Source organism: Bacteroides ovatus (assembly GCF_001314995.1).
Classification (GTDB): domain Bacteria; phylum Bacteroidota; class Bacteroidia; order Bacteroidales; family Bacteroidaceae; genus Bacteroides; species Bacteroides ovatus.
In genome coordinates this window covers 2419559-2477229 of record NZ_CP012938.1, presented here as the reverse complement: position 1 = coordinate 2477229, position 57671 = coordinate 2419559, and the positions used below count along the sequence as shown (strand labels likewise).

At 45.7% G+C, this 57671-nt stretch carries 43 protein-coding genes and 3 pseudogenes (2 of these 46 running past the window's edge); 21 read left to right on the top strand and 25 right to left on the bottom strand.

The genetic code is table 11. The annotated features are described in order from the left end of the window. From Bovatus_RS09890 to Bovatus_RS09865, 7 genes are all read right to left on the bottom strand, one after another. Window positions 1–928, bottom strand: the 5' portion of a protein-coding gene (locus Bovatus_RS09890) for a HipA domain-containing protein (RefSeq protein ID WP_004306852.1). It extends 8 nt beyond the left edge of the window; 928 of the gene's 936 nt are visible here — the first part of the coding sequence; it begins with the start codon at window positions 926–928; its stop codon lies off the left edge, out of view. A 2-nt stretch (window positions 929–930) separates the two neighbouring features. Beyond that, entirely contained in the window at window positions 931–1257 is a 327-nt protein-coding gene (locus Bovatus_RS09885; RefSeq protein WP_004297663.1) for a HipA N-terminal domain-containing protein, read from the bottom strand. Then, a complete protein-coding gene (locus Bovatus_RS09880) occupies window positions 1254–1472 on the bottom strand; it encodes a helix-turn-helix transcriptional regulator (protein ID WP_004297664.1) in 219 nt (72 codons plus the stop codon). The genes Bovatus_RS09885 and Bovatus_RS09880 overlap by 4 nt, the downstream gene beginning before the upstream one ends. Before the next feature lie 162 nt (window positions 1473–1634). Next, window positions 1635–3095 (bottom strand): catalase, encoded by a 1461-nt coding sequence (locus Bovatus_RS09875; RefSeq protein WP_004297668.1) that lies wholly within the window; start codon window positions 3093–3095, stop codon window positions 1635–1637. Between the two features lie 304 nt (window positions 3096–3399). Beyond that, window positions 3400–4734: an NADP-specific glutamate dehydrogenase gene (locus Bovatus_RS09870; protein ID WP_004297671.1), complete on the bottom strand. Its 1335-nt coding sequence runs from the start codon at window positions 4732–4734 to the stop codon at window positions 3400–3402. A gap of 247 nt (window positions 4735–4981) precedes the next feature. Next, the gene (locus Bovatus_RS25195; RefSeq protein ID WP_004297674.1) at window positions 4982–5158 is read right to left on the bottom strand and encodes a hypothetical protein; all 177 of its coding nucleotides are present in this window, start codon (window positions 5156–5158) and stop codon (window positions 4982–4984) included. Next, window positions 5155–7446: an NADP-dependent malic enzyme gene (locus Bovatus_RS09865; RefSeq protein WP_004297675.1), complete on the bottom strand. Its 2292-nt coding sequence runs from the start codon at window positions 7444–7446 to the stop codon at window positions 5155–5157. Before Bovatus_RS09865 ends, Bovatus_RS25195 begins: the two co-directional genes overlap by 4 nt. Window positions 7447–7715: 269 nt before the next feature. On the opposite strand from Bovatus_RS09865, the gene Bovatus_RS09860 reads away from it, so the two are divergent. From Bovatus_RS09860 to Bovatus_RS09835, 6 genes and pseudogenes are all read left to right on the top strand, one after another. After that, window positions 7716–8282, top strand: a complete 567-nt coding sequence (locus tag Bovatus_RS09860) for an RNA polymerase sigma factor (protein ID WP_004297676.1) — start codon at window positions 7716–7718, stop codon at window positions 8280–8282. 97 nt (window positions 8283–8379) lie between these two features. Then, a complete protein-coding gene (locus Bovatus_RS09855) occupies window positions 8380–9375 on the top strand; it encodes a FecR family protein (RefSeq protein ID WP_004297677.1) in 996 nt (331 codons plus the stop codon). A 227-nt stretch (window positions 9376–9602) separates the two neighbouring features. Further along, complete coding sequence (locus Bovatus_RS09850; protein WP_004297679.1) at window positions 9603–12845, top strand: TonB-dependent receptor; 3243 nt, start codon at window positions 9603–9605, stop codon at window positions 12843–12845. 11 nt (window positions 12846–12856) lie between these two features. Further along, window positions 12857–14332: a RagB/SusD family nutrient uptake outer membrane protein gene (locus Bovatus_RS09845; protein WP_004297680.1), complete on the top strand. Its 1476-nt coding sequence runs from the start codon at window positions 12857–12859 to the stop codon at window positions 14330–14332. Between the two features lie 33 nt (window positions 14333–14365). Further along, window positions 14366–15748, top strand: coding sequence for a DUF5016 domain-containing protein (locus Bovatus_RS09840; protein ID WP_004297681.1), 1383 nt, complete (start codon window positions 14366–14368; stop codon window positions 15746–15748). A 38-nt stretch (window positions 15749–15786) separates the two neighbouring features. Further along, window positions 15787–17106: pseudogene (locus Bovatus_RS09835) on the top strand (family 20 glycosylhydrolase); the annotation flags it as partial. Between the two features lie 57 nt (window positions 17107–17163). On the opposite strand, the gene tnpC reads toward Bovatus_RS09835, so the two are convergent. The 3 genes from tnpC to Bovatus_RS09820 form a co-directional block, all read right to left on the bottom strand. Further along, window positions 17164–18729, bottom strand: a complete 1566-nt coding sequence (tnpC, locus tag Bovatus_RS09830; RefSeq protein ID WP_004296722.1) for an IS66 family transposase — start codon at window positions 18727–18729, stop codon at window positions 17164–17166. An 86-nt stretch (window positions 18730–18815) separates the two neighbouring features. Next, entirely contained in the window at window positions 18816–19166 is a 351-nt protein-coding gene (gene tnpB, locus Bovatus_RS09825; protein WP_004296723.1) for an IS66 family insertion sequence element accessory protein TnpB, read from the bottom strand. Next, window positions 19154–19558: a hypothetical protein gene (locus Bovatus_RS09820; protein ID WP_004296724.1), complete on the bottom strand. Its 405-nt coding sequence runs from the start codon at window positions 19556–19558 to the stop codon at window positions 19154–19156. The genes tnpB and Bovatus_RS09820 overlap by 13 nt, the downstream gene beginning before the upstream one ends. Before the next feature lie 76 nt (window positions 19559–19634). Here Bovatus_RS09820 and Bovatus_RS09815 point away from each other — a divergent pair. The 3 genes and pseudogenes from Bovatus_RS09815 to Bovatus_RS09805 all read left to right on the top strand — a co-directional run. After that, window positions 19635–20834, top strand: a pseudogene (locus Bovatus_RS09815) (family 20 glycosylhydrolase); the annotation flags it as partial. 20 nt (window positions 20835–20854) lie between these two features. After that, entirely contained in the window at window positions 20855–22483 is a 1629-nt protein-coding gene (locus tag Bovatus_RS09810; RefSeq protein ID WP_004296726.1) for a beta-N-acetylhexosaminidase, read from the top strand. A gap of 21 nt (window positions 22484–22504) precedes the next feature. Beyond that, on the top strand, window positions 22505–23620 hold the full coding sequence (locus Bovatus_RS09805) for an acyltransferase family protein (protein ID WP_004296727.1): 1116 nt from the start codon (window positions 22505–22507) through the stop codon (window positions 23618–23620). 126 nt (window positions 23621–23746) lie between these two features. Here the strand turns inward: Bovatus_RS09805 and Bovatus_RS09800 are convergent, their stop codons facing one another. From Bovatus_RS09800 to Bovatus_RS09790, 3 genes are all read right to left on the bottom strand, one after another. Then, window positions 23747–25360 (bottom strand): hypothetical protein, encoded by a 1614-nt coding sequence (locus Bovatus_RS09800; RefSeq protein ID WP_004296728.1) that lies wholly within the window; start codon window positions 25358–25360, stop codon window positions 23747–23749. Window positions 25361–25447: 87 nt separating this feature from the next. Further along, complete coding sequence (locus Bovatus_RS09795; RefSeq protein WP_004296729.1) at window positions 25448–26482, bottom strand: HlyD family secretion protein; 1035 nt, start codon at window positions 26480–26482, stop codon at window positions 25448–25450. 79 nt (window positions 26483–26561) lie between these two features. Further along, on the bottom strand, window positions 26562–27881 hold the full coding sequence (locus Bovatus_RS09790; RefSeq protein WP_004296730.1) for a TolC family protein: 1320 nt from the start codon (window positions 27879–27881) through the stop codon (window positions 26562–26564). A 452-nt stretch (window positions 27882–28333) separates the two neighbouring features. Between Bovatus_RS09790 and Bovatus_RS09785 the strand changes: the two are divergent. Beyond that, window positions 28334–28777 (top strand): annotated as a pseudogene (locus tag Bovatus_RS09785) (Bcr/CflA family drug resistance efflux transporter); the annotation flags it as partial. 121 nt (window positions 28778–28898) lie between these two features. Here the strand turns inward: Bovatus_RS09785 and Bovatus_RS09780 are convergent. The 5 genes from Bovatus_RS09780 to Bovatus_RS09760 form a co-directional block, all read right to left on the bottom strand. After that, a complete protein-coding gene (locus tag Bovatus_RS09780; protein WP_004296734.1) occupies window positions 28899–30335 on the bottom strand; it encodes a calcineurin-like phosphoesterase C-terminal domain-containing protein in 1437 nt (478 codons plus the stop codon). Window positions 30336–30338: 3 nt separating this feature from the next. Then, entirely contained in the window at window positions 30339–30896 is a 558-nt protein-coding gene (locus Bovatus_RS09775; RefSeq protein WP_008998758.1) for a hypothetical protein, read from the bottom strand. 69 nt (window positions 30897–30965) lie between these two features. Continuing rightward, entirely contained in the window at window positions 30966–32444 is a 1479-nt protein-coding gene (locus tag Bovatus_RS09770; RefSeq protein ID WP_004296736.1) for a SusD/RagB family nutrient-binding outer membrane lipoprotein, read from the bottom strand. A gap of 10 nt (window positions 32445–32454) precedes the next feature. Beyond that, window positions 32455–35712 (bottom strand): SusC/RagA family TonB-linked outer membrane protein, encoded by a 3258-nt coding sequence (locus Bovatus_RS09765; protein WP_004296737.1) that lies wholly within the window; start codon window positions 35710–35712, stop codon window positions 32455–32457. Window positions 35713–35959: 247 nt separating this feature from the next. Next, window positions 35960–36808, bottom strand: coding sequence for a helix-turn-helix domain-containing protein (locus Bovatus_RS09760; protein ID WP_004296739.1), 849 nt, complete (start codon window positions 36806–36808; stop codon window positions 35960–35962). Window positions 36809–36966: 158 nt separating this feature from the next. Between Bovatus_RS09760 and Bovatus_RS09755 the strand changes: the two genes are divergently transcribed. The 4 genes from Bovatus_RS09755 to Bovatus_RS09740 are packed head-to-tail and all read left to right on the top strand — an operon-like array spanning window position 36967 to window position 43411. Beyond that, on the top strand, window positions 36967–38169 hold the full coding sequence (locus tag Bovatus_RS09755; RefSeq protein ID WP_004296740.1) for an efflux RND transporter periplasmic adaptor subunit: 1203 nt from the start codon (window positions 36967–36969) through the stop codon (window positions 38167–38169). Between the two features lie 18 nt (window positions 38170–38187). Then, window positions 38188–41385 (top strand): efflux RND transporter permease subunit, encoded by a 3198-nt coding sequence (locus tag Bovatus_RS09750; RefSeq protein ID WP_004296741.1) that lies wholly within the window; start codon window positions 38188–38190, stop codon window positions 41383–41385. Window positions 41386–41427: 42 nt separating this feature from the next. Continuing rightward, window positions 41428–42792, top strand: coding sequence for a TolC family protein (locus tag Bovatus_RS09745; protein WP_004296742.1), 1365 nt, complete (start codon window positions 41428–41430; stop codon window positions 42790–42792). A gap of 10 nt (window positions 42793–42802) precedes the next feature. Continuing rightward, window positions 42803–43411: a TetR/AcrR family transcriptional regulator gene (locus tag Bovatus_RS09740; RefSeq protein WP_004296744.1), complete on the top strand. Its 609-nt coding sequence runs from the start codon at window positions 42803–42805 to the stop codon at window positions 43409–43411. Between the two features lie 103 nt (window positions 43412–43514). Here the strand turns inward: Bovatus_RS09740 and Bovatus_RS09735 are convergent, their stop codons facing one another. From Bovatus_RS09735 to Bovatus_RS09710, 6 genes are all read right to left on the bottom strand, one after another. Then, complete coding sequence (locus Bovatus_RS09735) at window positions 43515–44336, bottom strand: Rpn family recombination-promoting nuclease/putative transposase (protein WP_022200246.1); 822 nt, start codon at window positions 44334–44336, stop codon at window positions 43515–43517. Between the two features lie 162 nt (window positions 44337–44498). Beyond that, window positions 44499–45491 (bottom strand): DUF4373 domain-containing protein, encoded by a 993-nt coding sequence (locus tag Bovatus_RS09730; protein WP_004296747.1) that lies wholly within the window; start codon window positions 45489–45491, stop codon window positions 44499–44501. Between the two features lie 33 nt (window positions 45492–45524). Further along, the gene (locus Bovatus_RS09725; protein ID WP_004296748.1) at window positions 45525–45968 is read right to left on the bottom strand and encodes an N-acetylmuramoyl-L-alanine amidase; all 444 of its coding nucleotides are present in this window, start codon (window positions 45966–45968) and stop codon (window positions 45525–45527) included. After that, window positions 45965–46726, bottom strand: coding sequence for an HNH endonuclease (locus tag Bovatus_RS09720; RefSeq protein WP_004296749.1), 762 nt, complete (start codon window positions 46724–46726; stop codon window positions 45965–45967). The genes Bovatus_RS09725 and Bovatus_RS09720 overlap by 4 nt, the downstream gene beginning before the upstream one ends. A gap of 93 nt (window positions 46727–46819) precedes the next feature. After that, window positions 46820–47050, bottom strand: a complete 231-nt coding sequence (locus Bovatus_RS09715; RefSeq protein WP_004296750.1) for a hypothetical protein — start codon at window positions 47048–47050, stop codon at window positions 46820–46822. A gap of 2 nt (window positions 47051–47052) precedes the next feature. Then, window positions 47053–47415, bottom strand: a complete 363-nt coding sequence (locus tag Bovatus_RS09710) for an SH3 beta-barrel fold-containing protein (protein ID WP_004296751.1) — start codon at window positions 47413–47415, stop codon at window positions 47053–47055. Between the two features lie 357 nt (window positions 47416–47772). On the opposite strand from Bovatus_RS09710, the gene Bovatus_RS09705 reads away from it, so the two are divergent. Beyond that, window positions 47773–48243 (top strand): hypothetical protein, encoded by a 471-nt coding sequence (locus tag Bovatus_RS09705; RefSeq protein ID WP_004296754.1) that lies wholly within the window; start codon window positions 47773–47775, stop codon window positions 48241–48243. 18 nt (window positions 48244–48261) lie between these two features. Here Bovatus_RS09705 and Bovatus_RS24705 read toward each other — a convergent pair whose 3' ends face one another. Beyond that, entirely contained in the window at window positions 48262–48486 is a 225-nt protein-coding gene (locus Bovatus_RS24705) for a carboxypeptidase-like regulatory domain-containing protein (RefSeq protein ID WP_004310107.1), read from the bottom strand. A 571-nt stretch (window positions 48487–49057) separates the two neighbouring features. On the opposite strand from Bovatus_RS24705, the gene Bovatus_RS09695 reads away from it, so the two are divergent. From Bovatus_RS09695 to Bovatus_RS09670, 6 genes are all read left to right on the top strand, one after another. After that, entirely contained in the window at window positions 49058–52186 is a 3129-nt protein-coding gene (locus Bovatus_RS09695) for a SusC/RagA family TonB-linked outer membrane protein (protein ID WP_052587856.1), read from the top strand. Between the two features lie 40 nt (window positions 52187–52226). Beyond that, a complete protein-coding gene (locus Bovatus_RS09690; RefSeq protein WP_004296760.1) occupies window positions 52227–53780 on the top strand; it encodes a RagB/SusD family nutrient uptake outer membrane protein in 1554 nt (517 codons plus the stop codon). Between the two features lie 20 nt (window positions 53781–53800). Then, a complete protein-coding gene (locus Bovatus_RS09685; protein ID WP_004326042.1) occupies window positions 53801–54712 on the top strand; it encodes a zinc-binding metallopeptidase in 912 nt (303 codons plus the stop codon). A gap of 61 nt (window positions 54713–54773) precedes the next feature. After that, window positions 54774–56084 carry a DUF4302 domain-containing protein gene (locus tag Bovatus_RS09680; protein WP_004296764.1) on the top strand — a complete coding sequence of 437 codons (1311 nt, stop codon included), beginning with the start codon at window positions 54774–54776 and terminating at the stop codon, window positions 56082–56084. A 1-nt stretch (window position 56085) separates the two neighbouring features. After that, entirely contained in the window at window positions 56086–57279 is a 1194-nt protein-coding gene (locus tag Bovatus_RS09675) for a BACON domain-containing protein (protein WP_004310111.1), read from the top strand. A gap of 217 nt (window positions 57280–57496) precedes the next feature. Then, a protein-coding gene (locus tag Bovatus_RS09670) for a hypothetical protein (protein ID WP_004296767.1) crosses the window boundary here: on the top strand, window positions 57497–57671 show its beginning. The gene runs 1025 nt beyond the window's last position; only the first 175 of its 1200 coding nucleotides appear in the window; the start codon lies at window positions 57497–57499; its stop codon lies off the right edge, out of view.

Genomic DNA, 57671 nt, shown 5'->3' with positions numbered 1-57671 from the left:
AATCTAACTTCCTTGTTATAATCAGCTTGTACTGTTGCTTCATTTCTTTAGGCAAGAAAGAAATATCTATGAACTCTAACCATTTCTCGGCAACTTTGGTAAATTTAGAAAATAGGTTGTCTATGATCTTTTTCTCTAAACTGCAACTATTCATGGCAACTTCAAAATCAGAACGCTTGATTTTGCGTCTTTTTCCATTAAGTGTCAAAGCCAATTCTTCAGTGTCCTCCGGCATGAGGAGTGCCGTAGAGATCATGTCATATCCCGGGGTCAGTGAATAATAGCCTTTACGCTGACTATAAAGTGAAAAGTTTTTCAGATGCATATCCGCATTTCCGGTCAGCCATGAGAAAACGACTTGTTCCCAGAAATTTATTACGTCAAGTTTTGGCACAGAGGAATATTGCATAATTATCTTTGCTATCTTTTCATAAGAGCCTTTATATTTATACTCTGTGAGGCGTTCCGAGAGCTGGCACATATCCTCCATTGGCAACTTTTCACCCTTTGCGGTTCTATCTATGCGTTTAGTGATATAGGCCAATTCGCCATCGGCAAAACGAATCAATGAATGAGGGACAACGTTCACTTTAGCCAATTCGGCAAGATGCATCGTTAAATCCTCAACTTCAGGCATGTATTTAAATTGTTCCGTTTGCGGTTTGAGAATATAACGTCCCCATAAACCAACGATAGTAAAGCGTTGCGGTTGGTTGGGGGACGATGATATATCGAGAGACAATTTTGCTTGCACTCCTGTAAGTGTGGTTTGTGAGCGTATGACTTGTTCGGCAAGTTGCTTAATATCCGCTTTTGTATAAGGTAGGAGAGGAACTGTTTTGCTCCCAAATATTTTCTTTCCGCATTGAGGGTGAAAATCAGTTTCTCCCTCGCCAAGTTCCTGATAACAATATAGGCATCTGCTCATCATTATTCTTTATTTAAGATGGGAATCACACTAACTGCACCGATGCAATCTTTGCAACAGGCAAGCAGTAGTGACATACGGTCACGTCGATTTATCTTCCAACTTTTTTCAGCAATATCTAAAAGCCAGCCTTCAGGAATAAGACCGTCAAAGAATGGGAATAATATTAGACTTGTATATGGCTTTTCCGAGATTGGCAGTGTGAGGCTGATAGATTCCGCATCGCTGGATTTAATGTAGGCTGTATCATATTGAAAGGTATAGCCATTTTCATCTTCTGTAAGCAATCCTGCCAACTGGTCTTGGTTGTATATGAGTGCTTGTCTCATAGCTTGTTGAATTTACTTATTGGTACAACACCCACTTCCGTTCCAAAGAGACTAAGCACTTGATTTACTTTATCAAGACGCAAAGTCTGTTTCCCCTGTTCGAGTTCGCGTACAAAACGTAACCCGACTCCTGATTTTTCGGACAGCTCTACTTGGGTCAAGTTATGTTCTTTACGCATTTGCTTGACGTATTCTGATAATGATTTATCGTTCATATTATACCCTTTTGGGTACAAAGATAATGTAAATTTTCTATTTTACACCCTTTAGGGTATAAATTTAGTTGTAGATTTATGAATTATACCTTATGGGGTATAAGAAAACAGGTACTCTTTCTTTGGGAAGAAGGAGTACCTGTAGAGGAAAGTGATAGCAGATTATTCTTTCAAAGCCTCTTGTAAGTCAATACCCAGCGCTTTGGCAACTCCTGTTCCATATGCAGGATCGGCTTTGTAGCAGTTGCGCACATGACGTTGTTTGATAAACAATTCGGAGTCTCCCATGGCACGGGCTGTATTTTCGAACAATAATTGTTGTTCTTCAGCCGGCATCAATCGGAATAAGTCGCCCGGTTGGCTATAATAATCGTCGTCATATTCCCGTTCATTGTAGTTGTAAACTTCACCGGTAACTTTAAGAGGCGGTTCTTTCATGTCAGGAGAATCCTGCCATTCGCCGTAACTGTTCGGTTCATACCCTTTGGTAGCACCGTAGTTACCGTCTACGCGCATAGCACCGTCACGATGATAGGCGTGGAAAGGACAACGAGGCTTGTTGACCGGGATTTGTTCAGCATTCACCCCTAGACGATAACGTTGTGCGTCGCCATAAGAGAATAAACGACCTTGTAACATTTTGTCGGGAGACAGACCGATACCGTCTACAATATTCATCGGGTTGAAAGCAGCTTGTTCCACTTCAGCAAAATAATTTTCCGGGTTGCGGTTCAGTTCAAGGACACCAACATCTTGTAGAGGGAAATCTTTGTGCGGCCATACTTTAGTCAGGTCAAACGGGTTGATACGATAGTTGTCCGCTTCTTCCTCCGTCATTAACTGAATCTGGAATAACCATTTCGGATAATCGCCCTTTTCGATGCTCTCGAAGAGATCACGTTGATGAGATTCGCGATCTTTAGCAACTATTGCTTCTGCTTCCTGGTCTGTCAGATTCTTGATACCCTGCAAGGTACGCAGATGGAATTTAACCCAAATACGTTGATTTTCTGCATTGATAAAACTATAAGTATGACTGCCGAATCCGTGCATGTGGCGATATGAATAAGGAATACCACGCGGACTCATAGTGATAGTAACTTGATGTAATGCTTCCGGTAAAAGCGTCCAGAAGTCCCAGTTACTGTTCGGGCTACGCATATTGGTTTTCGGATCTCGTTTGATGGCATGATTCAGATCCGGAAATTTAAGCGGATCACGTAAGAAGAATACAGGAGTGTTGTTACCCACCAAATCCCAGTTACCTTCTTCCGTATAGAATTTCATAGCAAAACCACGGATGTCACGTTCTGCATCAGCAGCTCCACGTTCTCCGGCTACGGTGGAGAAACGGACAAAACATTCTGTTTGTTTTCCGACTTTACTGAAAATAGCAGCACGGGTGTACTTTGTAATGTCATGGGTGACAGTAAACGTACCGTAAGCTCCCGAACCTTTAGCGTGCATACGTCTTTCAGGAATTACTTCACGATCAAAATGGGCAAGCTTCTCTATAAGCCAGGGATCTTGTAACATTACAGGTCCGCGTTGACCTGCGGTTTGCGAGTTTTGATTGTCAGCGATAGGACGACCGTTCGCTGCAGTAAGTTTTTTCTTTTCCATAAATAGATTTTTTAGTCGGATACAAGTATAAGCAGACTGTTTCCTTTTATTCTTTCATCCGGGGTTTATAATATATAACAAAGATAGGCTTCTTTTGCTCGCTTGTCAAACAGATAATTTCTATCTAAAGATAGAGAATAACTATGAATTGTGTGTGTATTGTCTGCTATTTATTTTTCTACAAAGATTATTGTGCTGACACCCGGGTGTCGTACATCTTTTTATTGCATAAAAAAACTCCCGCACTTCCTTCACGGAAGACGGGAGCTTTTAAATAAACTATAGCTTATATATCTTTTGCTGATTATACGATACCTTGTGCCATCATTGCTTTAGCAACCTTCATGAATCCGGCTACGTTAGCACCCTTCACATAGTTTACGTATCCGTCAGCTTCTGTACCGTACTGAACGCAAGCTTCGTGGATATTCTTCATGATACTCTTCAGCTTTTCGTCTACTTCTTCAGCGCTCCAGCTTAATTTGATAGAGTTTTGAGTCATTTCAAGACCTGATACTGATACACCACCGGCGTTAGCAGCTTTACCCGGAGCATAAAGGATTTTTGCATCCTGGAATACTTTGATAGCTTCTGGAGTAGAAGGCATGTTAGCTCCTTCAGATACAGCGATACAACCGTTTGCTACCAACTGACGAGCGTGGTCACCGTTCAATTCATTTTGAGTAGCAGAAGGAAGAGCGATATCACATTTTTCACCCCAAGGTTTAGCTCCTTCTACATATTTGCAACCATATTTTTCTGCGTATTCACGGATACGGCCACGGTACAGATTCTTCAGTTCCATGATATAATCCAGTTTTTCGCGGTCGATACCGTCCGGATCGTAGATATAACCGTCAGAGTCAGAGCAAGTAACTACTTTACCACCCAGTTCGATTACTTTTTCGATTGTATATTGAGCAACGTTACCAGAACCAGAAACCAGACAAACTTTACCTTTCAAGTCAGTTCCTTTTCTCTTCAACATTTCCATCAGGAAGTAGATGTTACCGTAACCTGTAGCTTCCGGACGAATCAGTGAACCACCGAATTCGCGGCCTTTACCTGTAAATGTTCCGGTAAATTCATGAGCCAGTTTTTTATACATACCGAACATGAAACCTACTTCGCGGCCACCAACACCGATGTCACCAGCAGGAACGTCAGTTTCAGGACCGATGTGACGCCACAGTTCCAGCATGAATGCCTGTACGAAGCGCATTACTTCAGCATTTGACTTTCCACGAGGAGAGAAGTCGGAACCACCTTTACCACCACCCATTGGCAGAGTAGTCAGTGAGTTTTTGAATGTTTGTTCAAAGGCAAGGAACTTCAAGATAGAAAGGTTTACAGATGCGTGGAAACGGATACCGCCTTTGTAAGGGCCGATCGCGTTGTTGTGCTGAACACGGTAACCCATATTGGTCTGAATATTACCTTTATCATCCATCCAAGTCACGCGGAACTGATATACTCTATCAGGAATACACAAACGTTCGATCAAGTTTACTTTATCAAACTCCGGATGTTTGTTGTATTCTTCTTCAATAGTAGAAAGTACTTCTTCTACTGCTTGATGATACTCCGGTTCATTGGGAAATCTTCTTTTCAGATCGTCTAATACCTTTGCTGCATTCATAATCTTTTTTTTCTTTAATTGGTTGATATAAATAAAGTGCTAATTTGACAATTTGCTAATATACCGTTTGACTATGTGCTTTTGTGCTATATAGCAGATTTGCACATCTGCGTATGGGTACATCGGATATTTATTTTCGGTTGCAAAAGTAAAGATAAAAATTGAACTAGCAAACATTTTATAAAGAAAAATGCGATAAAACATCAAATTTGATATTTTATCGCATTAAAAATAGGAAAAAAGATATTTATTTGTTCTTTTTGATCGACTTATAGACAGGAATAAATACTAATGCTGCCGAAATGCCAAGCATTACCACCGTCATCCCGTCAATTCGTTCGGCTTTTGTCAGAACTAGATAGCAAAGCGCCAACCAAAGCAGGCTGATGCAAACTATTTGTGATTTGGATAACGGACGTTTCATTTACCTCCTCTTTTCTTTTTGTCAACGATGGCGTCGATCACGGCTACAGCTGTGATATTGACAATGTCGCGGACAGAGCTTTCGAAATCGGTGAAATGAATAGGTTTGTTCAATCCCATCTGGATAGGGCCGATGAATTCCGTATCCGGGTCCATTGCCTGCAACAGTTTGTAACCGGCGTTTGCTGAACTCAAGTTCGGGAAAATCAATGTATTTACATCTTTTCCTTTCAGGCGGGTAAACGGATATTTGATATCACGCAATTCGCGGTTCATGGCAAAGTTTACCTGCATTTCACCGTCAATAGCCAGTTCCGGATATTCTTCCTGCATGTGGGCAACAGCTTCGTGCACTTTCACAGGGCTACCTGCAGTATCAGCACCGAAGTTGGAGTATGACAACATTGAGATAACCGGCGTGTGATTGAAGAAGCGAACTGTTTTATCAGACAATTTAGCGATGTCAATCAATGTTTCCGTATCCGGGTGGCGGTTAATCAGTGTGTCTGCCAGGAAGTAAGTACCTTTCTTGGAGTTCAGGATATGCATTGTTCCGAAGTGTTTGAAGCCCGGTTGGATACCGATTACTTCTTTGGCCACTTTGATCGTATTGCTATATCTTGTATAAAGTCCGGTGATGAAAGCATCCGCATCTCCTGTTTCCACCATCATCATACCGAAGTAGTTGCGTTCGAACATTTTATCGTTGGCTTCTTCATAAGTAAAGCCTTCGCGTGCACGTTTTTCTGCAAGAATGCGTGAGTAACGTTCGCGGCGTTCCGATTCGTCCGGGTGACGGAGATTGACGATTTCAATACCTTCCAGGCTAAGATCCATTTCTTCTGCCAGTTTTCCGATAGCCTCGTCATTTCCTAATAAGATAGGATGACAGATACCTTCGGCTTTCGCTTCAACGGCAGCTTTCAGCATATTCGGATGGATACCTTCGGCAAATACGACACGTTGCGGTGAACGGCGGGCTGTATCATACAGCTGACGGGTCAGTTTGGATTCATAACCCATCAATTCGCGCAGGTGAACACAGTAAGCATCCCAGTCTTTAATTTCAGTGCGGGCCACTCCGCTTTCCATAGCAGCTTTTGCCACTGCGCAGGAAACTTCGGTGATGAGGCGTGGATCTACCGGTTTCGGGATAAAGTATTCCGCACCGAAAGAGAGGTTGTTCACGTGGTATGCCGCATTAACTACATCGGGTACCGGCTGTTTTGCCAGATTAGCGATAGCGTGTACGGCTGCAATCTTCATTTCTTCGTTGATAGCTTTAGCGTGAGTATCCAAAGCACCGCGGAAGATATACGGGAAACCGATTACATTATTAATCTGGTTCGGATAGTCAGAACGTCCGGTAGCCATCAGTACGTCAGGACGTGCTGCCATGGCATCTTCGTAAGAGATTTCCGGTGTCGGGTTAGCCAATGCGAACACAATCGGCATCGGAGCCATGCTGCGCACCATATCCTGGCTTAACACATTTCCTTTCGACAGGCCGAGGAATACATCTGCACCTTTGATTGCTTCTTCCAGCGTGTGAATATCCGTGCGGTCGGTTGCAAAAAATCTTTTCTGTTCGTTCAGATCCGTGCGCGCCTTGCTGATAACGCCTTTACTATCCAGCATGACGATGTTTTCGAGACGTGCACCCAGTGACACATACAATTTAGTACAAGATACGGCAGATGCACCTGCACCGTTCACAACGATTTTTACATCTTCGATTTTCTTTCCGGCCACTTGCAGGGCATTCACCAAACCGGCACTGGAGATAATAGCAGTACCGTGCTGATCGTCGTGCATGACAGGTATATCCAGTTCTTCTTTCAGGCGACGTTCGATTTCAAAACATTCGGGAGCTTTGATGTCTTCCAGGTTGATACCTCCGAAAGTAGGAGCAATAGCCTTTACTGCAGCAATAAATTTCTCTGGATCTTTTTCATCCACTTCGATGTCGAAAACGTCGATGCCCGCGTAAATTTTGAAAAGCAGACCTTTACCTTCCATTACAGGTTTACCGCTCAATGCACCTATATCACCCAGTCCGAGTACGGCTGTACCGTTGGAAATAACGGCTACCAGATTACCTTTAGCCGTATATTTATACGCATCTTGCGGATTCTTCTCAATTTCGAGACAAGGTTCTGCTACACCGGGAGAATATGCGAGTGATAAGTCGGTTTGTGTACTGTAAGGTTTGGTAGGCACTACCTCAATCTTACCGGGTTTGCCCTGTGAATGATAGAGCAAAGCGGCTTCTTTCGTTATTTTAGCCATGGTATTTATGAAATTTGTTAATAAGTTATCATTTGACCGCAAATGTAGGAATAAAAGTTCGAAATTGTAGCTGTTGATTAATAATTTCTATTAATTTTATAGCAAAATGGCTGAATTTATGATATGATATGTCAAGGATGTGTTTTTGTATTCTATTCCCTTTTAAATGCTATGATATTGATTTATTGAAATTTTAACAAGTGCTTTGGTTGTCGGCTTTAGTTATTTCGCTATTTTTGAATCGATATATGATTTAACCTTATTTTATAATGATTACCACCCAGCAACTTCAATTATTGAAAGAAGGAAATAAAAATGCTTTTGAGGCATTGTATCGTGGATACAATGCTCGCATTTATAATTTTGTCCTTTCTATGGTGAGCAATGCCGGGGTGGCGAAAGATATCACACAAGATATTTTTCTCCATATCTGGGAGAAGCGGCTTAATATCGATCTGGAAGGGAATTTTGACGGCTATCTTTTTAAAATATCCCAAAACATGGTATATCATTATGTAAGACGCGAACTCCTGCTTCAAAATTATGTAGACAGGCTTGCGAATGAGTCATCTGACGAATCCGTAGAGATAGATGAAGAACTGGATTATTTGTTTTTGGAAGAATATATCCTGAAACTTTTAGAAGAACTGCCTCCAGCGCGCCGGGAAGTTTTTATGCTTTATTGGAAATCAGGGTTGAACTATCGTGAGATAGCCGACCAGTTGAATATCTCGGAAAAGACTGTTGCCACACAGGTACACCGTTCTTTGGATTTCTTGCGTGACAAACTGGGAATAATTGCCTTTTCAGTCTCTCTCTTCTTACATGATATCTAATATAGAAGTTTTAATAAAAGTTAATATCTGAACTATTTCGATTTCTCTGTAGTCCTTTTCTGTCTCTCAAGACTAGTATAAATAGAACAGGAAAATTATGGAGCAACACGATTACATAGTACTATTGGAAAAATTCTTCAAAAAGGAGGCCTCTTCTGAAGAAAGAAGGATACTTATTGAATGGATTCGTAAACCCGGAATTCGTAATGAGTTTAATCTGCTTTGCGAGCAAATGTGGAAAGAAGCAGCCGTCGAAATCGATAAGACAGTGGAAGAAGAAATGTGGAACCATCTGCAGAGGAATCTGGATGAGCCCAAGATACTATCTCCGAAGAAACGGCGCTGGCAACCTATTATATATAAGGTGGCAGCCACTATCTTATTACCGGTTTGTTTGGGACTGGCCACTTACTTTGGGGTAGAACACATGAATAAGGTGTCACAGGACCCTTTCATGGTGGCTGTCGATTATGGACAGAAAGCGAATCTGACTTTGCCCGATGGAACGAAAGTCTGGTTAAATTCGGCTACTCATCTTTCTTATGATGCGGAGTACAACAAATCCGACCGGAAAATCTATTTGGACGGAGAAGCCTATTTCGAAGTGGCGAAAAACAAAGATAAACGTTTTATCGTCTGCTGCAATGATCTGGAGATAGAAGCGTTGGGAACCACCTTTGATGTGAAAGGCTATTGTGACGATCATTCTGTCACAACACTGCTGGCAGAAGGAAGCGTCAAGGTTTCTAATAAAACGGACGTAACCTTGTTGAAACCCGGGGAGAAGGTAGAATACCATAAGAACAAGCAGACATTTACTAAATCGCCCATCTCGGATATGCGTGAAATCGACTTTTGGCGGAACAATATGTTGATTTTTAATTCATCCTCTTTAGCGGAGATCGCGACTACGCTGGAGCGGATGTACGGAGTGAAAGTCGTGTTTGACTCCGAGAAACTGAAGAACGTGCTATTTTCCGGAACCATCCGGAACAGTAGCTTGCATAATGTATTTTACATTATAAGCCTTACTTATCCTTTAACCTATGAGTTAGAAGGAGATACGGTGAGAATAGGAAGTAGTATTAACTAAAAAAGGACAATTTATGGAAGACACCTCATAATAAAATAAAGAGGGTAGAATTATGTAGCAGCATAATTCCACCCCGAAATCAAATACGGTTTATACATGATAGTAAAAAAGAAATTTTCCTTATGCGGATAAGGGAAAGGGAATCCTTTTTGCTTCACGATTTTACAAAGATAATAAAAAGTCTAATTTTCAGACTTATATTTTAAAGAATTTAAAGCTAATTACTAATGAGAAAACAATTACATATCATATTCAGGCTTGTTATGTTCAGTTGTATCTTGTTGTTTGTGTCTCAAGAGGCAAGTGCGCAGATCACTTTCTCTGTGAAGAATCAGACGATACGCCAGACGATACGAGTGATTGAAAAGAAGGCTGATTACAGCTTTTTTTATACGGATAAGCTTCCCGGATTAGATCAAAAAATTTCATTGACAGTGAGTAATGAAAGTATTGATGCGGTTTTAGAAAAAGTTTTCAAAGGATCATCTATTAGTTATAAAATAGAATCGGGTAAGCAAGTGGTGCTTACTCTGAAAAGTGAACAGAACGCCCCCCAGAAAGGCGATAAGAAAACAATCACCGGTGTTGTGGCCGACCGGAGGGGAGAACCCTTGATTGGTGTCACAGTGAGAGTGGAGGGAGAGAATATTGGAACCGCTACCGATATAGACGGTCGTTTCTCTTTGGAAGCTCCTGTGGGGGCAAAAATCAGTTTCTCCTATATCGGTTATGTTTCCCAATCTCATACGGTCAATAAGCAGAACATATACAATGTGTCATTGAGCGAAGATTCGCAGGTACTGGAAGAGGTAGTCGTAGTGGGATACGGTTTTATGAAACGGAAAGATATTACGACTGCGGTATCTGTCGTTTCCACGGCAGATATTGAAGAACGTCCGATTATGACAGCTGCACAGGCTATTCAGGGAAAGGCAGCCGGTATTCAGGTTGTGCAGCCGTCGGGTATGCCGGGTTCCGGAGTGACAATCCGGGTGAGAGGAGCCACTTCGGTACAGGCATCCAATGAACCGTTGTATGTGGTGGACGGTTTGCCGTCGGATGACATTTCGAATATCAGTCCGAATGATATTGAAAGCATGCAAATTCTGAAAGATGCCTCATCGGCAGCTATTTACGGAGCACGTGCGGCAAACGGAGTAGTGTTGATTACGACTAAAAGAGGAAAGATCGGTGCACCACAAGTGAAAATGAGTGCTTATGTGGGTTTCTCTAAATTAGGGAAAAAAATAGATGCGTTGAATACAGAACAATATAAAGACTTGATGAAAGACTTGAAAGCAGTTTCGGATGTTGCCCCAAATATCCCCGAAAGTGAAACGCGCTATGTGGACTGGACTGATTTATTCTTCGGTACGGGTGTCAATCAGAACTATCAGTTGTCTGTGGCAAATGGAACCGAGAAACTGCAATATTTTGTTTCCGGAGGTTATTCCGACGAACAGGGTATCGTGGAAAAAGCACATTTCAATCGGTATAATTTCCGTGCAAACCTGGATAGTGAGCAGACCAAATGGCTAAAGATGGCACTCAATTTTGCATATTCGCATACAGGCGGACAATGGGTGAACGAAAGCCGTAGTTCTTTGCGTGCCGGTTCCATCTTATCCGTTGTGAATACTCCTCCGTTTATGCAGAAGCGGAATCCGTATGATCCGAACGAATATGATGAACAGGCTTACGGTGCACGTATTCTGAATCCGCTGGCTGCCAATGCCGCAGACAGTAACACGAATACAGACCATATAAATGGCTCACTCGGCTTCACGGTTGACATACTCAAAGGACTGAAGTTTAAAACCACTTTTGGCATTGAACTGACCAATGAACATTGGGACTACTATCTGGACCCGATTTCAACTTCGGACGGACGGGGTACAAAAGGGCGTGTGGAAGAGAGTTTCTCACGAAACTTCGAATGGCTTTTTGAAAATTTGCTGACCTATGATTGTTCATTCAACAAACATAACCTTTCTATTTTGGGAGGGGCTACCCAGCAGCGTGCACAATATAACGGTTCGTGGATGGCAGGTTTCGACCTGGCAGAGTCTTATCCCGATATTCATTCCATCAGTGCCGCCAATCAACTGGATAAGGACGCTTGCGGTTCTTCTGCTTCCGCATGGACGCTGGCCTCTTTTCTGGGTCGTGTAGCCTACAATTACGACAGCCGTTATTTGCTGACGGTTAACTTCCGTGCAGACGGTTCTTCTCGTTTTGCCCCGGGACATCGTTGGGGTACTTTCCCTTCTGTTTCTGCAGGTTGGAGAATTTCAGGCGAAAAGTTCATGCAACCTTTGCAAGACATTGTTACCGACTTGAAATTACGTGCCGGATGGGGTATGAATGGTAACCAAGGCGGTTTTGGAAACTACGCTTACATGGCTTCCATGAGCGTCAGTAAACTGCCCGTTTCGGAGGGAAACTTATATCCGGGACTTGCCATTAAACCCGGCTCGGCAGCCAATAAAGAACTGACCTGGGAAAAAACAAGCCAATGGAATCTGGGACTCGACCTGACCATGTTTGATTCCCGCTTATCCTTCTCGGTTGATGCTTACTACAAAAAGACCACCGATTTACTATTGACAGTCAGCCTGCCGGAGAATGTGGTGCCGAGCAGTGTGACAAGAAACGACGGTGAGATGGTGAATAAAGGTATGGAGTTCACTCTCTCTTCCCAGAATTTTAAAGGTAACTTTCAGTGGAATACCGATTTCAATATATCTTTCAACCGGAATAAGCTGACGAAGCTCGGTTTGAATAAAGTTTATTATTATGCTGAAATGTACGAATCCAAGGAGAAAGCCGTCATCCTGAAAGAAGGTCTTCCGTTAGGCACATTCTTTGGTTACATATCAGAAGGCGTTGATCCGGAAACCGGAGATATTATCTATCGTGACTTGAATGGTAACGGTTTTATCGATCCGGAAGATCGCACTACTTTGGGAAATGCCCAGCCCAAGTTCATTTACGGTATGACGAATACATTTTCGTATGCCGGTTTCGACCTGTCTGTATTCTTGCAGGGAAGTCAGGGCAATAAGATTTTTAATGCATCGCGTATTGATATGGAAGGCATGACAGACTTTAGAAACCAGTCGGTTCGTGTGTTGGATCGTTGGAAACGACCGGGTATGATTACCAATGTCCCCCGCGTTGGTAATACAGAGAATAATCATAACTCCTCCCGTTTTGTAGAAGATGGATCTTACCTGCGCCTGAAAACAGTCACTTTATCCTATAATTTTCCTAAGAAATGGTTGAATAAGATACATCTGTCCAGATTGCAGGCTTACGTCACCGGACAGAATCTCTTCACACTGACTAAATACAAAGGATACGATCCTGAAGTAAATGCTTTTGGCGGAGACTCCGTTGCTCAAGGGGTGGACTATGGTACTTATCCTCAATCGAGGGCGGTAATTTTTGGTTTGAATATTGAATTTTAATAGCTGCGAAAATGAAAAACATAATAAAGTTAGCGTATGTCGTACTCTGTACATTAGTCGTTTCATGCAGTAGTTTCCTAGATGAGAAACCGCAATCGGATTTTATGCAGGAAGGTACCGGAACGGAAGATCAGGAGTCTAAATATGGAAGTCTGGCAGATGCACAGGCCGAGTTGCAGGGTGCGTATGAGAGTTTTAAAGCAGATATATTCCAGTCGGAAAATTATACTATTGGAGATGTGCAGTCCGATAATTGTTATATCGGCGGAGATGGTGTGGCCGAACAGGAGTTTGATTTGTTGAAACTGACCTCTACCAATTATAAAGTAGAACTGGTCTGGTCACAGTATTATTCGATGGCGGGCACTGCAACCAGTGTGATTGAAAATACGAAGATGATGGATCCTACTTCTACCGTAGCAGAAGAACGTAATCGTGTTATTGCAGAAGCCAAGTTCTTGCGGGCATGGGCGTATTTTGATATTGTCCGTTTATGGGGTGATGCCCCGATGGTGCTGGATTTGATTCCGACCATTACAGCCGAAAACCTCGATAAATGGTATCCGGTGATGTATCCGGAACGTTCTGCCACAGATAAAATATATGACCAGATCCTGGACGACCTGAATGAAGAAAATACCATTCGTTACCTGGTAAGCAAGAATAAAGGAATTTTCCAGGCAACCAAGGGAGCAGCCTATGCTTTACGTGCCAAAGTGTTAGCAACGAGAGGGGAGAAATCAACACGCGACTATACCAAAGTGGTTGAGGCTTGTGACAAAGTAATAGCAGAAGGCTATACGCTGGTCAGCAATTTTGACGAGTTGTGGCAACCCGATAAGAAATTTTCTTCAGAAAGCATCTTTGAAGTCTATTACACCTCCGATGCACCCAACTGGGCTTACTGGGTATTGCTGAAAGAAGATGACGGATCAGTAACCTGGCGACGTTATTGTACACCTACTCATGATCTGGTTGCTAAATTTGACAAAGAGAAAGATACCCGTTATGCATCCAGTATTCTTTGGAAATCAGTGCCTTATGATACCTATTGGCCGGCAGACAGTTACCCGTTGTCTTATAAGATTCGCGAGAAGACTTCCAATATCATTTTGATGCGGTTGGCAGATATACTGCTGTTGAAAGCCGAAGCACTGGTAGAGTTGGACCGCACCCCGGAAGCCATCCGGATTGTAAACAGCATTAGAGAGCGTGCCGGTTTTGCTCCTTCTTCTTTAGATGAAAATATGGGGCAGGCCAGAGGACGCCTGGCGGTAGAGAACGAACGCCAATTAGAGTTGTATATGGAAGGTCAGCGCTGGTTCGACCTGGTACGCAATAATCGTTTGCTGGAAGTGATGCAGAAGCATAAAGACAAAGACGGCAGATTGCTGTTTGCAGGTTTGCAGGCTTTTCGGCAGTTGTGGCCGATTCCTCAAGGAGAGAAAGATAAGAACACCAATCTGACTCAAAATGAAGGCTATTAATGAAAAGAGGAACGTAAAACTTTAAAAGAAAAAATGATGAAACACAATAATCTGTTTTTATGGCTGCTGGGGCTGACTGTTTGTTGGCTGGCTTCATGCAGCGAAGAAGATGGCCGGGTGACGTATCCATATTCGTGTCCCGAAATATCGGAACTGCAATTCTCAACTACCGATCAGACACCTGCTGCCGATTCTCTTTATTTTTCTGTGAAGATTCACGATCCGCAGACTCCTTTGTCTACGCTGGAAGTGAAATTGATGACAGGTGAAACTTTGGTCAGTTCGCAGTCGATCCGTACGAAAGGCACTGATGTCTCGATTGTTGAAAAAGGGATTTATATCCCGTTTGAAGCCGGACTTGAAGAGAATCAGGAAGCGAAGGTGATTCTGACAGCCATTAATGTGGAAGGTAGTGAAGTCACTCAAACATTTGATTTCCATATAACCCGTCCGCAGATTCCCGAAGTGCTTTATCTTCACTATAACGGTGAGGTGGTAGAAATGAACCGGAGTGAGGACAATCCTTACCTGTACCTTACGGAAGTTTCCGATTCGGAAGAGGGTTATCCGATGGAGCTATCCGGAAAGATCTCAACCACAGTATCATTGGATGATGCAAAACTGATTTGGGGAGCTGCCGAAGCAAGCAATACGGCAGTCCTTATTGAAGCGTCGGGCCCTAGCTTTGCTTTTGATTACCGGGATTGGTTTGTCGAACAAATCACTTTCAATGTGATGACTTTTGAACTGGGAGTAGTCGGCTACCAAAAGAACCTGAAAATTAAAGAAACCGAGTTGATAGCCAGTGAGGGATTTTTCCGTGCACAGATTAGCTTTACGCAGGGGGAAGAGTTCGAAATGAGTGGATTTGAAGATGTGGAACACGCTTACAATCGCGACTTCTTTAGCTATAATCCGAATAATGGCAAGTTTACCTTCTTGCGCAAATCAGGAACCTGGGAGATCTATTATTCTTCTAAGTATAATTATATCTGGGTGGCACGGATGGGTGATACGGCTCCCACTTGCTTCTGGCTGGTAGGACACGGATTTACATGCGCACCCGTCTGGAATGAAGCATATAATAGTGGAGGCTGGAATTTGGAAGACATATCACAGTTAGGATATATTGTGCCAATCGGTGAACAGAAATACCAGACCACCGTGTATTTGAGTAACACTCATGAATGGGAATCCTTCGAAATTGAAATTTACAGCGATTTGCAATGGAATAAAGATAAAGGCATGCTACTGCAAGAGGGTTCATTGTCCGGCGATACGGATGGAATTGAACTATCTGGTTCCAATGGAATAACGAGTGGCGACGGTTTCGTTCCCGGCTATTATCGTCTGACTTTCGACGCCTCGCAGGGAGTAGGCAAAGAAACTTTGCACATCGAACGATTGAGTGATTAATACCTAAAAGAATGATATATAGAAAAACAGGAAAGCCTATGAGAAATATGCTATATATAATATGGGGAAGTCTGTGCCTCCTGCTGGTCATTTCCGGTTGTAAATCGACTGACGGGGCGAAAGCCCCCGTGTCATTGACTTGGAAGATGGGAGCTGTGGAAGTACAGCCCGGTTACTATGAGAATTCATTTGTCCTGAAGAACATCTCAGATGTTCCTTTAGAAAAGGATTGGATCATCTATTATTCGCAGCTGCCTCGTGAGATTCTGCAGGAAGAGTCTGCTCCGGTCAAAGTGGAAGTGGTGAATGCGAACTTCTTCCGGATGTATCCGGCAGAAAATTTTCAACCACTGGCTCCGGGAGATTCGTTGACCGTCAAATTCTGTTGTACCAACGGATTGAAAAAAATGTCACATGCTCCCGAAGGCACTTACTGGGTGAGTCAGTCAGGCAGTAAGCAAGGTATTCCCTTGCCTGTCGGACTGACCATACAGCCGCTGAAAGGAATGGAGACAGAAGACTGGTATCCCGCACCTGATAAGATATATGCTTCGAATTTGGCGTTGGAGACTACAGCCCAGTTGCAGCAAACTGATATTTTTCCGTCAGTGAAAGAAGCGGTGCCGGCTACCGGCAAAGAGGGTTTTGCTATAGAAAATAAAGTAAAACTGACTTTCCATCCCGATTTTGCCAACGAAGCTGAATTACTGAAAGAAAAGCTGGCAACCATCCATGGCCTGGAAGTTGTATCCGAAGCACCGGTAACAGTTCATCTGGATTATTTGCCGGAACGGGAAACAGCAGTGAACGGCGAATATTATCGGATTGATACGGGAAACGGGCTGATAAATATTTCAGCTTCCACTTCACATGGCATTTTCAATGGGACGCAAACCTTGCTCTCCCTGTTGAAAGGTCAGGAAAAGCCGTTTCGTTTGGAAGCTCTCTCCATCCGCGATTATCCCGACTTGCCGTATCGCGGGCAAATGCTCGATATTGCCAGGAACTTTACGACTGTTGAACATCTGAAAAAGCTGGTAGATGTAATATCTTCTTATAAACTGAACGTACTGCATTTCCATTTTTCGGATGATGAAGGCTGGCGTCTGGAGATTCCCGGCTTGGAAGAATTGACCTCGGTTGGCGCACGCCGGGGACATACCACGGATGAACTGGAATGTTTATATCCGGGCTACGATGGCAACTATGATCCGTCTGCAGCTACCTCCGGCAACGGATATTACACCCGTGAAGAATTTATCGATTTATTGCGTTATGCAGCTCAAAGACATGTGCGTGTGATTCCGGAGATTGAGTCTCCGGGACATGCCCGTGCGGCAATCGTGTCCATGAAAGCGTAAGCGTCTCCGCGATTCTATATAGTGTATTAAAATAAAAAGGCTAATGATCCCTTTTTAGTCATTAGCCTTTTCCCATCTGTCAGGAAGCAGTTCCCTGTATTTTTCAATTGGTGTGTTCGGTTGCCATTCGGCTGTTCTGTTTATCACATCCGTGAGATACTCAAATAGATTCACTTTATGCATCCTACAAGTGAGTGCTATCGTATAGAGTATGGCGCCTCGTTCGGCCCCCTTATGGCTGCCGAAGAACAATGAGTTTTTTCTAGATAAGGATATGTACCGGTTCATCCGTTCAACCATATTGTTGTCCAGATAAGTGTCACCATAATTAAAGATGTCCACCACTGCATTCCACTCATTGCGAAGATAGGTAATGGCTTCCTGCAGTTCGCTCTTAGGTAATAAATCCCCCCGTTCTTCTATTTCATCAAGCACATCTTTTATTTCTCCGAGTATGTCCGGCGCATACTTTTTTCGATGCATAAGATTCTGTTCTACCGTCCATCCCTCAACCCCAACTTTATGCTTATGCTCGTTTTGATAAAGTGCGTTTATCAGCTCCACGATTCTTTTTGCATCCGGCTCCTTCTCACCGCAATCTATAAATTTCCGTTTTATATGTTGCAAGCACGGGATGCGTGTGATATTGGGATAAGCATCGCTTTCGAGCTTCCGGTAAGGTGAGTAACCATCGCTTTGTATGATACCTTTGCAACTGCCTAATTCGTTAAGAATAACTCTTTCAGACCGGGAGCCGTCATCATAGAGCAAGTATATCATCCTGGTGTTTATGCCGACAACCACCCAAAGGTATCCCTTCCTGACTCCTTTTCCCTTGCTGTTCTTTTCTGGGACGAGTATTTTGTAATAGGTTTCATCGGCTGCCTTATAAGGATCACTCAAAGCTGTCTGCCGGATGCACTTATAAAGATTTTCGAAGAGGTTTGAGGCTTTCTCTATCAACTTATGAGCCGTAGGTTTCTTCAGCGTAAAGCCATGACTCTCGAAGTAGTTGATGATTCTTTCAACAGGTAGCGATTGTATATAACGTAATTCCATCAATCCGGCAATAAATGAACCGTCATAGCTGGAATTCAAGAAGGCCGAAGCCGGTGTTTTTCCCTCAAACAGGCGACCTTCTTGCGTATAGGTGTGTATCTTGTAGACATGCTTGATGAAGCGCATGGGTACACATTCATAGCGGACGCATATTCTGGGAACAGTGGTAAACAACCGGGCCTTATTGATGTCAAAATCGGGATCATCGGGATAAACGACATGTTCTTCTTCCTCCATCTCATAATGCATGTCACGTTTGGCCCCATTGTTCTTTCTTGCTTTACGCTTATCTGCTTTTTCCGCTTCTATCTTCTGTCGCTCCTCTTCGGATATGGCAGATTGGGGAGCCTGTTGCTGTTCGGATGTGTTGGATACAAGTTTGGCGAGTCCCTTAGTAAGGCGCTGTTGCTTGCTAAGAGATTCGCCTTTTTGAAGGAGTGCCTCTTTAAGGGAAGAAACCTCCTTTATCAAAGCATCTATTTGGTCCAAGAGTCTGTTGTTGTCATCTCGTAATCCCTTGATTTGTTCCTTCAATAACTCTATGATCTCATCCTTTTTCATGGCATAAAGATATAAAAAATCAACGAATTGGCCAAATAAACCGGATGATATCTTTAGCGCAAATATCTAATAATCAGAATGTTGAATTAGATCCTAAAACGCTTTCTCAACCGTACAGACTTTAATGACACTCCATTTAAGATAAAAGACAAAACCTGATAAGAAATCTCGTAATTACCTGTATTGGGGTTAAATGTCGGTAACTCAAAACTTCCACCTTCGAGGCGCTTGTAGTACAGAAGAAAGCCATCGCCATCCCAACGCAGTATTTTTACACTTTGTCGGTTTTTACCAAAGAATAAAAAGATATCTCCGGAAACGGGAGACAAGTCCTTCATTTCCGATCGTATAATTTTGAATAAACCGTCAATGCCAAGGTTCATACGAACAAAGCCCTGGTACAGATAGTATCGATTGGCTGATGTTAGAGAATACATGGATCTCCCTCCTTTCTTTCGTAATCGCGCAACATTTTAATAACACCACCGGGTGTGGCCCGTTTGACCGAAATGGTGGTTCCACTGTTAAAGGTGATTGTGATCCCGGCAAGACTAAACTCTTCTTCCGACAACATGGCGGGTGCTATTTGAGTGAATGAAGGAGAGGAAGTTGTCGGTTGGGAGGGTTCAACGCCGCCATAATAATCACGGACCACATCTGCCTTGGCTTGTTTAACGCTATAGCCCCGTCTGGACATCCAGGAACTCATACCACCAAAAGTGGTATGCTGATCGCGGCAAACATCGGCTAAAGAACAATTGTAGTCTACTTTCAATGCTTCAAGGAAATGTTTCCAAGTTTTTCCAAATCGATTTTCTGCTAAATCCATAATGCTTCATTTTTATACATAGCAAAAATATAAGAATGAAAAAAGGGCGACAAGATAGAATCGCGGAGACGCTTACATGAAAGCGCGCTATCATAAGTATGTGAATACTGCCCCTGAAAAGGCCAACGAATATTTATTAAGTGACGCACAGGACACTTCCCGTTATGTTTCCGCGCAGTCTTATACGGATAATGTCATGAATGTAGCATTGCCTTCTACATACCGGTTTATGGAAAAAGTGATTCGTGAGTTGATAGCCATGTATGAGGAAGCGGAGGTACCTTTGACTACGATTCATTTAGGTGGCGATGAAGTACCCGAAGGAGCCTGGATGGGTTCTCCTGTCTGCCGGACGTTTATGGATGAAAACGGGATGACAAGTGCCCACGAACTGTCTGAATACTATATTACGAAGATGGCAGACTATCTGCAACAACATCATTTGCAATTCAGCGGCTGGCAGGAAGTAGCGTTGGGACATCCGGAAGCAACCGATCGGCATTTGAACCAACTTGCAGCAGGAGTGTATTGCTGGAATACGGTTCCTGAATGGGAAGCGGATGAAATACCTTACCAGATAGCCAACAAAGGATATCCGGTGATTCTCTGCAACGTGAACAATTTTTATCTGGATTTGGCCTATGACGCTCATCCCGACGAAAGAGGTCTCTCGTGGGCGGGATATGTTGACGAGTCCAAAGGTTTCTCCATGCTTCCATATAGCATTTATCGTTCTTCGCGTACCGATATGGCAGGCAATCCGGTCGATCCGGACATCGCAGGAAAGGGAAAAACGACTTTGACCGCTTCCGGAAAGGAACATATCCAGGGAGTGCAGGCACAATTATTTGCTGAAACCATCCGTGATTTTGAATGGGTGGAATATTACACCTTCCCCAAAATCCTCGGATTGGTGGAACGCGGTTGGAACGCTTTTCCCGCCTGGAGCACTTTAACAGGAGAGAAAGAACGTCAGGCTTTCAATAAAGAACTGGGCCTGTTCTACTCCAAAGTGAGTGAGAAAGAAATGCCTCACTGGGCGTCCCGAAGTATCAATTTCCGTTTACCTCATCCCGGACTTTGCATCAAAGAAGGGCAACTCCATGCCAGTACCCCTATCCGGGGAGGTGAAATACGCTATACGACCGATGGCACGGAACCGACCCTTCGTTCGGAACTTTGGAAAGCTCCCGTAGCCTGTGATGCTTCCGTTGTGAAAGCGAAACTGTTTTATTTAAATAAAGAGAGTGTAACAAGCACTCTCAAAGTAGATTAATCCACAAAAGTAGATAAGTTATGAACTATGATAAGATAAAAAGAACCGGAATATTATTCTTGTTGGGAATAGGTGCGATCACATCGTTGTCGTGCAATGATAATGATAACGCGAACTACCCGGAGCGAGTGCCCACCCGCCTGTCGGTGATGCCTTTGCCGGAAAGAGTCGATTATAAAGAATCGGTTGTCTCTCTCCCGCAGAATGTAACAGTCAGCCAGAACATTCCGGCTTCCACGTCGCAACTGTTGAAATCCACCCTGGAAGAGAAACTTTCTCTTTCCGTCAGTGATGCCTCCAACGATCGTGCCTTTATCCGTGTGAAACAGGAATCGGATTTGGCAAAAGAGGCTTACCGGCTCACCGTTACCAAAGAGGGAGCCTGCGTTTATTATTCAACGGAAACCGGACTTCTCTGGGGAATCCAGACATTGAGACAAGCGCTCGAACAAGCAAATTTCTTCACTTCCGGAAGTGCTAAATATCTTCCGATGGTCGATATAAAAGATGCTCCCAAATATGATTGGCGCGGATTTCATATCGATGTAGTCCGCCACATGTTTACGGTTGATTATCTGAAAAAGGTGATAGACTGTTTGTCTTTCTACAAGATAAACAAGCTTCACTTGCATCTGACGGACGATCAGGGTTGGCGCATTGAAGTGAAAAAATATCCGTTGCTGACGCAGGAAGGCAGCTGGCGCGACTTTGACGAATATGACAAGAGATGCGTAGAACTTTCCCAACAGGATTATAACTATGAGATAGATCCCCGTTTCGTGAGAAACGGTTCTCAATATGGTGGTCATTATACGCAGGAAGAGATGAAAGGTTTGGTAAGTTATGCGTTGGAAAGAGGGATCGATATTGTACCCGAAATTGACATGCCAGGTCATTTCTCGGCGGCTATCAAAGTCTATCCCGAGTTGTCGTGCACGGGAGAAGCCGGATGGGGAGAAGAATTCTCTTATCCTATCTGTCCCTCGCGTCCGGAGAACTATCAGTTCGTGCAGTCCATCATTGATGAGATGGTCGAGATTTTCCCTTCGGAATATTTCCATATCGGAGCAGATGAAGTGGAGAAAGATAACTGGGAACAGTGTGAAGTTTGTCAGCGATTGATGCAGCAGGAAGGTTATCAGAAAGTGGATGAACTGCAAAACCGTTTTGTGAAGATTATGACGAACTATGTGAAGGGTAAAGGCAAGAAAGTGATGGGATGGGACGATGCTTTTCTTGAAAAAGAGCCACAGGATTTGATTTATACTTATTGGCGAGACTGGCTGCCCGATCAGCCGGGAAAGATTACCCAGAAAGGTTATCCGATTATATTCATGGAATGGTCCCGTTTCTATTTGAGTGCAACGCCTTCAGACGAAGGATTAAGCTCTTTGTATAACTTCGAGTTCGAACCCCAGTTTCCCGGCATCGTGAAGCAAAATGTATTAGGCTTCCAGGCTTGTGTATGGACGGAGATGATTCCTAATGAACGGAAGTTTGGCCAGCACGTGTTTCCCTCTCTTCAAGCATTTTCGGAGTTGGCGTGGGGAAGTAGCCGTAACTGGATTGATTTTACCAATCGCCTGAAATGGCATGTTAAATGGTTGAATGCGAATGGATTCTATTTCACCAAACCGGGATTTCTTTAATCCCGGTACACTAAGAACAATATGAAATCAGAACGTTTACTTTCATTAGATATACTCCGGGGAATCACCATTGTCGGAATGATTTTGGTGAACAACCCCGGAACATGGGAATCCATTTACGCACCCTTGCGACATGCCGAATGGAACGGACTGACTCCGACTGATTTGGTCTTCCCGTTCTTCATGTTTATAATGGGCGTTTCCATGAGTTTTGCCTTATCCCGGTTCGATCATCATTTCAGTCGCGGTTTTATCATCAAACTGGTACGGCGCACGGTGATCTTGTTTTTGTTGGGACTTTTTCTTTCCTGGTTCTCGTTGGTGTGCACAGGAGTAGAACAACCTTTCTCGCACATACGTATTCTGGGAGTGTTGCAGCGGTTGGCATTGGCTTATTTCTTTGGTTCCTTGCTGATTGTGGGTGTCCGGCGTCCGGCAAATCTGGCATGGATCTCCGGGATCATTCTGGCAGGTTATTCCATCTTGCTGGCTTTGGGACACGGATTTGAACTTTCCGAACAGAATATTATTGCCGTTACAGATCGCACACTATTCGGAGAAGCCCATTTGTATCGGGAGTGGTTGCCGGATGGCGGGCGTATCTTTTTCGACCCGGAAGGCCTGTTGAGTACCTTGCCGTGCATTGCGCAAGTGATTATCGGTTATTTCTGCGGAAATATTTTGCGGGAGAAGACTGAAATCCATCACCGGCTGTTGCAGATCTCCATACTGGGTATTGCTCTTTTGTTTGCAGGATGGTTGTTGAGTTACGGCTGTCCGTTGAATAAGAAAGTATGGAGTCCGACTTTTGTGCTGGTGACTTGTGGTTTTGCTTCCTTGTTGCTTGTGTTTCTCACCTGGCTGATTGATATTCGTAAAAAGCAGAAATGGGGATATCCTTTCCATGTTTTTGGTACGAATCCATTGTTTATTTATATAGTGGCCGGTGTGTTAGCTACTTTGCTGGAGGTAATTACAGTTGGGGAGAGTAGCTTGCAGGAGAAGATTTACACTTCTATTTGGAGCGTTCTTCCCGATGCTCATCTGGCCTCTCTGATTTACGCCCTTCTGTTTATCGGATTCAATTATCTGATTGTATGGGGGCTGTACAAAAAGCAACTATTTATAAAGATATAGAAGGTAAGTGACTAGTTAGAAAAAGGTAGAGTTTATGCCGGATAGCTACGGCAGTTTGTTTTCGTAGCCGGGTGGCATAAACTCTATTGATTATCAGTTCAATAAATATACAGGTAAACAGTCTTCCTATTTTTCTTTCTCCGACGGCATGTGTGTTGTCCGCCAGAACGTATTTTTCACCTCCCTTGCCACCTCTTTCCAGCTTGGCATACTTTTTAATGAGCGTCGAACCGGGAAATCGTAGAGCAATAACAATAGGAAGAGGAAAATGCAGGCATAAGCCACCCAGCCGTAAATCTGCTTGATGCTTATCTCCATCATCTGACTGATAAACTCTTCCATATAGTGACCCAGATTGAACGGACTACTGCTGAAAGCTACATGATCGATGGCTGAACCGTAACGGGCCAGATTGTCGGGAACATAATACGCCAATCCCTGTGCATAGACTGCGGCTCCCACTACGCCGCCTACTACCATGTGCAGCATATTGAACACACTTAATCCCTGGAAGAAATGCTGGAAAGTCATAATTTCCTCCAGACACACCATAAAAGTAGCACTCAATACGGCATAAGCGAAGCCCCGACATACGGTCGGCAGGTAAAGCTGTGAAATATGGATGTCGGTGGATAAAGTCAGGTAGAAACCGATCAGGTAACCGATCAACCCGATAAAGCCGACAATGACCAGGCGTACATAATTATACTGCTTGACGTGCATCCACCAATACGAAAACACACAACCGCATACGATACCGACAATGGCAAGCCAATCGAGTTGGGAACTGACCAGTTCTTCATATTTCATTACTTCCTCGTAAAAGACTTCCTCCAGCACGTGCTCCGTGGCGAGGAACGCTTCCACTAAAGTGACTAATCCCAATAAAGGCAAAAAATGGCGGTACGTCCACATCTTTGGTTCGAGAAATGGGTGTCGAATGGTCATCATGCGCCAAATACAAATTCCTAAAGTGATGAAAATCACGATGGTCAGTTGGCGGATGACCGGGCTGTTCCACCAGTCGTACCAGTCTCCGTAGTTGAAGAGGAAGGCGATTTCCGCTAATAAGGCAGCCCATAGTATCCCGCCCAGCCAGTCGATACCAAACAGAGGAAATTTGCGCATGAACCGGAAATGCTTCACACAAGTGAACTGTATCAATAAGACAATCAGCATCAGACCGGCAACGAACAGGTTCATGTATGTCCAGTGATAATGATACATCAAACGGGTCGTAATCAGGTCGGATAGCTGGATGCTTCCCAAAATAACAATATGAAGCCAGGGAAAGAAAACGGTGAACTCCCGTTTAGGAGTCATCCACAGCTGAATGTTTGACATACACTCGAAAGTTCCCTGTATTTTGCACATACCTTCGATGAAGCAGACCAACCACAATAGAGGGAGAAAGGTGATATGCGGTGCTATCAGGTTGCAGAGTAATACTCCCAGTGCGGCCGATGTAAGCAGGGTTTTATTGGTAAAACGAAACTTCATGCGGAACAGTAACGGAAAGTAGATCGCCATACCGGCCAGGTTGGCATACATGCACATTAAAATATCCTCCCGCATCAGTGACATGCTGCCGATCATCTGATTCAATGCACCCAAATAGACACCTCCCGAAAGTTGGAAGGTGACGGCTATGAAAAGATAAATCCACGGTTGCATCTTCCGCGGCACGAAACTGCGGAACATCGGCAAAACAAAAGGACCGTTCAGAACAGGAGCACTCATAAGAATTGAAAATTAAGAATTGAAAATTAAAAAATTAAAGCAATTGATAATTAAAACAATGATTAAAACGATAAAGGGTTAAAGCGGTTAATACTTCACTTCACATTCCACGTTAAAACCGGCACGCATACGTTTCAAATCTTCCGGTTTGTTTCCTTTCAGACTGATACGTACGGGAATACGTTGCTCCACTTTCACGAAGTTTCCGGTGGCGTTGTCTTGCGGAATCATTGAGAAGGCGGCTCCTGTTGCATCGGAGATGGATTCTACTACTCCTTTGAATGTGACGTTCGGCACGGCGTCTGCGGTTATTTCCACTTCTGCACCTTCTTTGATATTCGGAAGCTGGGTTTCGCGGTAATTGGCGATTACCCACAAATCACTGCTGTCTACGATATCAACTATAGTCTGTCCCGGTTGCACCAGTTGCCCTTCCAGGATTTCTTTCTTTCCTGTCGTGCCGTCACACGGAGCAATGATGACTGTATAAGAGAGATTCAGACGGGCAAGTTCCAACGCAGCTTCTGCCAGGCGGACACCTGCTTCATTCTGTCCCAGGCGATGAGTCTGCTCACTTTTCACTAGAGAAGTAGACATTTTAGCCCGTGACACCTGTTCATAACGGGCTTTGGCAGCTTCGTATGCTGTATGTACGTTGTCATATTGCTGTTTCGTCACTGCGTCTTCCTGCAACAGTTTCTCAAAACGGTTCAGTTCCCGTTTGGCATTTTCCATCTGTACACGTACTTCTTCAATACTTGCGTCGCTCACACTTAAATTGTTTTGCGTAGTGGCGATACCGATGGTAGTGGCCTGGCGTCCTGCGGTGGCATTCGCCAAATCCGCTTCTGCCTGTGCCACACGGAGACGGAATTCCGCATCTTCGATGATAAGAAGCGTGTCGCCTTTGCGCACTTGCTGATACTCGTCAAAGTAGATTTTCTTGATGAATCCCGGTACACGGGTATTGATCGGTGTGATATGTTGTTTCACCTGCGCATTATCCGTATATTCGATATTTCCCAAGTGGATAAACCGGGAACAAACATAAGTGACACCACCGATAAGTAAACAGATAATTACAATGTTGTATATTATCTTCTGGGTTTTTCTAGCTATCATAATCTGTTCTATTTTAAGAGAGATGAGAATTTGATTCTGTTATAAATTGGATTCTTTTTGATAAGTCATTACTTCTCTGTTAGAGAGTGTGTGTGATATATTTCATTTTGTAATAACTGTATATCAAGTTAATACGCGCATTGACCAGACCGAGGTCGGCACTTAGTTTCATATTGCTGGCATCGAGCATATCGGTGAGCAGGGCAAGGTCGTTTTTATAACGGTTGCTGGTTACGTTATAGTTCTGGTCGGCAAGTTCCACGCTTTTCTCCTGTGTACGCAGGTCTGTGAAAGAGGTGAGAAAGTTGACGTAGTTCGCCTGTACACCGTTTTCTATTTGTTCCTGTGCCAGTGAATATTCCTCCTGTGCTCTGCAGACGTTCAGTTTTGCCTGGCGCACTTTCTTGTTGTTTTTAAATAAAGAAGAAAGATTGTATTTGATACCGACCCCCACATACCAGTAATTGAAGTTATTGTCGAGCACCGGGACTTCAATGGTGATAGGACCATCTAAATGTTCACCGGCCACAAGTGCAATTTTCGGAAGCAGTTCCGAGCGTTCCAATTTCACTTTCTGCTCGTTCATTTTCATAGCCAGCTGGGCTTGTTGCAGTCCGACATTGCTTTGACTGGCCATCATTTGCCAGTCGTTTTCGGCTAATGCTGTCACTTCCTCGTTCAGCAAGGTAGAATCGGGAACGATTTCTGTTCCGGCAGGCAGATGTAAGGTAGTCACCAGTTGGTGATTCATTATTTTGCGGGCATCCTGCACCTTTGCCAGTTGCAGTTTCAGCGTCTCTTTCTGTAGCTCATAGCGGGTGATGTCATTTTTTAAGGCCGTTCCCTGTGTGCGGCGTGATTCCATGTTGCGGATCACCTGTTCCGTCAAATCCAGATTCTTCTGTAACACTTGCAGCTGGTTATTCAACTTGTATAAATCCAGGTAATAGCCGGTCAGGAGAAAGCGGATTTCCTGACGGTTCTTCTGCCAGTCCAATGCAGCCATTTGCTGACCGAGTTCAGCCAGAGTAATACTGCTGTTGATGGCTCCTCCGGCGTAAATCACTTGTTGCGCTTCCAACGCAAAGTTATTGCCGAAGTGTGGCATAGGGATATTCTGCCCGTTTTTGAAGTCACGGTCCCATATATATCCGTCGCCCAGGTAACTAAATGAGAGTGAGGCACCTATGTCCGGCAAACGTTGTGACTTGGCAGCCTTCAAAGCTTCATCGGCTGCTTCCTTTCCGGTTTTATACGTTTGAATACTCTGACTGTTCTCGTCTGCCAGACGGAACATTTCGTCAATGCCCAACACTCTCCTGTCAAGCGTCTGGGCAAACAGTCCCTGACTGCATAGCACGGCACATAGCGGCACTATGAGCCATCTTTTTTTGCTCATAAAGTGAAAAGAAATTTAATTAATAGTAGAATTTTGAATTTTCTTCACCACGGAATAATACAGAGTAACACAGAGTTTTTTTCTTTTGAAATATGTCAGTTGACACAAGTTAATGAAGATTATTTGAACGCTGTGTCCTCTGGCGTTCTCTGTAGTGAAAATAGGAGGGTTATCAAATCTGCGCTGCTACACCCCAACCGTGAAAGTCATGCATTTTGTTCTTGTAACGAATGGCGATTTGATAATATCTTAGTTTCATCTTGATACCTATTTTTCTATTTTTGGTTTGCAAAATTATGAAAAAAAACAAGTAAGTTGTAACCCTATATAGGCTCAAATATAATGTTTTTTAACGAATGGCAGCTAGCATATCAAATAGGAGAAAGAATAGAAAGAAGCACAACCACTCCTGAAGTAAAGATGCGATATAATATGTACCGTAAGGTGAAGCTTGCTTCGCGGTGAATGCGGTAGCTATCGGGGTGGCAGCAGCTATCTCCGTGAAATTCCGCCAACCTGAAACTGGGACGCTGACCGGATGCATCGGTATGTTGTGTCTGTCCGTCTGTGTGATGATTGCCTTGTATAACGGATGCGGCTTCTGGACCTATGAACTGCTGATGTTCGCATTACTTTTCACAATGGGACTGACCTTTACTTCCTCCACCACCTTGGCGATGGATAGCGAACGCCGTTACGCCGGAGCAGCTTCCGCCCTGTTGGGAGCACTCTGTTTTGCTTCCGGAGGTATTGTTTCTCCGTTGGTCGGCTTGGGAAATATCCTTGTATCTACCGGAGTTACATTTGTGGTCTGCGCCATCTGTTCCCTGCTTTGTGCACTATGGGCGATGAGGAAAGTACCGATGAAAGTAGCAATGTGCCGGATTTTCCGTTAAAGTGAGATTGTTTCAAAAATAAAAGTCATGAGGAAGTTAAAGCTTAAACTCCCTCATGACTTTTATAATTTACTACCAGCATAATTATAATTACTACCAGTATAAACAGACTGAAATAAAACTACAGTTTTATCTCTTCCGTGAATATCTCCCCGAAACGATTCTTAACCACCACCTTGACAGATTTTGCATCTTTAGAAGGCTGTGCACGGAAAAGATGACGTGTGCGATAACCCGTTTTCTTTCCCTTTACCATATTGATATAATCCTGATCCTCATCGTCAAAAGCCTGCATAGCACCTTTCAACACTCCATCCTCGTACCAGTTTACCGTATACGTCCAGTCCCAATCCCAGATATTGGCTACCACATAGTCTTTCTGGCTTTCAAACTCTCCCGGTTGGTAAAGCCGAAACTGATAGTCCGGCGAACACCCTGTTGCCTTGTAACGCCATTTCACATCATCACCTTTCACTTGTACCACCAGATAACCGTTTGGTGCTCCGCAACGATTCACGTGTCCTGCCCACCATGCGCCGCAGGCCGCTCCGATATTATGTTCGTAAATGGTAGGGGCGGGCAACTGATTTTCATAAAAGTGCGTGTGTCCGGAGAAAATATGTACTTGGTAAGGCCTCAACAGTTGGAAAAGCGCATTGGCGTTGCGCGCATTTCCCCCCGCAGCTACCGTGTTATTAGCTACTGGAGCGTGAACGTTCAGGAACACGATATTTCCTTTAGGCACATAACTTAAATCTTTTCTCAACCAGTCCAAATCTTCCGGCGTGAAGCGTTCCGTGTATTTCTTGTTGCCGTCGTAATCAATATCCTTCATTGCTATCACATGAACTTTACCGATATTGAATGAATAGTTAGCCGGGCCGAATGACTGATAATAATTCTGTTCCCCATAACCATCCGCCGGATGATCCGTCTGCGTTATAGATTTGTAGAGCAGGTTGAAGTCGTGGTTTCCCATCAGTTGGAACATCGTCATTCCCAAGTTGGACACCGCTTGCCGGTAAGGAGCGTACAGGTTCATGGCATCCCACACCAGATCCCCCAGTCCCATGCCGACGATTTCGAAGTTCTTTAGTGAGTCGGCAGTCTGTTTCAGGTCGGGCACTGTTTCCGTGCGGAAGCGGTCCAGTTGCTTTTCGTTTCTCACTTGCGGGTCGGAAAGGACGATGTAGACAAATTCATCCACCGGTTTCTGCCGTTTAGTCAATACGAAGTCATATTGGTTCTCGCTTTTCCCGGCATCCAGATATTGATAGAAACCATCGGCTACCCCCTCTTTGGAAGGAAGCTCATACGCTGCCGGAGTAGAGATGTAAACCATTGGATAACGTGTCGGATCAGTGTTCAGAACATAATTTCCTTCTGCATCAGTCGTATTGAAATGTGCCCCGTCTGTCACCACTACACCGCTGATGGGTTTACCTGTATTATCTTTCACACTACCTTTCACCACCGTCTGACCAAAGGCGGCAATAGCGTTCAGCTGGAAAAGCAAAACCGCTGCAAACAGCGTTTTTCTAAAATTGATCTTTTTCATTGCTTATAACTTTCTTAAAGTAACCTGATTGAATAATGCGATAATTTCTTCCGGTTCATCTGCCGACTTGAGAGCCTCCTCAAAAGACTTGCTGTTATCATCGAAACACATCACATTGGCGCAATCCAGAATATGACCCATGTTGAATGTAGCAACTTCCCGGCTCACCTCTTCTTTCTTCAATGCCTTCTTATAATATTTATTCACCTTATTAACCGCCTTGTAAATAGAAGGCTTCAAAATTTCGACCGAAGAATCCGTAAATCCGATTGTTACATCATACTCATGCGTATAATTCTGGATGAAAGTATTCCATTTTCCGGTAATGTCACTCCCCAGATAATGTTCCGCTTCAAACACTGGTTTGGTAGTCGGGATTTCTCCATACACGTCGAATATAAACACCGCTTTCGGCTTTTTGCCTACGGGAGTAGCTTCTTTTTCGTTTTTGGAAATATGGTTTTTTCCGGAGATATTCTCGTTCATGGCGAGCTCTCCTTTTTGCGCCGTTGCTGCCATCGTTATAACTAACACAACAGCCATACTGATTATTCTTTTCATATTCATTGAATTTTAAAGATTGATTGAAATGATAATTATTGCCGCAATCTTGGTGACCGACACATTCATTTATTGCTGCCACATCAGTCGGATATGGAAGTCATCGCCTCCCATGTTCGCTTTAGCCGCCTGATAATTCTTCAGATTAGTACGCTGCAGAGCAGATGGATATTTAAAGCGTTTCGGCATTTTGTTATTAGCATTTGCGATGCCGGGCCCCACAGGTAACACAGGAAAACCGGTACGGTTATATTCAAACCACTGCTGATAATCGCAGAAGAACAGTGCGACAAACTTCTGGTTCATGATTCGTTCCAGCGTATCATCATAAGCAGCTTCCGGATTTTCAAAATAATGGTCAGGCATTTTCTGTCCCCACTGTTCGATAGCCGCCTGCACTCCCTTCTGATAAGCCTCTTTGGCAGCGCTACTTCCTCCGTCGATCACTCCTTTTTTCAGTAATTCCGCTTTGATGAATTCCACTTCGGCATAAGGCATCATGGCAAGTTTCATAGGTGCCTTCGCCATTTCCTGATTCAGTCCCGAAGCAGTGATTGAAGGCAACGTCTGATAACCGCTGGGCAAACCCACATAATCTTTAGTCTGGTCGGGGAGAGTGACCTGTGTTGCATACACCTGCAGACGGGGATCGTTCCAACCTTTCAGCAGATTAACAAAGAACTCTGAAATCTGAACATAAGAAGTGAAATCCTGTGGACGGGTGAGCGGAGCTTCCTCCGGATAAGTTCCGCTGATGGCAAGCAGGGCAGCATCATCGTTCGATTCGAATACCGGATAAGTGGCGGGATCGGTCAGCATGGTACGCAGCTCCTGTTTCGCGTTGAATTCCGGCACGTCGATCACCCGGAGCAGTGCACGCAGACGGAGCGAGTTGCAGAACTTCTTCCATTTCAAAATACCGGTTGCATCCCCTTTGGACGTCTTGTACAACATTTCGCCCGATTGGTTGTAGATCAACCCGTTAGCTTTGTCGAACAACTCGTTAGCTGTTTTCAGATTGTCGATAATCTGTTGGTACACCTGCTGCTGGGTGTCGAACTTCGGTGCAAGTATTCCCTCGTCGGCGGAGCAGGCTTCGCTCATCGGAATATCACCGAAGGCATCCGTCAGAATCTGGTATAACCAACATTGCAAAGTCAGCGATATAGCATCGTAGTTGGGTTGTTTGGAGGCTTCCGGCAATTTTCCGGTGAGGCGCATCATCTCTTTGGCGTTGTTGATCCATTTATAATAAGTAGTCCATGTGCCGTCTCCTTCGCTGTCCGTCATATACCACCATCCCACACCGTTGGTGCTGCTGGTAGATACGGCGCATTGCATCAGGTCGTAGGTATAGCTGTTGTAGCGTTTCCAGTTGTAGACCGATGTTTCGTATAAAATCGGGTTGAGCAGCGTGCCGGGATTCACCTCATCCATGCGGGTGGGGTCTGTATTGAGTTCGTCGAAGCTGGTGCAGGAAGTCGTGCAGAGAGCTCCGCACAAAGTCATTCCCCATACTATATTTTTGAAAAGTTTATTGGTTTTCATAAGTCAGTGTTTAAAAAGATACGTTAATATTCAGTCCGAAAGTACGTGCCGTAGGCAGTGAGCCCGTCTCCACACCGGTCACCATCGAACTTCCGTTGAGGGCGGCAGATTCGGGGTCGAACAGAGGATAGTCAGTGATACAGAACAGGTTGCGTGCGTAGAGTGCCACCGATGCTTTGCTGAACGGTGTTTTCTTCAGTGTGCTGTTCGGCAACTTGTACTCCAGTCTCATTTCGCGCAACTTGAGGAATGAAGTGTCGAACGTGTTAGTTTCCACATTGACCATCCGGTAATATTCCTTATAATAACTTTCCACGGTCACCACTTTGGTGTTTGGCGAGTAAGTTCCGTCATCGTTCTTCACTGTTCCCGGAGCAATCATGTACATCCCGTCTTGTGGTGAAAGTCCGGCGGCAGCGATGCGCGGGTCGTCTTTCGACATATAAAATTCCGTTCCCGGCAGACGTCCGTTCAGGGTATGTTGCAGTTTTCCCTGTTCCGTCATTTTGTGGTGCGAGTGCGAGTACATTTTACCTCCCACCTGTCCGTCGAGCAGGACGCTAAGCGTGAAGTTCTTGTAAGAAAATTCATTGTACAGTCCGGCTTTCCATTTCGGATAGGCCGTGCCGACGTATTCGATCTCTCCCGAACGTTCGGGCAATCCGTTGTCGTTGATGACCACATTTCCTTCCGGGTCGCGTACCAGTTTATATCCCCAGAGATCGCCCGTAGTTCCACCCACACGTCCGATGATAGACACACTACCGATACTGCTGATTAACTGGTTCTCATCCGCCCCTTCCGCCAGTGAGAGAATCCGGTTCTCGTTCTTAGACCAGGTGAAAGTAGCATTCCATCGGAAATCCCTGCTGACTACCGGAGTAACGTCCAACTGGATTTCGTAACCGCGGTTGCGGACGCATCCCGAATTGATGGTAGCTTTGCTGTAACCTGTGGTCGGGTCCATCGGAGCATCCAGAATCTGGTTTTTGGTGCGGTTATAATAGAATGTGAAATCGAGTCCGATGCGGTTGTGAAACATACGGAAGTCGAATCCCGTTTCGTAATTGGTCGAAATCTCCGGTTTGAAATCCTGATTATAGAGCGTAGAAGATACGATGGCCGATCCGGGGAAATCGCTCGTGCCATAATAGGGCGATGTCTTGTAAGGGTCTGTGTCATTGCCCACCTGTGCCAGCGAACCTCTCACTTTCAACAGACTGATCTGTTCCGGCAACGTGAACCACTCGTTCATCACTGCACTGACGCTGACCGACGGATAGAAGAAAGAACGGTTACTTTTCGGCAGGGTAGACGACCAGTCATTGCGCCCGGTGACATCGAGAAACAGTTTATCCTTATACGAGAAATTGGCCGTGAAATAAAGACTGTTCAGCGCTTTCTTTTTGATAACCGTCTGCACGTTCGGGTTGGAAACACCGTTTGCCAGTTTGTATACTCCCGGCGTAATCAATCCTACCACCGAGGCAGCCAACATATCGTAGCTTTGTTGCATCATGTTTCCACCTGCCGAAGCGTTGACACGCAATCCGTTGGCGAATGAATCATGGTAAGTAAATAAAGCATCGCTGTTTAATTCATAATCGAACACATTCTGTTTCTTGAAAAACCCGTTTCCGAAAACCACGTCACTGATAGGACGATGCTGTTCGCGTTGGTCGGCTGACAACTGGATACCGGACCGGATCATGAAATCGAATTTACTGTTGATGCGCAGATTGGCAGAAATGGATGATACATTACTGTGTTTCTCCGAAGGATTTTCAGATTCGTATAGAATGACATACGGGTTTCCGATAAAGGAACTGTACGGTTGGAGCTGTTTCACATTTTCCTGTCCGGTACGCCACATCGGACGCAACCAGTCGAGGTTGACATTCGGATTCTGGAAGATAAGGAAGTAGGAGATAGAGTTACTGTTATATCCCAGTGCAGGCGTGTTGTTGAGCTTGCGGTACGTATAACTCGACTTGAAATTAATGCGCAGTGCCCTCGAAATCTGCTGTTGGGCGGAAACCATGGCGGTGATACGCTGGAAACCTGTATTGGGGAGAATCCATTCGTTCTTAGTGTGGGTGATGGACGCCCGTACGCTGCCCCGGTCGGATTTTCCGGTCAAGGCTACCGAGTTGGTCAGGGTGTATCCTGTCTGGAACAAATCTTTGCGGTTGTTTTTGTACGCTACCCAAGGGGTGGCAACAGAAGCGCGTCCCTGCGTTACGGGGTCATATTGGTAGAACAACCTGTTGGCGTCGAAACGTGCTCCGTAGGCGCTACTGGTTCCGCTAGTGCTTGCGTAACTGCCGTCTTCCGCTTTCCCGTAAGAGTAATAGGGCTGGCCTTCGTAGATAGAACCTGCCGGACCGATATTGCTCGGCAATCCCTGTCCGAATTCATACTGGTAATCGGGCCATCTCATCACATCGTCAATACTGAAGTTACCGCTGTAAGACACACCGATACCTTTGGGTGCACCCGCTCCCGATTTGGTAGTCACCATAATCACGCCATTGGCTGCACGCGTACCGTACAAGGCTGTCGCACTGGCCCCTTTTAATACTTGGATGCTTTCGATATCATCCGGATTGATGTCGGAGAATCCGTTACCATAGTCCACGGAAAGTTCGCTGTTTGAACCTGCACCGTAGGCAACACCCGGATTGGTCATCGGACTACTCATCGGTACACCGTCCACTACCACCAATGCGTCGTTTCCGTTCTGGTTCAGCGAGACGTCCCCCCGCAGCGAGATACGGCTCGAATTAAGCGGACCACCGGAAGAGATAACACTCAATCCGGCTACCTTGCCGTTCAGTGCCGTCGACCAGTTGGTGGGCAGGGCACTCGTAATCATATCCCCTTTCACGGTTTCCGTGGCATATCCCAATCCTTTTTCTTCACGTTTGATCCCCAGGGCAGTCACCACCACATCATTCAGTTGTTGCGACTCTTCCGCCAGTTTTACGTTCATCGTATTGCCTGCATAGTTCTTCTGTAGCGTTTTATATCCCACATAACTGAATACAAGCAAATCCTTTTGAGTCAATGTTTTCTTAGTCTTCAGGGAGTAGTTTCCGTCGATGTCGGTCACCGTGCCGTCTGTCGAGTTTTTCACAGCTACGGTAGCCCCGATTAACGGTTCCCCGCCTTCACTTGTGATTTTTCCTTTCACTGTTGTCTGTGCGTATGCAGAGCCACAGCACAAGAGCCCAATCGACAGAGAAAGCAGCCATTTGTTTCTTTTCATAATCTTTTACCTTGCTTCTTTTAATTTATTAAATGAAATAAAGTTATTCACACCCGTGTTTTTGTTTCACGGTGCAAAGGAATGCAAGGCAGATTAAGATAGTATTACAGATCTGTTAACAATCTGTGTTGTGCGATAAATACAAATTAATAAAATAAATGGAGGCACGGATTACACGGTTTTAGTTAATAAAAGAACCGCGTAATCCGTGCCTAATAATCTAATAATAAAAGATTATTTTACTTGATTAGATAGAATACTTACTCTGATACTCTTTCGGCGACATTCCCTCGTGCCGTTTGAAGTACCTTCCTAAATACGACTGATCGGGAAAACCAAGTCGGTCGGCTATTTCCTGAATCGTCAGTCCGGTGGATTGAAGCAACACTTTTATCTCCAGGATGGCAAAGTCGTCGATAATCTTTTTGGCAGCCTCGCCCGTCACGCTTTTGCAAATACCTGTCAGGTATTTGGTGGAGATACACAGTTTGCTGGCGTAGAAAGTCACTTCCCGTTGTGAGATACAGTTTTCATGTACCAGTGCGATGAAATTCTTAAAGATTTCATCCTGCCGGCTTCCTCCTTCGATTTCCTGTCGGTCGAAGTAGCGGTAACACTTATCATAAATATCCAGCATAAACGACTGGAGATGATTTTTGGCGATCTGGTTGCGGAAACGGTTTTCACGATCGTTGTATATAGCTGTTGTGGCACGCATTAACCCGTTGATTGCTCCTGTGCTTTCATCCTTGAGTGTATAGCACGGTTTTTCTTTGATGAACCGGAAGAAGATCGGCTCGAAACGGAGGCAGGCTTCGCGAAACATTTCTTTGGGAAATCCGAAGAAAGAAGCTGTGAAATCGCTGCTGTTGCCATTGATGCGGATAATCGTTCCCGGCAAGAGCACGATTTGAGTGTTTTCTACTATTTCATAGTCTTTCAGGTCGATTGTGACGTGTGCCCATCCGCTTCTGCAAAAATAGATGGCACCCCCTTCCAGTTTCCACAGGCGTTGCATAATTGGAGACAGGTTTTCGTCCATTCCGGCAACGAACGGTTCATGAAGTATGGCTAGGCTAGAGTTTTTTGATTCCATTGTTGTTCTTATTTTGGGTACAAAAATAGGACTTTTTCACTAAATATCGGTTTTAATGTTCCTAAAATGAACAAAACTGAAGATACTAAGTCCAGTTTCCTATGAAGAAAACAGTCTACCTTTGCCGCGTTCAAAAATAGTTAAATAGGTAACAGAAAATGAGTAAAAAGGTATGTAAAGTGAAGCAAGGGCTATTGTTGCTCTGCTGTATGGTAGCTGCTACGGGCTGTAAACAAGCTCCTCCGGCACAAATGGAAACAGAATACGAAGTGATGACCGTTTCTCCGGCCGACCGGATGATTTCAAGCGCCTACTCGGCGACCATCCGCGGACGTCAGGATATTGATATTTACCCCCAGGTAAGTGGTACGCTGACTAAAGTCTGTGTAACGGAAGGGCAGCGTGTAAAGAACGGACAGACATTGTTCATCATCGACCAAGTGCCGTATGAAGCTGCTTTGCAGACGGCAGTGGCAAACGTTGAATCGGCCAAGGCCTCTCTGGCTACAGCGCAACTGACGTATGACAGTAAAGAGGAACTGTATAAAGAGAACGTAATTTCCTCTTTCGATTTGAGTACGGCAAAAAACTCCCTGTTGGCTGCCAAAGCACAGTTGGCACAGGCCAAGGCGCAGGAAGTGAGTGCCCGCAATAATCTTTCTTATACGGTTGTGAAAAGTCCGGCCGACGGAGTGGTAGGCACGTTGCCTTACCGTGTAGGAGCTTTGGTTAGTTCCGCTCTTGCCCAGCCGTTGACTACCGTTTCCGACAATTCGGATATGTACGTCTACTTCTCCATGACGGAAAACCAATTACTGGGACTGATCCGCCAATACGGTTCTAAAGAGGAAGCATTGAAAAATATGCCTGCCATCGACCTGCAACTGAACGATAAGTCAGCCTACTCCGAACGGGGACAGATTGAATCTATCAGCGGAGTGATCGACCGTTCGACGGGTACGGTCAGCCTGCGTGCAGTTTTCCCGAACAAGGAAGGATTGCTGCATAGCGGTGGTGCGGGTAATGTGATTGTTCCTGTTCAAAAAACAGCTGCGCTGACCATTCCACAGGCTGCCACTTTCGAAATACAAGATAAGAGATATGTCTATAAGGTAGTGGACGGCAAGGCTCAATCCAGCCAGGTACAAGTGACCCGTGTCAATGGCGGTCGGGAATTTATTGTAGATGAAGGATTGGCACCGGGAGATGTGATCGTGGCAGAAGGAGTAGGTTTGCTTCGTGAAGGTACTCCGGTCAAGGCAAAGGCTGCTCAAACTCCAGTGGCAGGAGTGACAAATGCTAATCAATCCTCATCAACAGAGACAACAACGAAGTCTCCGGCAACTACTACTGAAAATTAAACCAAGGAGGAATCATTCATGAATTTAAGAACCTTTATAGAACGCCCCGTATTATCGGCAGTCATCTCTATCACGATTGTCGTAGTGGGTATCATCGGGCTGTTCAGCTTGCCCGTTGAGCAGTATCCCGATATTGCTCCGCCTACCATTATGGTGAGTACCACCTATTATGGCGCCAGTGCGGAAACATTGCAGAAGAGTGTTATTGCGCCTTTGGAAGAGGCGATCAACGGAGTGGAAGACATGACCTACATGACTTCCTCCGCCACCAATTCCGGTTCGGTGAGCATCACCGTCTATTTTAAGCAGGGCACAGACCCCGATATGGCGGCTGTCAACGTGCAGAACCGTGTATCACGTGCTACGGGACAACTTCCGGCGGAGGTAACCCAGGTCGGTGTGACCACTTCCAAGCGTCAGACGAGTATTCTGCAGATGTTCTCATTGTATAGTCCGGACGACAGTTACGACGAGAACTTCCTGTCCAACTATATCAGCATCAACCTGAAACCGCAGATTCTTCGTATCTCCGGTGTGGGCGACCTGATGATTATGGGCGGTGAATATAGTATGCGTGTATGGATGAAACCGGACGTGATGGCACAGTACAAACTGATTCCGTCCGATATCACCGGTGTGCTTGCCGAGCAGAATATCGAATCGGCTACCGGTTCGTTCGGTGAAAATTCCGATGAGACTTATCAGTATACGATGAAGTACACCGGACGTCTCATTACTCCCGAAGAATTCGGGGATATCGTCATCCGTTCCACCGACAATGGCGAAGTCTTGAAACTGAAAGACGTTGCCGATATCCAACTGGGACAGGACAGCTACGCTTACCACGGTGGTATGGACGGTCATCCGGGTGTATCCTGTATGGTGTTCCAGACGGCAGGTTCCAATGCGACCGAAGTAAACCAGAATATCGACAAACTCCTCGAAGAGGCAAGTAAAGACCTTCCGAAAGGCGTGGAACTGACGCAGATGATGAGCTCCAACGACTTCCTGTTCGCTTCCATTCATGAGGTGGTGAAAACGTTGATCGAGGCTATCATCCTGGTTATCCTTGTGGTGTACGTCTTCTTGCAGGACTTCCGTTCTACATTGATTCCGCTGGTCGGAATTGTGGTTTCCCTGGTGGGTACGTTTGCTTTCATGGCGATAGCCGGATTCAGTATCAACCTGCTGACCCTGTTTGCGCTAGTGCTCGTTATCGGTACGGTGGTGGATGATGCCATTATTGTCGTCGAGGCGGTGCAGGCGCGGTTCGATGTGGGCTACAGGTCGTCATATATGGCAAGTATCGACGCTATGAAAGGTATCAGTAATGCCGTTATCACCTCTTCGCTGGTGTTTATGGCGGTGTTCATTCCGGTGTCCTTCATGGGCGGCACTTCCGGTACGTTCTATACCCAGTTCGGTTTGACGATGGCGGTTGCGGTAGGTATCTCCGCTATTAACGCGTTGACTTTGAGTCCGGCTTTGTGTGCATTGCTGCTGAAACCTTATATTAATGAAGACGGAACGCAGAAGAACAACTTTGCGGCACGCTTCCGTAAGGCTTTCAATTCGGCTTTCGATATGATGGTGGATAAATATAAGACGATTGTATTGTTCTTTATCAAGCGCAGATGGTTGACATGGTCGTTGCTGGCTTGTTCCGTGGTATTGCTTGTGTTACTGATGAATAACACGAAGACCAGTCTGGTACCCGACGAGGATCAGGGTGTTATTTTCGTCAATGTGAGTACAGCGGCAGGCAGTTCGCTGACAACGACGGATAAGGTGATGGAACGTATCGAAAAACGCCTGATAGAAATACCTCAACTGAAACACGTGCAGAAAGTGGCCGGTTACGGATTGTTGGCAGGACAGGGTAGTTCGTTCGGTATGTTGATTCTCAAACTGAAACCGTGGGACGAACGTCCGGGTGATGAGGACAATGTGCAGTCGGTGATCGGTCAGGTATATGCGCGTACGGCTGATATCAAGGATGCCAGTGTGTTCGCCATCTCTCCGGGTATGATTCCGGGTTACGGTATGGGTAATGCGCTCGAACTCCACATGCAGGATAAGATGGGCGGTGATATGAACGAGTTCTTCACCACCACCCAGCAATACTTGGGAGCTTTGAACCAGCGGCCTGAAATATCGATGGCTTATTCGACGTTCGACGTTCGCTATCCGCAGTGGACGGTAGAGGTGGATGCGGCTAAATGTAAGCGTGCAGGTATCACGCCCGACGCTGTGTTGAGTACGCTGTCCGGTTATTACGGTGGGCAGTATGTGTCCAATTTCAACCGTTTCTCTAAAGTGTACCGTGTCATGATTCAGGCCGATCCGGTGTTCCGTTTGGACGAAACTTCCCTCGATAATGCTTTTGTGCGTATGTCGAATGGAGAGATGGCGCCATTGAGCCAGTTCGTTACGCTGACCCGTAGCTACGGTGCGGAATCGTTGAGCCGTTTCAATATGTATAACTCCATTGCGGTAAATGCGATGCCGGCCGACGGATATAGTACGGGAGACGCCATCAAGGCTGTGCAGGAAACTGCCGAACAGTCTCTTCCGAAAGGCTATGGCTATGATTACGGAGGTATCACCCGTGAGGAAAACCAGCAGAGCGGTACGACGATCATTATTTTCGGTATCTGCTTCCTGATGATTTACCTTATTTTGAGTGCGCTTTATGAGAGCTTCATTATTCCGTTCGCTGTGCTTTTGAGTGTGCCTTGCGGATTGATGGGTAGCTTCCTTTTCGCCTGGATGTTCGGACTGGAGAATAATATTTATCTGCAAACAGGTTTGATTATGTTGATCGGTCTGCTGGCGAAGACGGCTATTTTGCTGACGGAATATGCTGCCGAACGTCGTAAAGCAGGTATGGGGCTGATTGCTTCTGCGGTCAGTGCGGCTAAAGCCCGTCTGCGTCCGATTCTGATGACGGCATTGACGATGATTTTCGGTCTGTTCCCGTTGATGATGTCAAGTGGAGTGGGAGCCAACGGTAACCGTTCATTGGGTACGGGTGTAGTAGGTGGTATGACCATCGGTACGTTGGCGTTGCTCTTCATCGTGCCTACTTTGTTTATTGCTTTCCAGTGGTTGCAGGAACGTTTGCGTCCCGTGCAGAGCGTCCCGACGCATGACTGGCAGATTGAAGAAGAAATCAAAGTGAGCGAGGAAGAAAAATCTAAAGCTGGAAAAGAATAATTGATGATTAAAGGTTTTAGACCTGAATTAAAATAAGAACTAATGAGAAAAATAATCATTCTGTCCGCAGCAACGCTTATATTGAGTAGTTGCGGTATCTACAATAAATACAAACCGGTATCGGAAGTTCCCGAAGGACTTTACGGCAGCGAGTCTGTTGCTGCCACCGATACGGCAAACTTCGGTAACCTCTCGTGGCGGGAGGTCTTTACCGACCCTTATCTGCAGAATTTGGTGGATTCGGCACTCTTGCGCAACACCGATATGCAGACTGCCCATTTGCGTGTGAAAGAAGCGGAAGCCACGCTGTTGACGTCCAAACTGTCTTATCTGCCTTCTTTGTTTCTGGCACCGGAAGGAGCTGCCAGCAGCTTCGACCGTGGAAAGGCTACACAAACTTATTCGCTGCCCGTGACTGCTTCGTGGGAACTGGATATTTTTGGAAAGGTGACAACAGCAAAGCGTCGTGCGAAAGCTGCCTACGAACAGAGCAAGGAATATGAACAGGCTGTCAAGACGCAGTTGGTAGCATCCGTTGCCAATACGTATTACACCTTGCTGATGCTCGATTCGCAGTATGAGATAGCTGTGGCTACCGAAGCTGCCTGGAAAGAAAGTGTGAATGCCACCCGTGCCATGAAAAAGGCCGGGATGGTGAATGAGGCCGGACTGGCGCAGACGGAGGCTACCTACTTCAATATATGTACCACCGTACTCGACCTGAAAGAGCAAATCAATCAGGCGGAAAATTCACTGGCACTTTTACTGGCAGAAACTCCTCACAAAATACAGCGTGGCAAATTGGGAAATCAACAGTTGCCGGAAAACTTCTCCGTGGGTGTTCCCTTACAGATGCTTGCCAACCGTCCTGACGTGCGTAGCGCAGAATTTTCGTTGGCACAGGCTTTCTATACAACGAATGCCGCACGTGCCGCTTTCTATCCTTCCATCACGTTGAGCGGCAGCGCAGGGTGGACCAACAGTGCAGGGAGCATGATTGTCAACCCGGGTAAGTTCCTGGCCTCCGCCGTGGCTTCCCTGACGCAGCCTTTGTTTAATAAAGGAGCGAACATCGCCCAACTGAAAATAGCGAAAGCCCAACAGGAGGAAGCCCGCCTTAGTTTCGAACAGACCTTGCTGAACGCAGGCGTGGAAGTGAACGAGGCACTGGTGCAGTACCAGACTGCCCGCGAGAAAGCCGACTACTACAACAAGCAGGTGGCTTCCCTGCAAACAGCAGCCAAAAGCACAAGCCTGTTGATGAAACATGGCAACACCACTTATCTGGAAGTATTGACCGCCCAACAGACGTTGCTCAACGCGCAACTGTCACAAGTAGCGAACCGCTTTACCGAAATCCAAGGCGTAATCACTTTGTATCAGGCATTGGGTGGCGGCCGTATGTAGGGAGGTATGTATGAATCCAGAAACACTGCGTTGCCGGATACTCGACTACACCAAGCGGGAAATGTACCAGCATGGTGCCGACGGGTTGACGATGGATGATATAGCCAGGGGAATGAAGATGTCGAAGCGGACACTCTACAAGCTCTTTCCCAGCAAAACGAGTCTGTTCCGTGTCTGTCTTTCTGATTTTGCCAACGGAATCAGAAGCCGGATCCAGCAAAAACAGATACGGATGGACAGCTCGTGCATGGAGGCACTTTTCATCACAGTGGATGGCTATCTCACCCTGCTTCATTCGCTGGGGAAGAAGTTGCTGATGGATATTGCTGCCGACAGGGAATACCGTGCTGCTTTCGAGCGGGAGGAGGCTTTCTGGTTGCAGCAGTTGATTGATGTCTTGACGCATTGTAAGATTTGCGGTTATCTGCTTCCCGGAGTCGATCCCGACCGTTTTGCACCGGATTTGCAGGAGGTCATCTACCAGAGCAGCTTGCAAGGCACCCCGTACCTGGTACAGCGTATGTTGAACTATACGCTTCTGCGGGGGCTTTTTAAGATGGACGGTATCCGTTATATTGACGAACACCTGAAACCTGATAATTTGAATGTTTGTGTATGAAGAGAAAGAGGTGGACTACCCTGCAAAGGGAGCTCACCTCTTTTTATTTTCTTCGTTCGTAAACGGTTGGTTACAACATAGTGCCTTTATGAATCCGATTACTTTATAACCCTTCGATTATGCTTAAAGGTAAATCGGTACATTCGGCGATAGACTCATTGTCTATCCCTTTGGCTTTCATGTTCCGGGCTATTTTCAGCTGGGTTTCTTGTGCACCTTTTTGTTCAGCTGCATCCATTGTCACCAAATAATCTCGGTACACTTTGACGCTATTGTCGTATCGCTCCCTGTCTTCCGGAGACATAGAAGCCACATCAGCGATATCTTCCAATTTCTCGAAGACAGCTTTTCGTGCCTTGAACGGCATGCGTTTTAAAGTTTCCATATTATTTAATATATAAATCCAACGTTCAAAATTCGTTTCGCATTCCTCTTCGTTTTTGTTGAAGAGAGGGAGGGCGATAAAGATTTCCCGGAACTTATCCGAGAAGAGTTCTCCTGTTTCCCTGTCACTTAGAATAACATCTGTGCGGAGTTTTATGTTCTTGTCGATAATGAAATTCATCAAGAAAACTCCGTATACGGCTTTTATTTCAAACTTCCATTCATTGCCTACCCTTCCTTGATTGATGATGGCACGCGATAAATAATAAATCGAGCGTTCTTTGAAGTTGCTTTGCATACGGTTCTGCATTTCAACGATGATTTTTTCGCCTGTGTCCGTGGTGCAATATACATCATAGATAATACCTCGTCCTTCCGGATAGAGCGGCAATTGCTCATTATTCAAAAACTGTAAGTCCGTTATCACTCGTTCACCTTCGAGCAGGTCGTTCAGAAATTCGATTAGTAAATCCTTAGACACTTCTCTGCCGAATATTAGTTTGAATCCGTAGTCGGTGAACGGATTGATAAATTTACTCATTGTTTTGGGTCGCTTCTTTTTATGTTTTGCAAAGAGACGTTTCTCTTTATACATAAAAAAGAGGCTTTTTCTTCGTACTACAAAGGTACGATAATTCTTGGTTTTCCATCCCTTTTGCAGTAAAAATAAAAGGTTCCTTGTTTATAGGCAGACTTTTCCGCTTTATCTTCCCCTGATTAGCTTTTTCAGTGTCCCGTTGTAGGTGTTTTCAAATTCCGTCGGATGATTGAGTGCCCAAAGAATGTAATCACCCGGTTCATTCTTTTTGAGTAGGGTAGGGCGGTATTGGGAACTAAGAATTTTCCATAAAATACCGCCGGGGCCTCCCAATTCTTTACGTCGGGCAAGGGCGACAATCGCTTTTACGGTCTGTTCGTTCCGGATGCCGATAGTTTGCATATTAAGTAGAAGTATAGCTTCCGAGCCTCCTCCCGCTTGCATCCCTTCCGAAACCGTTTCTTTTCCAATCGATTTATCCAAAGACAAACCCTCTACAACGACAGGCGAAGCCTGAAAAACGCTGTTTGACGGAACGGGCGGCATGCTCCTCTCATTCTCCTTTCCGTCTTTTCCTTCCCTCTCTGTCTCTATGTCTTTTTTTATTTCAGGTTTGATTTCATTTTCCATATTCCTTTCCTGTTTACCTTTGATATCTGTATCCGTTTCTTCTTTTGTTTGTGGCATTGTTGTAGCAAATTCATGGGGTTTTGTAACATCTTTGCCGGAGTCATCCGTATTTTCCGGTTCTATTTCACTACTCTCCTCCTTGATAATCCAGAAATGTTCCAGGGGTAATTTATATTTTCTCCGGCTGTCGGTGATGATTTTATGATATTGTTCCTGAATCGCCTGTGAAGTCAGTACGCCATACTCCTTATATATAAGATCATCGAACAGCCCCACTGACAGGCAATCATCAATGATGGCCTGCATTTCCTCCTCCCCGCAACACGCTTCCTGGGCGATGTCGAAAAGAGTGTCTTTGTTCCACAAAATATAATAACCTTTTTCTTTATAGATGAGGCAGAGCAGCGAAGTGAGTGCGGCAATCCCTGCCGCGTGGTGGCGACAGGAGATGCGGCGTACTTTTCTGTCCTGCAGAAAATTGACATCGAGGGGGAAATAATCTAATCCGGGTTTGGAAATGCGGGCCATGATGATAAAATGCTGGTTGTAAATGGTTGATTATTACTGAATAAATTCTGCTTTTACATCGAAGCAGGGGCAGGATTTTATATACTCGTCAGGTGAGATAATGCCGTCTCCATTGAGGTCAGGACTGGTGTCCCGATGCCCTATCACCTGCTTCAGAGAAGGGAAGACAAGGCGCAAATCTTCTACCAGCCGGACGAGCGCTTCACGTTGCGCTTCCGTTCGTGTGTCGGCAGGCCGGCCGTTCCTGTCCAATCCGCCAATGTAGCAGATGCCGATAGACCGATGGTTCCAACCTGTACAATGCGCTCCGTCGAGAGCAACATCTCTTCCCGGTTCTATCGTACCGTCGAGACGGATGACGAAATGATAACCGATAGAACGAAAACCACGTTGACGATGCCAGCGGTCGATGTCGGTAGCGGTAAAATCCTGTCCCGCACGAGTGGCGGAACAGTGGATGATGATCGTGTCTTTCATGGCAGAATCCTCCTTTCCTGTTTGCAGACGGCACGTGAGATAACCCCGAACGCAATAGCCTCCTCTTTGGACAGTTGGCGGTAATATTGCTTTGTTACTGAATGGAGCACCGGAGAGAAGGGAGCATCCATCGGCGGCGTTGTCGTTTGATTAGGCATGGTGGGCCGATTAGGTATTGTCGTCCGATTAAGCACTGTGGTCTGGTTAGGCCTTGTCTGAACCATAATAAAAGCATCTCCCCGATGATGTTGCACACGCAAGGCGTGTTGTTTCACGCGGTCCGGATGCTTTAGTTGGAGGATAAGCCAGTTTCGGTGCGCAGGCTTCAGACGTTCCTCTCTGACCATTTCTTTCATAGACGGGTAGGCACGCAATACTTTCCCCGTTGCATCCGTAACGGCGAAAGGTGTTTGATGAGATCCCACTCCCGTACGTCGTAATCCCGTCCGGATGGCGTGCATCATATTGGTGTATGCATCGCACCATTCGAGGTTTGACACGTGGTTGTTCATCGTATTGCCATCGAGGTGGTTAATCTGTGGCAGCTGCTCCGGGTTGGGGATGAATGCTTTGGCAACCAAACGATGAATTTTGTATTCGATACAAACACCTTTATTCGGCAGTATGACAGTTTCGTAACCGGTCCCCATGATTTTGGCACAAAGGATCAACTTTGATCTGCCCTTGAAACTCAATACCCGTCCGTGATCTGAAATCATATAGTCGGGGTTTTCTTCAATAAATCTCCAATTTTCCATACTTGATATTGATAATGTTAATAAAATTATACTCTGTTAAAAAATAATCGTTTTTCTGAATCATGCGGGGAGAAACGGCGTTTCCTCCATCTGTTAAACGGCGCTTTCTGGTGCGGAGAAACGCTGTGGTCTGTATGTGTTAAACGGCGTTTCTTCCTCCTCCTCCGTATGAGGTTCGAGCCGTTCGGCACAATGAATCAGAAACTCCAGTTCTTCCCGGCAGCCTTGAATGGCCTCGTATAGCGAATCTACGTTATACTGTCTGCAAAGCGCCTCCCATTCTTTTCGTTCCTGCCCGTTCATTCCGTTCTTTTGCAGATTCATTTTTACTTGTTGCTGTCTTGCCCGTCCGTTTCGATATCCAGAAAATTTTCAGCGTGAAAGGTGCGCCAGCCTTTGGCTTCGATATCATAGTAGACAACGAACGTATTTTCCGGTTTGGGTAGATACGGACGGTGGAAACTATGTTCATATCCGGTGAGGGTGCCGGTGGCATGTCGGATGGTTCCATCCTGTTTGGTGTAGCGGAAACAGACATTTCCGTGATGCATCTGCCGGATGAGAGCCCCTATCCGGTGAGCCGTGACGAGTGCATCGTGCCGGTTCATACCGTTGTTTTGCCGGATGACGGCAGCTTGCTTCATTAGCTGTACCCGTTGGAAGGAATGATTTTTTTCAGTTTCAGTCATTTTGATTCGTTTTAATGATTTGATTATGGGGACAAAGGTAGAGAGCAGGTAATGCAAAGGCTGTCCAAGCTTGAACCATAATGAAACGTTGAAACTTTTAGTGCAGGAATGCTTTCTCTTTTTTAGCGCAAATCACAGCTTTTGGAACGAGTGATTTCTTTCCTCTTTGGCAGATTTTATTTCATCTATTTTCTTGATAATACCGGTAAGGTAGAAAATGGGTACCCCAAACCCTCTTTCTTTGTGAAAATATGGATGAAAAATATAGAATGTGTCATGCTTGAACATATATGTTAAAATAAGCATTGTACTTTTGTCGTGAATTTTATATGTAAATATTAAATAAAATGTAAAAAAATGACTAAGGTAGAAAGAGAAGTGGTTTTTAACAGTGAAAATGGTCAGAAAGAAATGACCGGTGTACGTCACAGCGACGATGATGTTAAGAAGAAAGTAATTGATTGTGTTTTTAAGTTGGGGCAACTGAATAATATTCCAGAAAAATATGTTGAAAAGAATTCGGATTGTTCGCGTTCGTCCGTGGGGCGTGTGTACAGGTGTAATTTCGACGGTCGGAGTCCTATACCAAATTGGACAACTATCTTTAATTTTTTCTCTTGTGTGATTGGAAAGGCAACGATTATTGTCAATATTCCGGAGGTGTTGTGCTGGATTCTGAAGCTTTTTCTAGGAGATTCTGCGGATGTAGGCTATACAGTTGATGATAGTCATCATATTCGTATAGATATTCAGTTTCATGACGATAAAACACTGTTCCTGGAGACTGGTGAAAAGGAAGGAAAGGTGAAGAAAAAAGATGGAAAATAGAGGAAAGCGGGAGGGGAATTACCAAGTTCTTGATGAACTTGGTACATTATTGATAACGAACTTTCCATCGAGGTCGGTGGTGGTTCCTATAGATGTACCTTTAACTAAAACGGATGCTCCTATGACGGGCTGGTTGTCTTCCTCGGAGAAGACAACGCCCATTACCTTTCTGGAGGTTTGAGCGATTGCCAGGCTAATGCCTGCTAGCAGGCAGGTTAATAACAGCGTTAGTTTTCTTTTCATATAGTTTTTATATAGTAGAATAGTCTGTTTTGCTATCTTACGATTCGCAAAAGTAACCACTTTTTTAGAAAAACAAAGAAAAATATGAAAAAAATATGAATTTGTGCTGTCGATACAAAATACTTGTAGCAAAAGGACTTAAATACAAGATAAGTACATGAAAGGCGGTTTCTTATTTCTTTTTGGTGATTAATAAACGAAAATAAGTATCTTTTTGATAAATAAATGTGGATAAATTCGTAGATAAGATGTTTAATAACACATAATAATCTGCAAATAAATAATTGCAGGTAGAAAAAAGATAGTTTATTGGACAAAGAAAGAAATTCTATCCGTAGTCTCTTATATTAATACCCTAATTGGGGAGACGAGAGTTGCTGCCGGACTTGAAGTTTGCTACATGAAAGATATTTTCTACCTTTTCAGTAAGTAGATAAAAAGCAAAAAAGGACGATTTATTTTGCGTTTCACTTCCTTTTTTGCTTTTCTTATTCCCCTTTCTGTATTTTCTTTTTTATATTTATTAAATATTTTGTGCTCAAGCACTTATGGAAGGAGGGGCAGAAAATGCATGAGTTCATCAAGAACTTTGCAAATCACCTATGTCGGCATGAAGTCGCAGGATGTTCCCATCAAGTCCGGGACCATCAAGGTAATGATGAAATCCGATTCCGAAGTATTACAGGAAGTGGTAGTGACCGGTATGCAGAAAATGGATAAACGTCTTTTTACCGGAGCCACCAAACAATTAAATGCCGATAATGTGAAGCTGGACGGTTTGCCCGACATTAGTCGCGGACTGGAAGGTCGTGCGGCAGGAGTTTCCGTTCAGAATGTTTCGGGCACTTTTGGAACTGCCCCCAAGATTCGTGTGCGTGGAGCTACTTCCATTTACGGAAGTTCCAAACCATTGTGGGTTGTTGACGGCGTGATTCTGGAAGACGCCATCGACGTAGGTCCCGATGACCTTTCCTCCGGTGATGCCGAGACACTGATTAGTTCCGCCATAGCCGGACTGAATTCCGACGATATCGAGAGTTTCCAAATTTTGAAAGACGGTTCGGCAACCTCCATTTACGGTGCACGTGCGATGGCAGGCGTTATCGTAGTCACCACTAAGAAAGGACGTGCCGGAGTCAGCAAGATCAGTTATACGGGCGAGTTCACCACCCGTGCTATCCCCAGCTACAAAGAATTCAATATCATGAATTCGCAGGAACAGATGGGAATCTACAAAGAAATGGAACAGAAAGGCTGGTTGAACAGTGCCGACCTTTTCCGCACCAGAGACACCGGAGTGTACGGTCGTATGTACCGCCTCATCGACGAATACAACAACAGTAACGGCCAACGCGGACTGCTCAACACCACCGAAGCCCGTAACGCTTACCTCCGCGAAGCGGAAATGCGCAACACTGACTGGTTCGACGTGCTTTTCACCAATGCCGTTTCGCAGAACCATTCCGTCAGCATCACCGCCGGAACGGAAAAATCCTCTTTCTACGCCTCCTTGAGTGCCATGCTTGATCCGGGTTGGTACAAGCAGAGCAAGGTGAAACGCTATACGGCCAATGTGAACACAACCTATAATATATATAAAAATCTGTCGCTCAACCTCATATCCAACGCCTCCTACCGCCAGCAGAACGCGCCGGGAACGATGAACTCCACCCTCGACATCGCATCAGGAAAGATGTCCCGCGGATTCGACATCAACCCTTATTCATACGCGCTCAACACAAGCCGCACACTCGACCCCTCTGTGGACTATATCAGCAACTACGCCCCATTCAATATTCTCCACGAACTCGACAATAACTACATCGAAATCAATATGGTCGATGTGAAATTTCAAGGCGAGATGAAGTGGAAAGTGGTTCAGGGACTCGAATTGAGTGCCCTCGGAGCCGTTAGATACCAGACTTCATCGCAGGAACACAACGTGCTCGACGACGCCAATCAGGCAATCGCCTACCGCACCGGTATGGACGACGCCACCATCCGCGAGCAAAACAAATTGCTCTATACCGACCCCGACAACCCATACGCCCTGCCTATCACCCTGCTGCCCGAAGGCGGTATCTACCAGCGTCAGGACCGCCGTATGCTGGGACTCGATTTCCGTGGAACACTCTCATGGAATCATCTTTTCGCCGAAAAGCACATCGCCAACTTCTTTGCCGGAATGGAAGTGAACAGCCTTCAAAAAACATATTCCTCTTTCCAAGGCTGGGGAATGCAATATTCGATGGGGGAAATTCCGTCCTACATCTACCAGTTCTTCAAGAACGGCATCGAATCCGGTTCGCGCTATTACAGCCTGGGACACTCCGAAACCCGGAGTATAGCCAGCTTCTTCAACGCCACGTATTCTTACGACGGACGCTACACCCTCAACGGCACTTTCCGCTATGAAGGAACCAACCGCATGGGACGCAGCCGTTCATCCCGCTGGCTACCCACATGGAACCTGTCCGGTGCCTGGAACGTGCATGAAGAATCTTTCTTCAAAGCGCTGCAACCCACCCTTTCCAACCTGACACTGAAAGCCTCATACTCCCTCACCGCCGACCGCGGCCCGGCGGAAGTGACCAACTCGCAAGCCATCATCCGCAGCTTCTCGCCCTACCGCCCCTTTACCGACATTCAGGAAACGGGACTTTATATCGATGACATCGAGAACAGCGAACTCACTTACGAGAAAAAGCATGAGCTGAACATCGGCATCGACCTCGGCCTGCTCGAAAATCGCATCAACTTCTCCGCCGACTGGTACCAGCGTAACAACTACGACCTGATCGGTGTAGTCCCCACACAGGGAGTAGGCGGCGTCATCAACAAATATGCCAACGTAGCCACCATGAAATCTCACGGTGTGGAATTTACGCTCTCCACCCGCAACATCCGCACGAATGATTTTTCATGGAACACAGACTTTATCTTCTCCTATGCCAAGAACGAAGTCACCCAGCTGAAAGGACTCACAAGTATGATGGAACTCGTTTCCGGCAACGGCTTTGCCCGCGAAGGATACCCCGTGCGCGGACTCTTCTCCATCCCTTTTGCGGGACTTGATGAAGACGGTATTCCGCAATACCTCATCGACGGAAAAGTGACTAGCACCAGCATCAACTTCCAGGAACGCGAAAAACTGGATTACCTGAAATACGAAGGTCCTACCGATCCCACCGTCACGGGAAGTTTCGGTAATGTATTCACCTATAAAGGCTTCAAACTAAATGTCTTTATGACTTACTCTTTCGGCAACGTAGTCCGCCTCAACCCGGTGTTCAACTACAAATATTCCGACCTTACCGCCATGCCGCGTGAATTCAAAAACCGCTGGACTGTTTCCGGCGACGAAGCGAGAACGAATATCCCGGTGATACTTAGCGACCCGCAATATAGGACGAATACATCGCTTTATCTTGCCTACAACGCCTACAACTATTCTACGGAGCGCATCGCCAAAGGCGATTTTATCCGCATGAAAGAAATATCACTGATGTATGAGTTCCCGAGAAGCTGGATCGCTCCTGCCAAAATATCCAACCTGTCGCTCAAGTTGCAGGCTACCAACCTCTTCCTGATCTACGCCGACAAGAAGTTGAACGGGCAGGACCCCGAATTTGTGAACACCGGAGGGGTGGCATCCCCCGTTCCGCGTCAGTTTACCCTCACCCTGCGTCTGGGACTGTGATTGTAACCCCCAATAGAGAACCCGAAAAAATATACGATAGATGAAGACGAAAATAAACCATATACTCCCTGTGCTGCTGCTCACCGCAGCTTCCGGTCTGACTACCGTTTCCTGCAATGATTTTCTGGACAAAACACCGGACAACCGCACGGAACTGAACACCGACCAGAAAATAGCCAAACTGCTTGTATCGGCCTATCCCGACGTATCGCCCAACGAACTGTTCGAACTCTACAGCGACAACTCCGATGATAGCGGCCCCACCTACGGTTACTACCAGCTTTCCGAAAAGGAATGTTACAACTGGGAAGATACCAAAGAGGAATATCAGGACACACCCAATTCCCTTTGGGGAGGTTATTACGGTGCAATTTCAGCCGCCAACATGGCACTCAAGGCGATAGAGGAGAAAGGAAATCCGGCATCGCTCAACCCGCAGCGCGGTGAAGCACTGGTGTGCCGTGCCTACTGCCATTTCATGCTGGCAACTATCTTCTGCAATGCTTATGACACTCATGCCTCCGAATCGTTGGGAATCCCCTATATGGAAGACGTGGAAACCACCGTGTCTCCCCGTTACGAGCGCGGCACGCTGGAAGAAGTGTACCGGAAAGTGGAGCGTGACCTCCTGGAGGGAGTGGAACTGATTTCGGACGACGGATATTCCGTCCCCAAATACCATTTCACCCGCAAGGCCGCCTATGCCTTTGCCGCCCGTTTCTACCTTTATTATATGAAACCCGATTTCTCCAACTGCGACCGGGTGATTGACTTTGCCACCCGTGTGTTGGGCAGCAACCCCGACGACCTGCTCCGCGACTGGGAAGCATTGAGCAATCTTTCCGTGAACGGAAATGTGCAGGCAGATGCGTATATTGCTTCTTCCAATGAGGCCAACCTGCTGATAAGCAGCACCGTCTCCAACTGGGGCGCACTCGGAAGCGACTACCTGGTAGGCCCGCGTTACTTCCACAACCAAACGCTCGCCACCAGCGAAACCTGTCTTTCTGCAGGACTGTGGGGCAGCTCGGATTATTTGTATCTGAAACCTTTCTCTACCACCGGATTTGTAGCCAGCATCCTGCGCAAGAGCGGACTTTATGATGGCGGCTACCTTTATTATATGCCGGTATTGTTTTCAACGGACGAAACCCTGCTTTGCCGTGCCGAAGCATACGCGTTGAAGAAAATGTACCCCCAGTCGGCTGCCGACATCACGAGCTGGCAACGTGCCTACACCCGCAACAAATCGGCCCTGACACCCGACCAGATCAATGCGTATTATGATAAAATGAATTTCTACACGCCTTTCACGCAACAGACGCCCAAGAAACAGCTAGCTCCCGATTTCACTATCGAGGAAGGGATGCAGGAAAATATTCTTCACTGTATTCTGCACATACGCCGTGTCACTACCCTGCACGAGGGGATGCGCTGGCCCGATATCAAACGGTACGGTATTATGATTTACCGTCGCAACATGGCTACTCAACGTGTCACCGACGAAATGCCGCCGAACGACCTGCGCCGTGCCATCCAGATTCCGCGAAACGTGATCGTGGCGGGAATGCAACCTAACCCGAGAAGAAACTAACAGAGAAAAAAGTGAAAATTATGAAGAAACAGATCATTTACTCTTTGCTTGCTCTCACCACAGTCTGCCTGGGGGCTTGCAACAATAACGACGAGATAGACACCGCGAACAGCATCTTCTCTACCGAACCTCTGGAGAGAAATGCTTTCGATTACTGGCTGCTCGACAACTACACCTATCCTTATAACATCGACTTCATGTACCGCATGAAGGATATCGAGAGCGATCATAAATACAACCTCGTGCCCGCCGACTATGACAAAGCGGTGGCACTGTCGAAAATCATCAAACACGTCTGGATGGACGCTTACGTCGAACTGGCAGGAATGGATTTTCTCCGTGTCTACGTACCCAAGACATTCCACCTCATCGGATCGCCCGCCTACGAAAGTAGCGGTAACATGGTGCTCGGCACGGCAGAAGGCGGGAAGAAAATCACCCTCTATAACGTGAACGACCTCAACATAAAGAAGATCAATATCGAAAAGCTCAACGAGTATTATTTTGAAACGATGCATCATGAATTTGCCCATATCCTGCATCAGAAACGGAATTTCGACCCTTCTTTCAACCGCATCTCGGAAGGAAAATACGTGGGAGCCGACTGGTATTACTACATGACCGCCCAGGGTGCCATGCCCCGCACGGACGATGTGGCCTGGTCCGACGGTTTCGTGACGGCTTATGCCATGAGCCAGTCCAACGAGGATTTTGTGGAAAATATAGCCATGTACGTCACACATACGCAGGCCTACTGGGACAATATGATGACGGCAGCCGGAGAATCGGGCGCTGCCATCATCAACAAGAAATTCACGATTGTCTATAACTATATGCGCGACACATGGGGGATCGACCTCAACGAACTTCGTAAAATCGTGCTGCGCCGCCAGCAGGAGATTACCGAAATTGACTTGAGCACTATTCAATAAGTGCCGGTCACCTCTTGTTTTTTTGATTGACGATTGGATGATTATTTAATTACACATTATTATGATGAAGAAAAATAGAACGATATATTTCCTGTTGGCCCTTGTCTGCCTGGGTTTGCAGTCGTGCCTCTTTCAGGAAGAAGATTATTTTGACGATTCGTCTGCCAACCGTGCCACGGCCGATGTGAAGCGTTGCAGCGAACTGCTGGAAGCAGCACCCAACGGATGGGTGATGGAATATTACGTCGGTAAGGACTACTCGCTGGGAGGTATTACCCTGCTTTGCAAGTTCGACGGCCAGCGGGTGACGATGGCTTCGCAGATAGCGGGAGCGGATGAGACGGTCAGTTCGCTTTATAGCGTCAAGTCCGAGCAGGCAACGATGTTGTCTTTCGATACCTACAATTATCTGGTGCATTATTTCGGTCAACCACAGGGAAGTATGGCCGACGACCCGAACGGAACGCTCGGAGGCGACTACGAATTCGTGATCTCCGATGCCACCGCCGACCGTATCGAACTGAAAGGCAAGAAATATGGCAACCGCATCGTGATGAAGGCTTTTTCTGCCGACCAGACGTGGAAGCAATATCTCACCCGGATAAAGAAAGTGGAAGACGATGCTTTCTTTTATGAATACGACCTGCGGATGGACGGACTCTACACCGGGCAAATGCTACGCAGCAACTATACGTTCATTGTGACCTATTATGACGAAGTTGGAAAGGTGCATCAGAAAACCGTACCTTTTATGTTTACCACCGACGGAATGCGTTTTCACGAACCGGTGACGATAGACGGACAAACCATGCAGAATTTTGTCTGGAAGAACGAGGAGATCAGCTTTGTTTGTACCGACGAAGGAGCTACGGAGGTGAAACTGGCGGGTGTCTATACTGCCGGGTATCAAAGTTACGACTATTATCCAGGCACTTACCAGATGGATTTTTATCGTCTGAACGATGCGACGAACCAGATGGAAGTGGCTTCGCAGGAGATTCAACTGGTGAAGGACGAGGACGGCAAGAGCTATTGGCTCAAAGGACTCGAATATGACATTCTGGTAACTTATGACAAGCCGCGTGGCGGACTTTCCATCTTGCCGCAATTTTTGAAGAAAGTACAGGGAGGTTACGTGTATCTGGCTATGTGGGATTTGATGAATGATTATGTTTTGCGCAGTTCGGCAATCGGTCTTATCAGTTATCCTACCACCGACGGCATTTATCTGGTGGACAATGGAGTGTGGATGGGTGAAATCTCCGGATTTATCTTCGGTGTGTACGACTCGCAGGATGAGGAGGCCTCTTTCATGGGATACACGGATGCAGTTGCAGCAATCAGGTTGATTAAAAAAACAATAGAAGAATGATATGATGAATAAGTTAGTTATACTGTTATTATCTGCGTGCTGTTTGCTGATGACAGCGTGCGACAAGGAAAACGATGAAACGGCACAAGGCTTCCGCATCATGAATGCGGACGTCGATCTGGCAGCCGGAGGCGGAACGGTGGAAGTGGCTTTGCAGGCTACCGGAGAACTGACTGCCGTTTCGGGTGCGGACTGGTGCAGGGTAATCGAAGTGACAAACGAAAAGATAACTTTGCTTGCCAGAGCCAATTATGAATATACGTCACGTGCCACGCAGGTGACCGTGAGCGATGGTAATAGCGAACAGAAAATTGTAGTGACGCAGGAGGGAAATATTTTTGCTCCCGACTCCGACCAGCAGGTGATACGCTTCGGAAATGCTCCTTCACAGACGATTGTACGTGTGAATAGTTCGTTTGATTTCAAAGTGAGCGTGCAGCGGGGAATCGACTGGGTGGAGGTGCCGGCTGCTTCAAAAGAAGATGGTTTCTTGCTTGTGTTGAAAGAGAACAAAACCGGAAATCCCCGTGCCTGCCAGTTATTGGTCAGCACCAATGAGGGGCGGAAGTTCCTTTACTACGTCTACCAGTATGAAGCGACGGACCTGCTTGGAGTGTGGGGAAATAGCCGGATTTATGTGAAATGGGATACGAAGAATATCGAAAACGCCTATCCCTTGTCGGCTACTGAAATTTCGAAGAATGTCGATGGCGAGGGATATACCATTAAGATGTCGTTGGCAAATACTCCGGCAGCGCAATATCTGAAAGACCCCGCAAAGGCTACGATTTCATTGCAGGCTACCTATGAAAATGGATCGTTTGTGGTTCCTATCGGTGCGGCACAGAAAGACTTTACGGTCGTGGAAGAAGTTGCGGATGAGGTGGCAGAAGGCGCTTCGGACGGAACGTCAGGTGGAGTATCGGACGGAACATCGGATGATGGGGCAGGTGTTGTTTTGCAAACCCTGTACGGCTTTTCTGTAGCGGCTTCTTCCAATATTTATTCGAAAGGAAATTTCGGTTTCGCTCCTGTGCTTTATCAGGACGGTTCTGTCGGAGTCAGTTTTCAGGACGTGACCGGAGCACCGGAAAGCGGATGCTACCTGGCGATAGCATTGTTTGACGGACAGCAGTTCCTGACCGGGACACTGAAAGATTGTATCCTTTTCCCGGATATTGCACTTTTCAGATAAAACGAACATAACATTGATGAATAAAGAAAAGAACTACCGTTGTGAAACGGAATGAGAATTTACTAATTCTCTCTTAATTTAACTTTACTATATGACAGGCGGGGATACTCGTGCGAAGAATGGGAATCCTTTTCCCGAGCTTACTCCGCCTTTTTTATGATTCCCGGTCGCTACGGAAGTTCTTTTCAATGATGTAAAATATATAAATCAGTCTGATATGGATAAGAAAATAATGAAGTTATTGGGTGTCTGCCTGTTCGCTGTTGCGTCTGTGGGGGTGTTGACCGCTTGCAGTGACAATGACGCCGAAAATCCGGAGGGAGGAAAACCCGGTGGAGAAGACGTAAACCCGGCGCCGGAAGTGGTGGAGTTTGTCAACTCCAACCTGGTGT

What these genes read in the sequence shown, in the direction of transcription:
- Bovatus_RS09705 (WP_004296754.1), top strand. Translation starts at nt 47,773, where the DNA reads ATGACTAAGGTAGAAAGAGAAGTGGTTTTTAACAGTGAAAATGGTCAG.
- Bovatus_RS09750 (WP_004296741.1), top strand. Translation starts at nt 38,188, where the DNA reads ATGAATTTAAGAACCTTTATAGAACGCCCCGTATTATCGGCAGTCATC.
- Bovatus_RS09850 (WP_004297679.1), top strand. Translation starts at nt 9,603, where the DNA reads ATGAGAAAACAATTACATATCATATTCAGGCTTGTTATGTTCAGTTGT.
- Bovatus_RS09855 (WP_004297677.1), top strand. Translation starts at nt 8,380, where the DNA reads ATGGAGCAACACGATTACATAGTACTATTGGAAAAATTCTTCAAAAAG.
- Bovatus_RS09675 (WP_004310111.1), top strand. Translation starts at nt 56,086, where the DNA reads ATGATGAATAAGTTAGTTATACTGTTATTATCTGCGTGCTGTTTGCTG.
- Bovatus_RS09740 (WP_004296744.1), top strand. Translation starts at nt 42,803, where the DNA reads ATGAATCCAGAAACACTGCGTTGCCGGATACTCGACTACACCAAGCGG.
- Bovatus_RS24705 (WP_004310107.1), bottom strand. Translation starts at nt 48,486, where the DNA reads ATGAAAAGAAAACTAACGCTGTTATTAACCTGCCTGCTAGCAGGCATT.
- Bovatus_RS09765 (WP_004296737.1), bottom strand. Translation starts at nt 35,712, where the DNA reads ATGAAAAGAAACAAATGGCTGCTTTCTCTGTCGATTGGGCTCTTGTGC.
- Bovatus_RS09860 (WP_004297676.1), top strand. Translation starts at nt 7,716, where the DNA reads ATGATTACCACCCAGCAACTTCAATTATTGAAAGAAGGAAATAAAAAT.
- Bovatus_RS09690 (WP_004296760.1), top strand. Translation starts at nt 52,227, where the DNA reads ATGAAGACGAAAATAAACCATATACTCCCTGTGCTGCTGCTCACCGCA.
- Bovatus_RS09720 (WP_004296749.1), bottom strand. Translation starts at nt 46,726, where the DNA reads ATGGAAAATTGGAGATTTATTGAAGAAAACCCCGACTATATGATTTCA.
- Bovatus_RS09845 (WP_004297680.1), top strand. Translation starts at nt 12,857, where the DNA reads ATGAAAAACATAATAAAGTTAGCGTATGTCGTACTCTGTACATTAGTC.
- Bovatus_RS09685 (WP_004326042.1), top strand. Translation starts at nt 53,801, where the DNA reads ATGAAGAAACAGATCATTTACTCTTTGCTTGCTCTCACCACAGTCTGC.
- Bovatus_RS09695 (WP_052587856.1), top strand. Translation starts at nt 49,058, where the DNA reads ATGAGTTCATCAAGAACTTTGCAAATCACCTATGTCGGCATGAAGTCG.
- Bovatus_RS25195 (WP_004297674.1), bottom strand. Translation starts at nt 5,158, where the DNA reads ATGAAACGTCCGTTATCCAAATCACAAATAGTTTGCATCAGCCTGCTT.
- Bovatus_RS09775 (WP_008998758.1), bottom strand. Translation starts at nt 30,896, where the DNA reads ATGAAAAGAATAATCAGTATGGCTGTTGTGTTAGTTATAACGATGGCA.
- Bovatus_RS09875 (WP_004297668.1), bottom strand. Translation starts at nt 3,095, where the DNA reads ATGGAAAAGAAAAAACTTACTGCAGCGAACGGTCGTCCTATCGCTGAC.
- Bovatus_RS09810 (WP_004296726.1), top strand. Translation starts at nt 20,855, where the DNA reads ATGAACTATGATAAGATAAAAAGAACCGGAATATTATTCTTGTTGGGA.
- Bovatus_RS09745 (WP_004296742.1), top strand. Translation starts at nt 41,428, where the DNA reads ATGAGAAAAATAATCATTCTGTCCGCAGCAACGCTTATATTGAGTAGT.
- Bovatus_RS09795 (WP_004296729.1), bottom strand. Translation starts at nt 26,482, where the DNA reads ATGATAGCTAGAAAAACCCAGAAGATAATATACAACATTGTAATTATC.
- Bovatus_RS09725 (WP_004296748.1), bottom strand. Translation starts at nt 45,968, where the DNA reads ATGAAAGACACGATCATCATCCACTGTTCCGCCACTCGTGCGGGACAG.
- Bovatus_RS09770 (WP_004296736.1), bottom strand. Translation starts at nt 32,444, where the DNA reads ATGAAAACCAATAAACTTTTCAAAAATATAGTATGGGGAATGACTTTG.
- Bovatus_RS09870 (WP_004297671.1), bottom strand. Translation starts at nt 4,734, where the DNA reads ATGAATGCAGCAAAGGTATTAGACGATCTGAAAAGAAGATTTCCCAAT.
- Bovatus_RS09680 (WP_004296764.1), top strand. Translation starts at nt 54,774, where the DNA reads ATGATGAAGAAAAATAGAACGATATATTTCCTGTTGGCCCTTGTCTGC.
- Bovatus_RS09840 (WP_004297681.1), top strand. Translation starts at nt 14,366, where the DNA reads ATGATGAAACACAATAATCTGTTTTTATGGCTGCTGGGGCTGACTGTT.
- Bovatus_RS09715 (WP_004296750.1), bottom strand. Translation starts at nt 47,050, where the DNA reads ATGAATCTGCAAAAGAACGGAATGAACGGGCAGGAACGAAAAGAATGG.
- Bovatus_RS09790 (WP_004296730.1), bottom strand. Translation starts at nt 27,881, where the DNA reads ATGAGCAAAAAAAGATGGCTCATAGTGCCGCTATGTGCCGTGCTATGC.
- Bovatus_RS09800 (WP_004296728.1), bottom strand. Translation starts at nt 25,360, where the DNA reads ATGAGTGCTCCTGTTCTGAACGGTCCTTTTGTTTTGCCGATGTTCCGC.
- Bovatus_RS09735 (WP_022200246.1), bottom strand. Translation starts at nt 44,336, where the DNA reads ATGAGTAAATTTATCAATCCGTTCACCGACTACGGATTCAAACTAATA.
- Bovatus_RS09880 (WP_004297664.1), bottom strand. Translation starts at nt 1,472, where the DNA reads ATGAACGATAAATCATTATCAGAATACGTCAAGCAAATGCGTAAAGAA.
- tnpC (WP_004296722.1), bottom strand. Translation starts at nt 18,729, where the DNA reads ATGAAAAAGGATGAGATCATAGAGTTATTGAAGGAACAAATCAAGGGA.
- Bovatus_RS09710 (WP_004296751.1), bottom strand. Translation starts at nt 47,415, where the DNA reads ATGACTGAAACTGAAAAAAATCATTCCTTCCAACGGGTACAGCTAATG.
- Bovatus_RS09805 (WP_004296727.1), top strand. Translation starts at nt 22,505, where the DNA reads ATGAAATCAGAACGTTTACTTTCATTAGATATACTCCGGGGAATCACC.
- Bovatus_RS09730 (WP_004296747.1), bottom strand. Translation starts at nt 45,491, where the DNA reads ATGGCCCGCATTTCCAAACCCGGATTAGATTATTTCCCCCTCGATGTC.
- Bovatus_RS09885 (WP_004297663.1), bottom strand. Translation starts at nt 1,257, where the DNA reads ATGAGACAAGCACTCATATACAACCAAGACCAGTTGGCAGGATTGCTT.
- Bovatus_RS09820 (WP_004296724.1), bottom strand. Translation starts at nt 19,558, where the DNA reads ATGGATTTAGCAGAAAATCGATTTGGAAAAACTTGGAAACATTTCCTT.
- Bovatus_RS09780 (WP_004296734.1), bottom strand. Translation starts at nt 30,335, where the DNA reads ATGAAAAAGATCAATTTTAGAAAAACGCTGTTTGCAGCGGTTTTGCTT.
- tnpB (WP_004296723.1), bottom strand. Translation starts at nt 19,166, where the DNA reads ATGTATTCTCTAACATCAGCCAATCGATACTATCTGTACCAGGGCTTT.
- Bovatus_RS09755 (WP_004296740.1), top strand. Translation starts at nt 36,967, where the DNA reads ATGAGTAAAAAGGTATGTAAAGTGAAGCAAGGGCTATTGTTGCTCTGC.
- Bovatus_RS09760 (WP_004296739.1), bottom strand. Translation starts at nt 36,808, where the DNA reads ATGGAATCAAAAAACTCTAGCCTAGCCATACTTCATGAACCGTTCGTT.
- Bovatus_RS09865 (WP_004297675.1), bottom strand. Translation starts at nt 7,446, where the DNA reads ATGGCTAAAATAACGAAAGAAGCCGCTTTGCTCTATCATTCACAGGGC.